This window comes from Candidatus Beckwithbacteria bacterium (genome assembly GCA_026397255.1).
In the GTDB taxonomy this organism is placed as follows: domain Bacteria; phylum Patescibacteriota; class Microgenomatia; order UBA1400; family CG1-02-47-37; genus JAPLVF01.
In genome coordinates, this window is the sequence record JAPLVF010000005.1 from 1 (window position 1) to 53106 (window position 53106).

The 53106-nt window shown below is 41.4% G+C and carries 53 protein-coding genes and 9 tRNA genes; 19 read left to right on the top strand and 43 right to left on the bottom strand.

From position 1 onward, the window contains the following. A partial coding sequence (locus NTZ93_00445) for a hypothetical protein (GenBank protein MCX6816335.1) occupies positions 1-216 on the top strand: 216 nt, incomplete at its 5' end. An 11-nt stretch (positions 217-227) separates the two neighbouring features. Here NTZ93_00445 and NTZ93_00450 read toward each other — a convergent pair. Further along, positions 228-1244 carry an AIR synthase family protein gene (locus tag NTZ93_00450; protein ID MCX6816336.1) on the bottom strand — a complete coding sequence of 339 codons (1017 nt, stop codon included), beginning with the start codon at positions 1242-1244 and terminating at the stop codon, positions 228-230. A gap of 221 nt (positions 1245-1465) precedes the next feature. On the opposite strand from NTZ93_00450, the gene NTZ93_00455 reads away from it, so the two are divergent. After that, a complete protein-coding gene (locus tag NTZ93_00455; protein ID MCX6816337.1) occupies positions 1466-2158 on the top strand; it encodes a hypothetical protein in 693 nt (230 codons plus the stop codon). 11 nt (positions 2159-2169) lie between these two features. On the opposite strand, the gene NTZ93_00460 is transcribed toward NTZ93_00455, so the two are convergent. Beyond that, positions 2170-3186: an acyltransferase gene (locus NTZ93_00460; protein MCX6816338.1), complete on the bottom strand. Its 1017-nt coding sequence runs from the start codon at positions 3184-3186 to the stop codon at positions 2170-2172. 71 nt (positions 3187-3257) lie between these two features. Here NTZ93_00460 and NTZ93_00465 point away from each other — a divergent pair. The 8 genes from NTZ93_00465 to NTZ93_00500 all read left to right on the top strand — a co-directional run bounded on the left by NTZ93_00465 (position 3258) and on the right by NTZ93_00500 (position 6949). Beyond that, positions 3258-3341: transfer RNA gene (locus NTZ93_00465), tRNA-Leu, on the top strand. A gap of 38 nt (positions 3342-3379) precedes the next feature. After that, positions 3380-3452 (top strand) — tRNA-Pro (locus tag NTZ93_00470). Positions 3453-3477: 25 nt separating this feature from the next. Further along, a tRNA-Gly gene (locus tag NTZ93_00475) sits at positions 3478-3548 on the top strand. A 26-nt stretch (positions 3549-3574) separates the two neighbouring features. Further along, a tRNA-Arg gene (locus NTZ93_00480) sits at positions 3575-3647 on the top strand. Between the two features lie 86 nt (positions 3648-3733). Beyond that, positions 3734-3808, top strand: a tRNA-His gene (locus NTZ93_00485). Between the two features lie 302 nt (positions 3809-4110). Next, a complete protein-coding gene (locus NTZ93_00490) occupies positions 4111-4503 on the top strand; it encodes a hypothetical protein (protein MCX6816339.1) in 393 nt (130 codons plus the stop codon). 214 nt (positions 4504-4717) lie between these two features. Continuing rightward, on the top strand, positions 4718-5308 hold the full coding sequence (locus NTZ93_00495; GenBank protein ID MCX6816340.1) for an NYN domain-containing protein: 591 nt from the start codon (positions 4718-4720) through the stop codon (positions 5306-5308). A gap of 69 nt (positions 5309-5377) precedes the next feature. Then, positions 5378-6949 carry a glycosyltransferase family 39 protein gene (locus NTZ93_00500; GenBank protein ID MCX6816341.1) on the top strand — a complete coding sequence of 524 codons (1572 nt, stop codon included), beginning with the start codon at positions 5378-5380 and terminating at the stop codon, positions 6947-6949. Here the strand turns inward: NTZ93_00500 and NTZ93_00505 are convergent. The 4 genes from NTZ93_00505 to NTZ93_00520 form a co-directional block, all read right to left on the bottom strand. Next, positions 6933-7973 (bottom strand): DEAD/DEAH box helicase, encoded by a 1041-nt coding sequence (locus NTZ93_00505; GenBank protein ID MCX6816342.1) that lies wholly within the window; start codon positions 7971-7973, stop codon positions 6933-6935. The genes NTZ93_00500 and NTZ93_00505 overlap by 17 nt on opposite strands. Positions 7974-8078: 105 nt before the next feature. Beyond that, positions 8079-8582, bottom strand: a complete 504-nt coding sequence (locus NTZ93_00510) for a hypothetical protein (protein MCX6816343.1) — start codon at positions 8580-8582, stop codon at positions 8079-8081. 62 nt (positions 8583-8644) lie between these two features. Then, positions 8645-9457 (bottom strand): class I SAM-dependent methyltransferase, encoded by an 813-nt coding sequence (locus tag NTZ93_00515; protein ID MCX6816344.1) that lies wholly within the window; start codon positions 9455-9457, stop codon positions 8645-8647. Then, entirely contained in the window at positions 9457-10305 is an 849-nt protein-coding gene (locus NTZ93_00520; protein ID MCX6816345.1) for a PfkB family carbohydrate kinase, read from the bottom strand. The genes NTZ93_00515 and NTZ93_00520 overlap by 1 nt, the downstream gene beginning before the upstream one ends. 16 nt (positions 10306-10321) lie before the next feature. Between NTZ93_00520 and NTZ93_00525 the strand changes: the two genes are divergently transcribed. After that, positions 10322-11323, top strand: a complete 1002-nt coding sequence (locus tag NTZ93_00525) for a tRNA guanosine(34) transglycosylase Tgt (GenBank protein MCX6816346.1) — start codon at positions 10322-10324, stop codon at positions 11321-11323. Here the strand turns inward: NTZ93_00525 and NTZ93_00530 are convergent. Genes NTZ93_00530 through uvrB form a run of 3 tightly spaced genes read right to left on the bottom strand, consistent with a single transcriptional unit; the run spans position 11292 to position 17323 of the window. Further along, positions 11292-12506, bottom strand: a complete 1215-nt coding sequence (locus NTZ93_00530) for a GIY-YIG nuclease family protein (protein ID MCX6816347.1) — start codon at positions 12504-12506, stop codon at positions 11292-11294. The two genes, NTZ93_00525 and NTZ93_00530, sit on opposite strands and share 32 nt — an antisense overlap. Next, a complete protein-coding gene (uvrA, locus tag NTZ93_00535) occupies positions 12503-15328 on the bottom strand; it encodes an excinuclease ABC subunit UvrA (GenBank protein ID MCX6816348.1) in 2826 nt (941 codons plus the stop codon). The genes NTZ93_00530 and uvrA overlap by 4 nt, the downstream gene beginning before the upstream one ends. Before the next feature lie 3 nt (positions 15329-15331). Then, positions 15332-17323, bottom strand: coding sequence for an excinuclease ABC subunit UvrB (gene uvrB, locus NTZ93_00540; GenBank protein MCX6816349.1), 1992 nt, complete (start codon positions 17321-17323; stop codon positions 15332-15334). Positions 17324-17387: 64 nt separating this feature from the next. On the opposite strand from uvrB, the gene NTZ93_00545 reads away from it, so the two are divergent. Both NTZ93_00545 and NTZ93_00550 read left to right on the top strand, forming a co-directional pair. After that, on the top strand, positions 17388-17993 hold the full coding sequence (locus NTZ93_00545; GenBank protein MCX6816350.1) for a thiamine diphosphokinase: 606 nt from the start codon (positions 17388-17390) through the stop codon (positions 17991-17993). Positions 17994-18016: 23 nt separating this feature from the next. After that, a complete protein-coding gene (locus NTZ93_00550; protein ID MCX6816351.1) occupies positions 18017-18475 on the top strand; it encodes a hypothetical protein in 459 nt (152 codons plus the stop codon). A 10-nt stretch (positions 18476-18485) separates the two neighbouring features. On the opposite strand, the gene NTZ93_00555 is transcribed toward NTZ93_00550, so the two are convergent. From NTZ93_00555 to NTZ93_00585, 7 genes are all read right to left on the bottom strand, one after another. Further along, positions 18486-18558, bottom strand: a tRNA-Lys gene (locus tag NTZ93_00555). Positions 18559-18654: 96 nt separating this feature from the next. Further along, positions 18655-19674, bottom strand: a complete 1020-nt coding sequence (locus NTZ93_00560; protein MCX6816352.1) for a radical SAM protein — start codon at positions 19672-19674, stop codon at positions 18655-18657. A 7-nt stretch (positions 19675-19681) separates the two neighbouring features. Further along, a tRNA-Arg gene (locus NTZ93_00565) sits at positions 19682-19753 on the bottom strand. Further along, entirely contained in the window at positions 19753-21096 is a 1344-nt protein-coding gene (locus NTZ93_00570) for an ABC transporter substrate-binding protein (protein ID MCX6816353.1), read from the bottom strand. Before NTZ93_00570 ends, NTZ93_00565 begins: the two co-directional genes overlap by 1 nt. Then, positions 21093-21305 (bottom strand): preprotein translocase subunit SecG, encoded by a 213-nt coding sequence (secG, locus tag NTZ93_00575; protein MCX6816354.1) that lies wholly within the window; start codon positions 21303-21305, stop codon positions 21093-21095. Before secG ends, NTZ93_00570 begins: the two co-directional genes overlap by 4 nt. 3 nt (positions 21306-21308) lie before the next feature. Next, complete coding sequence (locus NTZ93_00580; GenBank protein ID MCX6816355.1) at positions 21309-21716, bottom strand: phage holin family protein; 408 nt, start codon at positions 21714-21716, stop codon at positions 21309-21311. Continuing rightward, positions 21713-23542, bottom strand: a complete 1830-nt coding sequence (locus NTZ93_00585; protein ID MCX6816356.1) for a transglutaminase-like domain-containing protein — start codon at positions 23540-23542, stop codon at positions 21713-21715. Before NTZ93_00585 ends, NTZ93_00580 begins: the two co-directional genes overlap by 4 nt. Positions 23543-23630: 88 nt before the next feature. Between NTZ93_00585 and lexA the strand changes: the two genes are divergently transcribed. Continuing rightward, positions 23631-24257 carry a transcriptional repressor LexA gene (lexA, locus tag NTZ93_00590; protein MCX6816357.1) on the top strand — a complete coding sequence of 209 codons (627 nt, stop codon included), beginning with the start codon at positions 23631-23633 and terminating at the stop codon, positions 24255-24257. Here lexA and NTZ93_00595 read toward each other — a convergent pair. Genes NTZ93_00595 through NTZ93_00605 form a run of 3 tightly spaced genes read right to left on the bottom strand, consistent with a single transcriptional unit; the run spans position 24250 to position 27201 of the window. Next, positions 24250-24897, bottom strand: coding sequence for a DedA family protein (locus NTZ93_00595; GenBank protein MCX6816358.1), 648 nt, complete (start codon positions 24895-24897; stop codon positions 24250-24252). The genes lexA and NTZ93_00595 overlap by 8 nt on opposite strands. Further along, positions 24890-25705 carry a thiamine pyrophosphate-dependent enzyme gene (locus NTZ93_00600; GenBank protein MCX6816359.1) on the bottom strand — a complete coding sequence of 272 codons (816 nt, stop codon included), beginning with the start codon at positions 25703-25705 and terminating at the stop codon, positions 24890-24892. The genes NTZ93_00595 and NTZ93_00600 overlap by 8 nt, the downstream gene beginning before the upstream one ends. Positions 25706-25710: 5 nt before the next feature. After that, positions 25711-27201 (bottom strand): 2-oxoacid:acceptor oxidoreductase subunit alpha, encoded by a 1491-nt coding sequence (locus tag NTZ93_00605; GenBank protein ID MCX6816360.1) that lies wholly within the window; start codon positions 27199-27201, stop codon positions 25711-25713. Between the two features lie 19 nt (positions 27202-27220). On the opposite strand from NTZ93_00605, the gene rsmI reads away from it, so the two are divergent. Next, positions 27221-27913, top strand: a complete 693-nt coding sequence (gene rsmI, locus NTZ93_00610; protein ID MCX6816361.1) for a 16S rRNA (cytidine(1402)-2'-O)-methyltransferase — start codon at positions 27221-27223, stop codon at positions 27911-27913. Here rsmI and NTZ93_00615 read toward each other — a convergent pair. Genes NTZ93_00615 through ppsA form a run of 4 tightly spaced genes read right to left on the bottom strand, consistent with a single transcriptional unit; the run spans position 27859 to position 34990 of the window. After that, positions 27859-29835 (bottom strand): acetate--CoA ligase family protein, encoded by a 1977-nt coding sequence (locus NTZ93_00615; protein MCX6816362.1) that lies wholly within the window; start codon positions 29833-29835, stop codon positions 27859-27861. The genes rsmI and NTZ93_00615 overlap by 55 nt on opposite strands. Continuing rightward, positions 29832-31460, bottom strand: coding sequence for a 2,3-bisphosphoglycerate-independent phosphoglycerate mutase (gene gpmI, locus NTZ93_00620; protein ID MCX6816363.1), 1629 nt, complete (start codon positions 31458-31460; stop codon positions 29832-29834). Before gpmI ends, NTZ93_00615 begins: the two co-directional genes overlap by 4 nt. Further along, positions 31447-32700, bottom strand: a complete 1254-nt coding sequence (gene eno / locus NTZ93_00625; GenBank protein MCX6816364.1) for a phosphopyruvate hydratase — start codon at positions 32698-32700, stop codon at positions 31447-31449. Before eno ends, gpmI begins: the two co-directional genes overlap by 14 nt. Next, positions 32693-34990: a phosphoenolpyruvate synthase gene (ppsA, locus tag NTZ93_00630; GenBank protein ID MCX6816365.1), complete on the bottom strand. Its 2298-nt coding sequence runs from the start codon at positions 34988-34990 to the stop codon at positions 32693-32695. Before ppsA ends, eno begins: the two co-directional genes overlap by 8 nt. 75 nt (positions 34991-35065) lie before the next feature. Here ppsA and NTZ93_00635 point away from each other — a divergent pair, with 75 nt between their 5' ends. Beyond that, a complete protein-coding gene (locus NTZ93_00635) occupies positions 35066-35692 on the top strand; it encodes a transposase (GenBank protein ID MCX6816366.1) in 627 nt (208 codons plus the stop codon). A 43-nt stretch (positions 35693-35735) separates the two neighbouring features. Here NTZ93_00635 and NTZ93_00640 read toward each other — a convergent pair whose 3' ends face one another. The 13 genes from NTZ93_00640 to NTZ93_00700 are packed head-to-tail and all read right to left on the bottom strand — an operon-like array spanning position 35736 to position 45998. Beyond that, positions 35736-36737, bottom strand: a complete 1002-nt coding sequence (locus NTZ93_00640) for an SIS domain-containing protein (protein ID MCX6816367.1) — start codon at positions 36735-36737, stop codon at positions 35736-35738. Further along, positions 36734-38107 (bottom strand): phosphomannomutase/phosphoglucomutase, encoded by a 1374-nt coding sequence (locus NTZ93_00645; GenBank protein ID MCX6816368.1) that lies wholly within the window; start codon positions 38105-38107, stop codon positions 36734-36736. The genes NTZ93_00640 and NTZ93_00645 overlap by 4 nt, the downstream gene beginning before the upstream one ends. A 9-nt stretch (positions 38108-38116) precedes the next feature. Continuing rightward, on the bottom strand, positions 38117-38674 hold the full coding sequence (locus NTZ93_00650) for a hypothetical protein (GenBank protein ID MCX6816369.1): 558 nt from the start codon (positions 38672-38674) through the stop codon (positions 38117-38119). Next, the gene (locus NTZ93_00655) at positions 38652-39032 is read right to left on the bottom strand and encodes a putative metallopeptidase (protein MCX6816370.1); all 381 of its coding nucleotides are present in this window, start codon (positions 39030-39032) and stop codon (positions 38652-38654) included. Before NTZ93_00655 ends, NTZ93_00650 begins: the two co-directional genes overlap by 23 nt. A gap of 3 nt (positions 39033-39035) precedes the next feature. Then, on the bottom strand, positions 39036-39470 hold the full coding sequence (atpC, locus tag NTZ93_00660) for an ATP synthase F1 subunit epsilon (GenBank protein ID MCX6816371.1): 435 nt from the start codon (positions 39468-39470) through the stop codon (positions 39036-39038). Between the two features lie 6 nt (positions 39471-39476). Continuing rightward, positions 39477-40865, bottom strand: coding sequence for a F0F1 ATP synthase subunit beta (gene atpD / locus NTZ93_00665; GenBank protein MCX6816372.1), 1389 nt, complete (start codon positions 40863-40865; stop codon positions 39477-39479). Positions 40866-40870: 5 nt separating this feature from the next. Further along, positions 40871-41776: an ATP synthase F1 subunit gamma gene (gene atpG / locus NTZ93_00670; protein ID MCX6816373.1), complete on the bottom strand. Its 906-nt coding sequence runs from the start codon at positions 41774-41776 to the stop codon at positions 40871-40873. Continuing rightward, the gene (atpA, locus tag NTZ93_00675) at positions 41773-43305 is read right to left on the bottom strand and encodes a F0F1 ATP synthase subunit alpha (protein ID MCX6816374.1); all 1533 of its coding nucleotides are present in this window, start codon (positions 43303-43305) and stop codon (positions 41773-41775) included. The genes atpG and atpA overlap by 4 nt, the downstream gene beginning before the upstream one ends. Continuing rightward, complete coding sequence (locus NTZ93_00680; protein MCX6816375.1) at positions 43298-43648, bottom strand: F0F1 ATP synthase subunit delta; 351 nt, start codon at positions 43646-43648, stop codon at positions 43298-43300. Before NTZ93_00680 ends, atpA begins: the two co-directional genes overlap by 8 nt. After that, entirely contained in the window at positions 43645-44130 is a 486-nt protein-coding gene (gene atpF / locus NTZ93_00685; GenBank protein ID MCX6816376.1) for a F0F1 ATP synthase subunit B, read from the bottom strand. Before atpF ends, NTZ93_00680 begins: the two co-directional genes overlap by 4 nt. A 3-nt stretch (positions 44131-44133) precedes the next feature. Continuing rightward, a complete protein-coding gene (gene atpE, locus NTZ93_00690) occupies positions 44134-44364 on the bottom strand; it encodes an ATP synthase F0 subunit C (GenBank protein MCX6816377.1) in 231 nt (76 codons plus the stop codon). A gap of 35 nt (positions 44365-44399) precedes the next feature. Beyond that, positions 44400-45113, bottom strand: coding sequence for a F0F1 ATP synthase subunit A (atpB, locus tag NTZ93_00695; GenBank protein ID MCX6816378.1), 714 nt, complete (start codon positions 45111-45113; stop codon positions 44400-44402). Between the two features lie 27 nt (positions 45114-45140). Beyond that, positions 45141-45998: a hypothetical protein gene (locus NTZ93_00700; GenBank protein MCX6816379.1), complete on the bottom strand. Its 858-nt coding sequence runs from the start codon at positions 45996-45998 to the stop codon at positions 45141-45143. 15 nt (positions 45999-46013) lie between these two features. Here NTZ93_00700 and NTZ93_00705 point away from each other — a divergent pair, with 15 nt between their 5' ends. Continuing rightward, complete coding sequence (locus NTZ93_00705) at positions 46014-46604, top strand: hypothetical protein (protein MCX6816380.1); 591 nt, start codon at positions 46014-46016, stop codon at positions 46602-46604. Here NTZ93_00705 and NTZ93_00710 read toward each other — a convergent pair. Then, positions 46594-47109 (bottom strand): transglycosylase SLT domain-containing protein, encoded by a 516-nt coding sequence (locus NTZ93_00710; protein ID MCX6816381.1) that lies wholly within the window; start codon positions 47107-47109, stop codon positions 46594-46596. The two genes, NTZ93_00705 and NTZ93_00710, sit on opposite strands and share 11 nt — an antisense overlap. Before the next feature lie 128 nt (positions 47110-47237). Between NTZ93_00710 and NTZ93_00715 the strand changes: the two genes are divergently transcribed. Together NTZ93_00715 and NTZ93_00720 are read left to right on the top strand one after the other, a co-directional pair. Further along, positions 47238-47310, top strand: a tRNA-Lys gene (locus NTZ93_00715). A 47-nt stretch (positions 47311-47357) separates the two neighbouring features. After that, positions 47358-47429, top strand: a tRNA-Glu gene (locus NTZ93_00720). On the opposite strand, the gene NTZ93_00725 is transcribed toward NTZ93_00720, so the two are convergent. The 6 genes from NTZ93_00725 to NTZ93_00750 form a co-directional block, all read right to left on the bottom strand. Then, complete coding sequence (locus NTZ93_00725) at positions 47427-47873, bottom strand: hypothetical protein (GenBank protein ID MCX6816382.1); 447 nt, start codon at positions 47871-47873, stop codon at positions 47427-47429. The genes NTZ93_00720 and NTZ93_00725 overlap by 3 nt on opposite strands. Further along, the gene (locus NTZ93_00730) at positions 47870-48850 is read right to left on the bottom strand and encodes a permease (protein MCX6816383.1); all 981 of its coding nucleotides are present in this window, start codon (positions 48848-48850) and stop codon (positions 47870-47872) included. The genes NTZ93_00725 and NTZ93_00730 overlap by 4 nt, the downstream gene beginning before the upstream one ends. Before the next feature lie 3 nt (positions 48851-48853). Further along, complete coding sequence (locus tag NTZ93_00735) at positions 48854-49138, bottom strand: thioredoxin family protein (GenBank protein MCX6816384.1); 285 nt, start codon at positions 49136-49138, stop codon at positions 48854-48856. Positions 49139-49653: 515 nt separating this feature from the next. Continuing rightward, positions 49654-49980, bottom strand: a complete 327-nt coding sequence (gene rplS, locus NTZ93_00740) for a 50S ribosomal protein L19 (protein MCX6816385.1) — start codon at positions 49978-49980, stop codon at positions 49654-49656. 4 nt (positions 49981-49984) lie between these two features. Then, positions 49985-51637: a CTP synthase gene (locus tag NTZ93_00745; GenBank protein MCX6816386.1), complete on the bottom strand. Its 1653-nt coding sequence runs from the start codon at positions 51635-51637 to the stop codon at positions 49985-49987. Between the two features lie 13 nt (positions 51638-51650). Next, a partial coding sequence (locus NTZ93_00750; GenBank protein ID MCX6816387.1) for an OB-fold nucleic acid binding domain-containing protein occupies positions 51651-53106 on the bottom strand: 1456 nt, incomplete at its 5' end.

The window sequence follows — 53106 nt, forward strand, 5'->3', positions numbered from 1 at the left end:
TTTACAAAAGTTGAAACTGACGGCGAAAAAATTAATTTTACAACTGATAACCGGGTAAAATGTTTGAATTGTCAAAAGGGCATAAGTGATCCTTTTAGCCTAGTTTTTCCGGCTGGCAAAGAAATTGATTTTATTATTACCAGCGACCAGTTAATTAAATCGATAACATTCACTGAACCTGAAGACAAGGTGGCTGAATTTGTTTTTTGGAAATAATAGAGGAAAATTTATTTAAAAATCTTAGTTATTTCGTCTTTGGCTGAAAAATCCAGATCTTCAACTCTTCCCGCAGTCACTATTTTAAGCCCCTGATTTTTCTCCTTAATTTCTCCTATGGTAGTAGCTAAAATTTTGTGCCTTCTTAAGACCGAAGTGATCGAATCTACGCTTTCTGGAGGTGCAATGATTAATAAGGCTCCCGAAGCTATTGTTTTTAACGGATCTAAACCATATTCTTCACAAAGGATTCCTGATTCTTCTAGAATCGGAATTTTTTCTCTGTCAACCAGCAAGCCAACCCGCGAGGCTTGGGCTACTTCATAAAGTCCGGCGGAAAGTCCTCCCTCTGTCGGATCGTGCATTGCATGAACGACAAACTGATTTGCCAAAAGTGCGTCTCTAACTACCGAAAGGCCGGGTTGATGAAGAAAATTTTGACTTTTTCGGATAAACTCTTCGTCGTACCCTCTCTTTTTTAATTCCTCTTGTTTTTCCCTCGCGATGATTGACGTGCCCTCGATGACGATACCTTTTGTTAAAATAATTGCATCCCCAGGTTTAGCTCCCGATGTAGAAACTAATTTCTCTTTGGCAACTTCGCCCAACATCGCACCAACAACAATTGGCCTGTCCAAATTATAAGTAACCTCAGTGTGTCCCCCAATAACCGATACCCCTAATTCCTTAGATGCTTGAGAGATTTGAGCAAAAATCTCCTCGATTTCTTTCTCGGTGGTCTTTCCGTTCTGAAGAAGTATGGTCGGGAGAAACCATTTTGGGGTAGCGCCGGTTGTGGCAATGTCATTTGCGTTGACCTGAACCGCATACCAGCCAATGTTGTCCGTTGCAAAAGTTATCGGGTCGGTTTTTACAACGAGGAAGCGGTCGGGAAATTCAATGACCGCCGCGTCTTCCCCCAGTTTGGGTCCCAAGGCCACCCGGGGGTCTGATAAGGTTTCGTATTTTTTCAGTAGCCTTTCCAATAATGGAAAATCCAATTTCCCCAGCGGCAACATTTTTTTCATCTTCCTCTTTTCTTCCGGCAGCTTAGCTTAGCAAGTTTAACTATCAATTTATACTGTCTCATTTATCTTGGTTCGACCTTGCTCACCACAAACACTCGACTCCGCTCAGTGCAAGCATTAAGCCTTGATGTGAGACAATGGTTATAGGGATAGAATGGTCCCAGACCGGCCCGCTCAACTGCGTTTGTAGCTTAAATTTAATTATAAATAAAGAGTTGATTATGTTAGATAAAGGAGATAGAACGCCAAAAGAGTATGCGAGCGTTCAGGCTCAAATACAAAAACAAAAGAATGCATTAGAAGCACGTTTGTTAGAACATCCATTGGATAACTTTAAAACCTTTTACTTTATAGCCTTGGATTTGGGGTTTGCTGACGAAGAAGAGTTAATACAATATCTTCAGAATAAAAAAGTTTTAGATGTAGGTTCGGGTTTTAATGGTCTAGCGATTGGCAGTATTTTAAAAGGCGTTTCTACTGATATCATATCTGTAACTCCACGCAAGAGGGATCCAAATTTTCAAGTTTATATGAGAAAACTTTTAGAAAGTGAAGATGAATATAGAGTGTATAGTCGGGAAGAGAAAGATAAAGCAATAAAAGAAAGTATGCAAAAAACTTATTTTATGTTTGCTCATGATTTATCTTTTTTTAAAGATGAAAGTTTTGATGTGGTTATTGATAATGCGGCGAGTTTTTATTATGCCAGAAATGATGAGGTTCTTCTTCTCAGGCAAGGTTTGCGTGAAGAGTTAAGGGTGTTGCGTCAAGGAGGAACTATACGAGTTGGAGACTTTAACACATATGGTTATAATCCTCCGAGCTGGAGGGAAGGAGTCCTTATTGATGAAGGTGTAAATTATAGTGTTTTTAAAAACCCACATACATCTGGAGTTGAAATCACTAAAATATGATGAGTGGGAATTTACCCAGTTAATTTAGACAGATACGGAATTTTGTGGATGAGATAAGCCAAAATGAATGAAACAGAACTGGTTAAGAAAAAGAAAGTGAGATTGGGCCAGAACTGAGAGAAGGTTGCCAGTGGCCAAATTGTTTCTAAAACAATAATGTGGATAAAAAAGACTAAAAAAGAGAGGCGGGAAATAGTTTTTACAAGGGCAAGATTAAGTTTAATTTTGGTAAACAGATAATATAAGATGGCGGCAAAAGAAAAGGTATAAGGTAATATTAACGGCCGCCAGTTGGAATAAAAAAATAAATAATTCCCGGTTTGATAATATAAACGTTCTCCCTGGTAAAAAATAAAGTAAGCGAGGGTGAGAGTAATTAAGATTAACAGCCAGAGAAATTTTTTAACAAAATTAAGCAATTGTTCCTGATGGTGAGATAAAACCATGCCGACAATAAAAACATAATAGTTAAAGAAAGCGACTTTAATAGGGTAAAAAGTATTAGTGGGAAGTAAGTAATAATCCTGATATAAAAACAGTAATTCAATGATACCTAAAATTATCAGCATCCAGCGATTGGTAAAAAAATGATACAAGCGATGCAGGAGCGGGAAAATAAAATAAAAGATTAAGAGAGACGGGATGAAGTAAAGCTGATAAGAAGCAGTGCCGGAAACCAAACTAATAAAAAAATTGTTATTAAGTTGGGAGTAAACAAAATAAAAGTAAACAATGCTCCAAAAAACATAAGGAATAAAAATCCGGCTAAGACGTTTTTTTAAATATTCCCAATAATTGGCGTGATGGGAATAGTTTAGTTCCAGGACAAAACCGGAAATCATAAAAAACAGCGGTACGGTAAAGCGGGAAGCCTGGTTAAGAAATAAGGTCCAGGGAAGATGGTAAAGGTCGTTGGCGGTGGCCTGAAAGGCTTTGGTGGTCGTGTGGATTAAAATTACGGCTAAAATAGAGATTAGTCGGAGAAGATCAATCGCCGGATTGTAAGTTTTTGCTTGAGTATCGGGCATGGCAAAATTTTAGCAAGATATTCAGCAAAAGAATAGATTTGATTTTTTTGGTATAATTTTAGCTGATTGAAGGCCAGATGGTGAAATCGGTATACACGCAAGACTTAAAATCTTGTGACCGCAAGGTTGTGAGGGTTCGAGTCCCTCTCTGGCCACCTCGCTTCGCTCGGTGCGGAGCACATTAGTTGTCGGCCGGGGTGTGGCTCAGTTGGTAGAGCGCTTCGTTTGGGACGAAGAGACCGCCAGTTCGAATCTGGCCACCCCGACAGCGCAGATTTTATTTAGAGATCTGCGGGTATGGTTCAATGGTAGAACCACAGATTTCCAATCTGTTGATGCGGGTTCGATTCCCGCTACCCGCTCCCTTCACAGAGTTCAGGGTAAACCTGCGCCCATAGCTTAACGGATAAAGCGGCTGCCTTCTAAGCAGTAGACTGGGGGTCCGATTCCTCCTGGGCGCACTTCGGCCCGCGTTTAGCGGGCCTCAGTGCAAGCCTTTCGGAAATACCTCAAGGCAAGCACATAAGTGGTAGAATATTGATAAATGGTGACTGTAGCTTAGCTGGTTTAAAGCGCCTCCCTGTGGAGGAGGAGATCGGCGGTTCAAATCCGCTCAGTCACCCTTCGTCGTTTCACTCCTCAGGGCAAGCCCATAATTTGTATTGAGAGTATTTTAAGGTTTTTTCCTCAAGAGAATCCCCTATCCAAAGGTCATCTCAAAACGACTACAGGAAAGATTAAATTGACTAACCACATTTCTTCTGTTAACATATTGTTTAATGTTATTCTACAAATACTTAACCAACCGCCGTGGTTTCCGTACTAGCCTTTCGGAGGTTTTGTTGTAATAATAAATTAATTCACATCTGCAAGACACGCCTCCGTAAGGAGGTTTTTTTGTGTCTTGCAGATTAAAAGGAATATATGAAACAAGAAACAAATGATTCTTTTAATGAATTAATACAGGCGGTGGAAGCTGCCGGCGGCTGGGATGGTTATTATCAAATATCGTACAAAGAACAGCTAAAAAGACGACAGCAGCGGGTTAAGGAGTTTGATCATACGTCTTCGGCAGACTCGGCCGATCGACATATTTATGCCGAAGATCTGTCCGAAATTGAACAAATCCAGACGCTGTTTTCGCTTCATGAGGCTTTGAGCGAATATGGCTATAGACAGGATAACCTGTTCCTGAAACTGGCACACACTCTGGACTATTACGGCAGTGTTTTGCTGCCGATGAAGAAGTTAGTTGAGCAGGGCAAAACACAGGAGGCCATTGATCTCTTTTCTCAGCCGCGTCACTATCACAGGTAAATAAACCAAGAAAGGGGCCAAACAAGGCCCCTTTCTTTAGGTTCCAACCACCCTTCACTAAAGTTTCGGAGTGGCATGGCGTCCCTTCGGGGGTACTCAGGGCAGGCGTTCGCTGTGTATCTTGACACGCTCTTAAAAGTAGTGTTAAATATATTTATTCTCGCCTCGTCCAAGCCTTACGGCCCGACGAGGTTTTTGTTATAATGGATTAAATATGCCAATACAAAAACTACAAATACTTTATATTGATGGAGAGAATTTAAAGTTTTATCTTAAAAGCGTATTGGGTTCCAAGTCTATTCAGAAACCATATTTATTGGAAAATATTGATTACGAAAAACTATTCACTTCTGCATTGGCAGACTTTGACTTATCCGAAAAAAGATTTTATTCGGCAAAACTTAGAGAACAACAAGGGTTTTTAACAAAATCCAGAGAATTGATTCAAAGGCAAAGAGCTTTAAAGTCACACTTGGAACAACAAGGGTTTACTTTTATTATTTCTGGCAATGTTAGAAAACAATCCGTTAGTGTTAACGGGAGAAGTAAAACTATTTTTAAAGAAAAAGGTGTGGATGTAAGAATAGCTGTTGATCTTGTATCTGAATCTTGTGATGGTAAAGTTGGAAAGGTTATATTGTGCAGTTCGGATTCAGATTTACAGCCGGCTGTTTCCGAAGTTAAGCGTAGAGGAGTTGAGGTAGTTTATTTAGGTTTTGAGATTTGTCCAAATAAAGGATTAACCTATACAACAAGTAGAACTATTCTTTTGAGAAATTCGGAAGTGCTTGACTCGTACAATTAAGTTCTGTGTAGGTTCCAACGTCCCTTCGGCAATAATCAAACAAGAGTGATAAAATAAATTTAAAGAGGTATGAAGTTTTTAAAGAAAGAAAAGTTAGTTATTCTGTTATTGATTGTTTTAGGTTTTTTATTTCGTTGGTATCTGATCAGAGACAACTATTTTGAGTTTTATTATTATCAGGCCAGAGATGCCGATGTTTCCCGCTCAATTCTGGAAAAAGCCGATTTAAAGATTCAAGGTCCGGCAACGAGCGGGACTAACGACAAAATTTACAATGGTGTTCTGTATTACTACTTAACCGGACCTATTTATACGTTATTTAAAGGCAACCCTCTGGCCCCGACTTTATTTTTAAGTTTCTTAAGTTCTTTAGCAGTGGTGCCAATATATTTAATTGGTAAAGAGATTTTTAAATCAAGAAACGTAGGTATTGCTGCAGCTTTGCTCTATGCTTTTTCCGTGGATGCTAGCCAGCTGGGAACCTGGTTAGGGAATTCCAGTATCGCTACTTGGTCGGTCCCCTTTTTTTATTTTTTTCTGTGGCAGTCTTTATTTAAAAAGAAGAAAAAGTTTTTAGCGCTAACAGCTTTATTTTTAGGTCTGGCCAATCAGGCAACTCTCTACACGGCTTACTTAATAGGAATCGTGGTAATGGTATATATTTTTCAAGCGATAAAAGAAAAAAACTTTTGGTTCTTAGGTGGGAAAAATTTCTTTAAGGCAATAGCAATTTATTTAATGGTTGTCAGCCCAATGATTCTTACCCAAATTAAGCTACTGCTAGCCGGGGTGTACAAATTAAATCAGTTAAGCACAAATGCCGGCGGAAAGCCTACCTTCTATGAATTAATTAGGGGAATTAGCGGAGTATATGTTAATAAAGCGGAGATGACTTTATTGCCATCAATACCAAAAGTTTCACTAATGCTAGTTTTTCTCATTATTTTTTGGTTTCTAATCAGAAAAGATTCCCGAGCAAAAAAGATTTTTATTAGTCTGTGGCTGTTTACGCCGGCTCTACTGTTTTTAATCTTGGGTCGGGCTTCCTATTACTCTATAACCGGTTTAAATTCAGGTATTTATTTAATTGTTGCCTGGATTTTTTACCAAGGTTTTAAAAAAACTTTGCCTAACATGTTGCGTGTGGCAACGACAGTAGGAATCATAATTTTTATTGCCTCAAACTTTAACGCGGTGCAAAAGATCAGGGAAACACAAGCGAATAACTTGACCGTCCAAAGCGGGGCCTTTTTAAATCGGTTGCTGGAAGTCGTTGATTACACTTATAAAGCAGCTGGCGGCAAGCAATTTTCAATCTCTGCCTTAACTAACCCTTATAAATACAGCACGACTTGGGCTTATTTATATTCTTGGTACGGAAGGGAACACTATGGTTATCTCCCCAAATTTGTTGGTTCGGATCAAAAAGGAATCCCGGCCGGTGACTTACTCGAAAATATTAAGACACCGGAAAAAATCCATTTTTCTATTTATGAAACCGACCCCGGAGGATTAGCCATGTTTGTGCCGGAATTTAGAAAATGGCAAGAGGAAATCGCCGGTCCAGCTAGCGCTAAACTTAAGTTCGGATCGATATCTTTGGAACAAAGAGGTGTAAATAAGTTTATGGTACCAAAGTAATGGCGATGCCTTGTTTGTCGGCCCGGCCGGTGCGGCCAATGCGATGGATGTAGTCGTCTTGGGTTTCCGGCAAATCAAAATTAATGACATGGGTGACATTGGCAATATCCAGACCCCGTTGAGCGACATCAGTGGCCAGTAATATCTTGACCTCGCCGTTTTTAAACTGCCTCAAAGCTTTTTCTCTTTGGCCTTGGGTTTTATTGCCGTGAATGGCGGTAGCCTTAAATCCCCTTTCAATTAATGTTCTGGCCAGCTTTTCCATACTCCACTTGGTCCGGCCAAACACTAGGACACGGTCAAACCCAGGCTTAATTAAAAGGTCGTGCAAGACGTCAATTTTATTCCGGCCATTAAGCCTGACAATTTCCTGATTAACATTATCGGCCACCGCTCCGGTTTTAACTGAGATAATTACCGGATTTCTTAAAAAACCGGCCATGACGTCTTTGACTTTGCCTTCGATAGTAGCGGAAAAAAATAATGATTGCCTTTTTTGGGGTAAAAACGAAATTAAGTGTTGGATATCATGAATGAAACCCATATCGAGCATGCGATCGACTTCGTCAAGAACGAAGATGGTAAAATTGCTTAATTGGAGAATCCGTCTTTTCTGCAAATCCTTTAATCGGCCGGGTGTCCCGATGACAAATTGCGGGTTTTGGCGTAAGTGTTTAATTTGCTGGCCCATTGCGGCGCCACCAATGCATAAGGCCGAATATAGTCGTAGATTTCTGGCAAGCGTCACAAACTCGGCTTCAATTTGGGTGGCTAATTCTCTGGTGGGGGTAATCACTAAGACTTTATCATGGTTATTTTTGTAAACTTTATCAATTAAAGGAATGAGAAAGGCGGCGGTTTTACCGGTGCCGGTATTAGCCACACCCACGACATCTTGGCCGGCAATAACCAGAGGAATGACTTGATCTTGAATGGGGGTAGGAATTAAATAACCTTTGTTTTTGGCATTAAGTTTGATTTGGTCGGTTACCGGAAAATCAGCAAAGTCATGCTTGATTGCCACGACGTCCAATCTGGATTTTTGAGGGGTTTGATTAATAAAAAAGGATGGGTTAAACGATCGCGGTTGTCTACGGGCTCGGAAAAATCGCTTCTGTCGGTACATACTTTAGGATATGGAAACGCTTGGCTGGCTGTTTTTCAAAGTTGACAAAATCAGCAACTCAGCTTTTTCCAGTAAAATTCCTTTGGCGGCGGCAATTTCCTGGGTAGCCTGAATCATCGCCTGTTGATAAATACCTAATTTCCCCCCGGCTAAAAAACCGGATTTATCCTGTTTTTCCAGCCATAATTGTTGGAGCAATTTTAAAGTTTCGGCCAATTCGTTGGTATTTAGGGCAGATTTGATTTCGAGAAGATTAAGTGCCGCAGTCTTGTTGGGCAGTTTAGAAATTGAGACCAGTAACTGTTCCGCTTTTTCCCTAGACACAGGTTTGCGAAGATTTGGGTTATGTGAATTTTGCAATTGAACGGAATAAGTCAGACCATGACTGGCTTTTAGATTAAAGTATGGTTGTAAGTCAATGGAGTCTTTTTTAACATGGCTAACTTTTAAGACTTTTCCATGACGGACAAGTAAATCACCAACAGCAAAGCTTAAAGTGTTTAACATACCTTCCCAACCTGATTCCGATCTTAAGAAGCTAAATAAGTAGTTTAATTATAGCACAGAAATTATTTTTCCGCCTGATGGAGATTATAGTTGGCTAAACCAGTTTCGAAACTTTCTTTTTCTTTAACAAAGGCTAAATAGTTACGCTTGATTGCTAAAAAAAACGGAAAAGGCAATAAGCCCAACAATTGAATTATTAATTTTAGTCGTTTTCCCAGCTGATAGAAATGTTCAACGGTGGGTTTTACCGCATTAAGCTTTGTGGTTACCCTAATTTTCTTAAATCCGGCCAAACCTATTTGTTGGCTCATTTCTTTTGTTGTATCAAGTTTTTTAAGACTAAATGATTTCTGCCAATCTTCGACTAATTGTTTTTGTTTTTGCGTGTTTGGGTGTTTGGTAAGATAACCATCGGCAATAAGGAGTCGGCCGCCGGGTTTAAGAATCCGGTAAGCTTCTTTAAGAAAAGAACTTTTGGGGGTGGCGTAACAAATACTTTCAATGCCATAAACGACGTCAAAATAATTATCAGGGAAATTGGTGTGAGTATAATCCTGAACCTGGAAATTTGTTCGGGGATGTTTTTTGGCAAATTTAATTTGAATGGGTGTAATACTAATTCCTGTGACCCAGGCGCCAGTTTTTTCGGCGATGTAAATTGCGGTACTGCCGACGCCACAGCCGGCATCTAAAACCCTTTCCCCTTTTTTGATTTTAGCGAGATCAATAATGGCTTGATTTTCGTTAAGAGCGGCTTGATAAAGTGAATGGGTGTTTTGGTTCCAAAAACCGTGATGAAATTGGTTGCGGCAGAATACCCGATAAAGCCACTGGCTGGAGTTGTAATAATCAATAATTTCCCGTTGATAGGTCATTAAAAGTTAATATTAAACTTAATTTTATCAGTTGAGAAGAATAGGCGTTGACGGGCAAGAGAGTTAGCAAAATGTCCGGATTCGCTTATATTTTTGGTTTTAAAATAACGGTAAGCAAAAGCGGCGCTAAAAACATCGCCGGCACCGACAGAATCAATAATTGCTGAGGCGGGCACAGCGACTGTGGGTAGAATTATAGATTCAGTTGAAGTGACGGCCAAAGCCCCTTTTTCTTCCTGGGTCACCAACCAAATTAGGGGAAATTTTTGAGCGTAATTTTTAGCTTTATCTATCATTTCCGGAACGTCCTGTTCTGAGGTAATGATAACGTCAAAGAAGGGCAAAATTTGATCGGCTTCAGAAAAATTCCGAAGCAGCACTTCGCCGTCGGATTGAAATTGGCGATAATAGCCCTGAGGGAGAAAAACTTTTAAGGTTTTAGAATTGGCAAAAGAGACAAATTTTTTAACATAAGCGGGAGTGATATTAGGTTGAAGCGGAGCAAAAAAAAGAATATCGGCCTGGAAAATTAGTTGCTGAAGGGGTAAATCAATAGAGGCGCAAGGAGGATTGTCTAAATTTAGGGCTGATTGAGTTCTGGTTCCTTGTTTGATAATATTTTCATAAATAAGCGTGTTGGTAGAGTTAGGAACTGGCGGGTAAATGTTAATGTTTTTCAAGAAAGGTAAATAATCCGGACCATATGAAGCAACGATCGTCAGTCGGCAATCGGGTAACTCTCTAAAAATTTTGTGCATAAACATAGATGGACTGCCCGGGCCAAGATAGCGAGAATTTTCCGAAGTATTTTTGTCCAGGCAAACATGCCCGAAAATGACAATATTCATAACTGTATAATACAGCATGGCCAATCAATTTTTTAAATCGCGTTCCGGTAAAATCCCCTACCCGCTGTTTTTCCCAGACGCGACCAGAGCGGTAGTGCGGACATTGACATCCGAAGATTTAATTAAGACTAAAACTTCGGGAATTTTGGTTAACACTTTGCATTTATATTGGGATTTAGGCGAAAGTGTTTTGAAAAAATTTAAGGGAATCAGCAACTTTATGAATTGGCCAGGGGCAGTAATTTCCGACTCAGGCGGATTTCAGGTAATGAGTTTAGCGAAAAAAGGGTTAGGGAAAGTGACTGACGAAGGGGTGAGATTTAATTTGACGAAAAAGAAACAAGTGCTGTTGACTCCGGAATTATCAATTAAGTACCAAAGCCTTTTAAAAACTGATTTAATGGTGGTCTTGGATGATTTTACCCCGCCAGGAGTGACGAAAAAACAAGCGCGAGAAACAGTGGAGAGAACGATTGAATGGGCGAGAAGATGTAAAACAGAGTTTGCCAAAATTTATAAAAATAAAAAAGACCGACCTTATCTTATCAGCGTGGTTCACGGAGGAGATTACCTGGATTTGAGAAAAGAATGCACCGAGCGGTTAGCAAAAATTGGTTTTGACGGTTATGGTTACGGCGGTTGGCCGATGGACAGAAACGGAAAATTTAATTTAAAGGTGGCCAGCGTTATTAGGGATAACGCGCCCAAGGATTCTTTGTTGTACGGTTTGGGTGTGGGTAAGCCGGAAGATATTATCGCTTGCTACAAATTAGGCTTTAAAATCTTTGATTGTGTGATTCCGACCCGGGATGCCCGGCATGGCCGATTGTTTGTGTTTAAAAACAAAGGTTTTGATTATGAGAGTATTTATCCGCAAAAGAGCAGATATAAAACTGACAGAAAATGGGGCTATTTACACCATTTATTTAAGATTAAGGACCCAGCTGCTTGGAGGTTGGCGACGATGAATAATTTAAGCTTTTACTCTACTTTAATGGCAAAACTGCGCGAAGCTTAAGATGAAGTTTTTTGGCAAAGCGGTGGGATTCGTTGCGCAGGTATTGAAGCAATTGAAAGCCGGGATTGTCGGACTTTACCTGCAGGGAGAGAACCTGTAGGCTAATAAGGCGGTCGGGACGTTTAGCCAGACCGATGACCGGAATATTCCAGGTAAGAATTTTTTTAACGGCCTTAAGTTGATTTTTACCGCCGTCAATCAAGATTAAATTGGGGATTCCCCACTCCAAATGGCGCTGCCGGCGCGTTAAAACTTCCTGCAGCATTTTTAAGTCATTAGGAGTGTTTAAAGAACAAATTTTGAAATAACGGTATTGATCTGGGCGAGGCTGACCGTTGATAAAAACAACCATAGAGGCAGTCGGGTTTTTACCCAAAAGGTTACTGACGTCATAGGCTTCAATCCGGGTTAAAGGATAGGCCGGCGGGAGAGGGAAAATACGTTTTAACAAACGCCTTAAGTAAATAATCCGTTCGTTGGTTTTGTCTGAACTTAAAATCGGCAGGTCAAGTTTTTCGGTGATTGGCGCCGAGGATAAATTATTTATGGCTTGGATTTGATTGCGATAATCAGCGGCCGTTTCATAATCTTGCGTGCGGGCGGCGGTTTTTAACTTTTCTTTTAATTGAGTTAAAAGCAGTCTTTTTTTACCGCCAAGTAAAAGTTTCAGATGATTAATTATTTGTTGGTAATCGGAAGCAGAAATTTTACCACAACAAGCACCGGGACAAAGATGCAGGTGGTAGTAAAAGCAGGCTTTACCAGGTTTGGCGTTACAATAGGGAAAAATTCTTCTCAAGGTTTTTAAAATAAAATAGAGTTGTTTTGAAGAAGAAAATGGGCCAAAGTCGCCGCTTTTTCGGGTAACTAAAACTTTTGGAAAAGTTTCTTTAGTGATGCTGACGTAAAGTTTGGATTTGTCGTCTTTTAACAAAATGTTGTATTTAGGCTGATAAGTTTTTATGAGCTCTGCTTCCAGTAAGATTGCTTCAAATTCCGAATCTGACTGCTGAAATTTTATTTTGGTTCTTTCGGCAAGCATCTGCCTGGTTTTAGGACTACTTTGATTAATTAAAGTGTAGCTTTTTAAGCGATTGTTAAGATTTTTGGCTTTGCCAACGTAAATTACTTCCTTCTTTTTATTTAAAAACCAATAAACTCCTGGAGTTTGAGGAAACTTCATAAGATTTTTTTAAGATATTGGCCGGTGTAAGAATTTTTAATTTGAGCGATTTGCCAGGGGGTGCCGGCGGCAATAATTTTGCCGCCTAGGTCGCCGCCTTCAGGACCAAGATCAATAACCCAGTCAGCATTTTTAATAATATCCAAATTATGCTCGATAACAATGACGGTGTTTCCCTGATTGACCAGTTGTTTTAAAACCAAAAGCAGTTTGTTCAAATCTTCGAAATGCAGGCCGGTAGTCGGTTCATCAAGGAGGTAAAGAGTATGGCCGAAGCCGTGAACGGATAATTCTCTGGCCAGTTTAATCCTTTGGGCTTCCCCTCCCGAAAGCGTCGGAGCCGGCTGGCCAAGAGCAATATAACCTAAACCAACTTCCTGAAGGGTGATCAGTTTCCGGTAAAGGGGTGAATAACGAGGAAAAAATTTCAGAGCCTCATCAACAGTTAAATTTAAAACTTCGGCAATATTTTTATCCTGATATTTTACTTCCAGGGTGGAGGAATTGTAGCGACTACCATGACAAACTTCGCAAGCAATATAAACGTCGGCCATAAATTGCATGAGAATTTTGACTTGACCTTCCCCTTGGCAGGCTTCGCAGCGGCCGCCCCGAATATTAAAACTAAACCGTCCCGGCTTAAAGCCGTGAATTTTAGCATCTTTGGTTTGACTAAAAAGCGCGCGAATAAAATCAAAAGCCTTAGTGTAGGTGGCCGGGTTGCTTCTGGGTGTACGGCCGATCGGACTTTGATCAATTAAAGCGACTCGGGTAATAGTTTCATAGCCAGTAATAGATTGATAATTTTTTTTAGTTTCGTCTTTTAAAGCAGGATAAAGCGTGTCATGAATTAAAGTTGATTTCCCGGAACCGGAAATGCCGCTGACGACAATCAAATTACTTAAAGGAAATTTAACAGTAATATTTTTCAAGTTGTGTTCAGTGCAACCAACCAACTCAAGTGATAGATTGCTTTTTAATCTTGATTCGGCAACAGAAATTTTCTTTTTTCCTGAGAGATATTGTCCAGTCAGAGAGTTTTTATTGCTGATAATTTGATTACGGGTTCCAAAAGCGATAATTTCTCCGCCGTTTTTTCCGGCTTCAGGGCCGAAGTCAAAAAGATAATCGCTTTGCAACATGATTTCCCGATCGTGTTCAACAACAATAATGGAATTACCTAAATCACGCAGCTCTTTAAGGGTGTTAATTAGACGTTGATTATCCCTTTGATGCAAGCCGATCGAGGGTTCGTCCAGAACGTAAAGAACGTTGGTCAGGCCACTGCCGATTTGAGAAGCAAGCCTGATCCTTTGGCCTTCACCGCCGGCTAAAGTAGCGGCTTCCCGGCTTAGGGTTAGATAGTCTAACCCAACGGAAAGGAGAAATTTTAAGCGGGTAGCAATTTCTTTTAAAATGGCGCTGCCGATTTGCAGCTCTTTTTTGTTTAGAGAGGTGGTTGAAGACGAGCTAAGGGTGGTGATAAATTGATAAGAGTCTTTGACAGACAAATTGGTTAATTCAAAAATGTTTAATTTATCAATACTAACAGAAAGAGATTCGGGCTTTAAACGGCTGCCATGACAGCTAGGACAGATGGTTTTATTCATGTATTTGGAAAATTCCTGACGGATAAAATCGGAGCTGGTTTGGCTAAACCGCCTTTCCATGTTGGGAATGACCCCTTCGAAGGAATCATCGCCGTAAAGAACGGTTTTTTGGACTACTGAAGAGAATTGATTCCAGGGGGTGTGAAAGTCAGCTAATGGTTCTAATTTCTGATTAAGCCAACTGCCGGTAGCCAACTGCGAGGCAAAGGGAATAATGGCCCCTTCAGACAAAGTCAGATTAGGGGCAATAATTTTTTGAGGATCAATTTTTAAAAGTGTGCCTAAACCGGTGCAGACGGGGCAAGCGCCGTGTGGAGAATTGAAGGAAAAAATCCTCGGTTCCAATTCAGGCAAACTAATTTGGCAATGGGGACAAGCATAATTGGAAGAAAAAAGCTGGTCAGAAAAGCTTTTAGGTTTTTCAGGAAAAGAAAAAGAAGAATCTTTAATCTGGCTGACAATGACTAAACCATTAGAGAGTTTTAAAGAAGTTTCTAAGTCTTGAGTTAGACGGGAGTTCAATTGTTTAACTTCAGCAGAGTCTTTCAACTGGGTTTTGGAAAAAGAAATCCGGTCAATTAAAACATCAACGGAATGCCGATTGGTTTTAATTAAAATAATATCATCATCCAAATCAAAGATTTTTCCGTCAAGCCTGATTTTTTGAAAACCTTTGGATTTTAAATTTTTAAATAATTCCAAAAAACTGCCTTTTTTATCGCGGATAACCGGACTTAAAACCATATAGCGGACAACCGAACTAGTTTGAGCACTTTGAGTAATTAAATTAATCGCCATTTGGCTGATTTGATCTAAAGAAAGCTGACTGATTTCCTGACCGCATTTAGGACAATGAGGCCGGCCGATACGGGCGTATAAAAGCCTTAAATAATCGTAAATTTCCGTAATCGTTCCAACGGTGGAGCGGGGGTTGTGAGAAACGCTTTTTTGGTCAATGGCGATGGCCGGAGACAGGCCGCTAATTTGATCAACGTCCGGTTTGTCCATAATGCCTAAAAATTGCCGGGCGTAACTAGAAAGAGATTCGACATAACGACGCTGACCTTCGGCATAGATGGTATCAAAAGCCAGGGAGCTTTTACCGGAACCGGAAAGGCCGGTAAAAACCACCAGTTTATTTTTGGGGATTTTTACGTTCAGGTTTTTTAGATTATGCTGGCGGGCGCCTTTGATATAAATATAATCATCCATAAGTTATTGTTTTAGTTTTTTGATAATATCCCTGATTTGTGCGGCAACTTCAAAATCCATGTTTTTGGCACTTTGGTTCATTTTTCTGGTTAAATCTCGAACCAACTTTTCCCTATCTTCAGGGGTCAGGCCGGAAAGTGGAATTGGTTCAGGGAGAGCTGCTTTTATTTGATTGACCAGTTGTTGGCGGATTGGTTTACTGATAGATTTGGGGGTTAACTTATGTTGGAGATTATATTTTATTTGTATCTGCCGGCGGCGGTTAATTTCACTGATAGCGGTTTTCATTGATTTAGTAATCGAGTCGGCGTACATTAAAACTTGGCCGTTAATATTGCGGGAGGCCCGGCCCATAGTTTGAATTAAGGAAGCTCTACTTCTGAGAAAACCGGCTTTATCGGCGTCTAAAATAACCACCAAACTGACTTCCGGCAGATCCAGGCCTTCCCGTAAAAGATTAATGCCGACAATGGCGTCGTAATCCCCTTTTCTTAGAGCCTCCAGAATGTCGCTGCGGTCAAGAGTTTTAACGTCGCTGTGAAGATATTGGACTGATATTTTTTTCTCTTTTAAATAATTGGATAAAGCCTCGGCAGTTTTTTTGGTGAGGGTGGTGATTAGAACTCTTTCATTTTTCTTAACCCTTTTTAAAATTTCTTTAATTAAATCTTCGATTTGGCCGTTGGTTTTTCTGATCGATATGGCCGGGTCGATTAAGCCGGTCGGCCGAATAAGTTGTTCGACCACTTGGTTTCCAGATTGGCTGATTTCCCATTCCTCTGGAGTAGCGGAAGTGTAGATAACTTGGTGGACCCGATGTAAAAATTCAAGAAATTTAAGCGGCCGGTTGTCCAGGGCAGAGGGAAGCCGAAAACCGTAATCAATTAAAGTGGTTTTGCGGGATTGATCTCCACGATACATGCCCCTGATCTGAGGGATAGTCATGTGTGATTCATCAATAATTGTTAAAAACCCGTTGGTTTTGAATCGGCTGGTATTAAACTCAAAGTAATCAAGAAGGGTAAAGGGCGGGTTACCGGGACGGCGGCCGTCAAAATAACGGGAATAATTTTCGATGCCATTAACGTAACCTAAGGCTTTAATCATTTCTAAATCATGGGTGACTTTTTGTTCCAAGCGATATCCCTCGACGATTTTTCCTTGAGTCTTAAATTCTTTAAGTCTGGTTTGCAGATCAAGATTAATTTGTTTTAGCGCCTGGGTTTGAGTGACGGGATTGGTTAAATAATGCTTAGCCGGGTAAATATTGGCCCGGTAAGGGTGAGGCTTTAATTGTTTAATTAATTGAAGCGTTAATGGTTTAACGAAAGAGATTGATTCAATTTGGTTATCCAGTAAAATCAGACGGATTACTTGATCGGAATAAGCCGGCCAAATAATGAGTGATTCCCCCTTAATTTGAAAACAGCCGCGTTTAATTTCCGTGTCGTTGCGTTCATACTGCAGGTCGGTTAAGCGGGAAAATAAGGTTTGACGGTCAATTAACTGACCTTCAATTAATTCTAAAACTTTCCGGCCGTATTCTACCGGTGAGCCTAAGTTGTAAATACAGGAGACAGAAGCAACCACGATTACATCCGGGCGGCTTAATAGGTTAGCAGTAGCCGAAAGACGGAGTTTGTCGATTTCATCGTTAATGTCGGTTTCTTTTTCGATATAAGTGTCGCTGGCCGGGATATACGCTTCCGGCTGATAGTAGTCGTAATAAGAAACAAAATAGCTGACGGCATTTTGGGGAAAAAAGTCACGAAATTCCTGATAAAGCTGAGCGGCCAAAGTTTTATTGTGAGAAATAACCAGGGTGGGTTTTTGAGTTTTAACAATGACATTGGCAATCGTAAAAGTTTTGCCACTACCGGTAACTCCCAATAAAGTTTGGTGGGATTTACCTTTATTGACTCCTTGGACCAGCTTATCAATTGCTTGAGGCTGGTCTCCGGTCGGCTGAAAATCTGACTTTAGTAAAAATGGCATAACCTTATATTTTACCACGTACAAAAGAATACTTTATACGTGGCAGGCCGTTATATAATGAGTGATGGTCAAAAGGGCAGTAGTGTTTGCTAACGGTGAATTGGCGGATGTTTCCTGGCTTGCAATTAAAAAAACAGATTTATTAATTGGGGTGGACGGCGGAACAAAATATATCCGAAAGCCTGATTTGATAATCGGCGACCTAGACTCATTAAAGAAAGTGCCGAAAAATATTCCAATAATAAAATATCCCAGAGATAAAGATATGACTGATATGGAACTGGCGCTGGAATACTGTTTAAAACAGAAGATTGAGGAAGTGATTTTGGTCGGGTTTTTAGGTAGACGCTTGGACCACATGATTAGTAATTTAATGGTTTTAGCAAAATTACCAATTAAAGTATCGATTATTGAGGGAAACCAAGAAATATTTTATTGTAAAAATAAAATAGAGATTAGTGGGAAGAAGAACGATTTAATTTCTCTGATTCCCCTACTGGGAGATTGTCAGGGTGTAATGACTCAAGGTTTAAAATGGTGCCTACAAGGAGAGAACCTGCAGGTTGGGGAAAGCAGAGGGGTGAGCAATGAGATGCTGGGTAATAGATGTACTGTTGGTTTGAAACGAGGATGTTTACTAATTATTCACACCTTCAAGGATGTTCCTTGAAGGTTCTTGAAGGTTATACATCAATGAAAGAAGAAGCACTATTTTTACTTTTTAAAGAAGATTGGTGTGTGACAAAAGTAGACTATCTGCAAGACGCGCCAATTACCTCTAGAAGGCATAGCGAGTGTCCTTTATATATTGCCATTGGGAGTGATAATAAGCTGGGAATCTTTCATATTCCGGCAACAGATATTGATGCCATATTGACCTCTGGAGTTTTGGAAAAATTATCAAAAGAGGTTAAGTTAATTAGAAAAACCTGCGTTTTATCTTTTTTTGACCGATCACCGATTAAAGCGGAAAGGATTCATCTTGTGGAGAGAGAAGTGGGGATAAATCCGCAACAAACTATGGACGTTGATTTATCCAAATATGTACCGGCCGGAACTTTATTTGATCTAGAACTTAATGAAAAAGGAATTTCGGCTAATTTTTCGAATGAAAGTATTTTAATTGTGGAGTTAAAACAATTACTAGCGTAGATAATTCTTGTGAGCCGGCCGGGACTCGAACCCGGGACAAATTGCTTAAGAGGCAATTGCTCTACCGACTGAGCTACCGGCCCTTCGCTACGCTCAGGGCTGGCCTTTCTCCGCCGGTTGGCGGATCAAGGCGGAGCCCATTTTACTTAGGGTAAAGCCATTTTAACATATCTAAGGTGTTATTTCCCCAGACAGAGTTGGCCGCAGGCGGCCTGAATGTCTTCACCGAAAGATTTACGGACAGTAAAATCGACATGATTGGCTGTTAAAATTTGCCCGAAAGCTCGGAGTTTTTCCGGGGAAGACCGCTGAAATTCAAAACGCTCTTTATAAGTATGAAATTGAATTAAGTTAACGTGATAAAGGTAATTTAAGCGGCCCTGAGATTTAATTAATTTAACTAAGGCCTGAGAGTGTTCGGGAGAATCGTTAACGTTATTAAGTAATAAGTAAGCAATAAAGATTTTTCTTTTGGTAAGTTTTAAGTGCTCGGTTAAGACAGACATGACTTGCTTTAGAGGGTAAAGTTTATTAACCGGCATTAATTCGGATCGTTGATTATCAAAAGGAGAATGCAGAGAAAAAGCCAGATTAATTTGGGGAAACAGTTTGGTGAAACGCTTAATTTCCGGGATAATGCCGACAGTGGAAAGGCTGATTTTTCGGTCGCTATAGCCAAAGCAATTTTTGTCGGTAAAAATACGGATAGCGGCAAAAACGTTATCGGGGTTCATAAGAGGCTCACCCATGCCCATAAAAGTAAGGTGGCCCTGGAATTGATCATAAACTTTAAAATACAAAACCTGGTCGGTAATTTCATCGGCGGTAAGTTTTTTCCGCAAGCCCATTGTTCCGGTGGAGCAAAAGCGGCAGCCCAAGTTGCAGCCGGACTCGGAGGAAACGCAGACAAAAGGGTCTTTTTTAGTCATGACGGACTCGATTTGGGCGCCATCCCTGGTTTCCAACAGTATTTTTTTGGCGATTGCTCCCTCTGATTGTTTAATTTTTTTTAAAAATAAAACAGTGCCGAGTTTGGCCTTAAGTGTATTTCTTAAGATAAGAGGGAGATTGGACATTTTTTGGTAATCAAGAATGTTTTCCTGATAAATTGCCGTTAAAATCTGCTGTAAACGAAAAGCCGGCTGGTTTAGGTCCGCCAGAATTGATTTAATTTGGTCAAGACGGGAAAGTGTTGACATAAATAAGTGCTCCCGGCGTGAATTGAACACGCATTTTTCGTTCCGAAGACGAACGCTCTATCCGTTGAGCTACGGGAGCTAACGACTAATAGTATAAACCGTCGGGTGCTCCAGAAAAATAGCCGGCAAGTCTTCCACTAAAAACCGCTGGAAATCCTGGTAAATTTCTTTTCTTTTAGTTAAGTCAGAGATTTTGCGGCCGTCTTCCAGAAGTTTATCGATTTTTAAATCAGAATAATGAGTCACATTCGTGTCTTGAGTGGAATGCCACAAGGTATGTTGGTCCGGGTCGGGCGGGATTTCCTGGGTAATCAGTAAAACCTGGAAATCAGGTTCAATACTGGAAACAATTTTAATTTCAGTTTGGATATGCAAAACTTTTTCCCAGGAGGCGGCAATCGATTCCGCCAGATCTAGAAATGATTGACTGGTGCCCAGAGTAATTTTTAGCTGTCCGGAAATTGAGGCATCCTGAGAAAATTTAGAGTACAGGTCCTGGGCTTGCACTGGGCTAAAATCATATGGTTTGACTTTAGAATTATAGGCCCAGGAATCCGGGCTAATCGGCGATAAGGCCCGACTGTCAGCAGAGGCGGATTTATTTTCTAAGGCATAGGCTAGTGCCTGGCGGAGGTTTTTCTGTCCGAAAATCGGATTGGACAAATTAAAAATTAAGGCAACGTACTGCTGGTTATTAATTTTTTTGGTTAATTTAACCTTTGACTGCCAAGTTTTGTCTAAAGGGTTAATCAATAAATTTTCCAAGCGATCGATTTCCCCTAATCTAAATCCCAACCAGGCTGACTCCTGAGAAGGATAAAATTTATAAATTAGGTTTTGTGTAGATCCGGTTAATTCCAGCGACTTTAAATAAGGACCGGAAAAATGGACTGATTTAATAATATATTGGCCGGCACCGACAGTCTGATTCTTAAATAAAGGGCGGGAAAGAACTGTTAAAAACGGAGAATACGGTTCTTTAAGTTTAAACTCCAGGGTATAATCGTCGATTGCCTTAAATTCAATATCCGGAATATCAAAAGCAAGGTCTTTGGTTTTAATTTCTGTTCCATCTGACCAAAAATTATTCGGTTTCAGAAAAATTTTGTAGACCGTTTCATCGCTATTTATTTCCCATTTTAAGGCTAAATCGGGTTGAGGCAGCCCGGAAATATCAATTTTAGTCAAGCCCCGGCTGATTACCTGGGTAATTGCCGGCGGCAGATTGTTAAAAGTATATTGACTGACTTGGCCGATTCTGATTTGAGGCTTGAATTTGGGTAAAATTAGCGGCAAAAGATTTTTAGTAAATAAAACTAGACAGGCGCCTAAAAGGGCGGCATAGCCAATCAATTTTTTGTGTTTAAAAAAAAATGATTTTACCAACCAAAAAGGCTTGCGGAAAGAGCGCGTCAAAATCATAAATGGAAATTAAAAAGCGAAACGATGACAAAAGCGACAGCTAAAACTATGGTGGTTAAGAACACAGTCTTTTCCATGCCTCTTTTGGAATGATAGGCTTGTGATTGTCCGCCAAAAGTGCTGCTTAAACCCGTACCTTTAGCTTGTAATAAGATTAAGCCAATTAAAAGCAAGCTGATAATAATTTGTAAAATAATCAGCCAGGACATAAATTACTCCTCAATTAAAAATTTGTTTAAAAAATTAAATACCAGACTTAAGAAAAAGGAGGCCAGAATAAGAGAGACAAAAGGATTAATAAATAAGGTAGGGGTGATAAAACCAGCATAAGAGATAGAGAAGAAGGTAAAAGCGGTCACGGTCAAGTCGGGAATAATTTTGGTGGCAATCAGCAGGACAAGAACATTGGCGAGCCAGCTAAATAAACCTAAGGTCAGTAAATTAATCGGCAGGAGTAAGAGTTTAATAACTGGTTTAACCAGTTGGTTTAAAAGGCTAATGATAAAACCGGCCCAAATCAGATTTAATAAATCTTTAGGAATATTAAGGCCAGGATAAAACTTAGCTACAATAAAGAGGCTAAAAGCGGTCAATAAACTTTGACGAAGAAAATGTTTCATATCTTTGGTTTTATTATAATCTTTTTGAGAAGCAAAAAAATTGCGATGAGGAAGATCAGCCCGGATATCCAGAGTAAAAAAGTTTTATTAATAAAAGAGAGAGAGTAAATCGGTTTAATGGTCAGACTGTGTTTAATTGAGGAAAATTGTGAAGCGGCCTCTAAATTTAACACAAAATTTTGTGTCCAGGAGGAAGCAGGCAGTTCGAAAGGGATCGTGAAGTGAGATTGCGGCGGCAGGGCGGGAATTTCCCAAAAATCGACAGTCGGCTTAAGGCGGTTAGTGGTGAGCTTAACGGTTTGGTTATAAAGAGCAATATTTCCCGTATTGGTTAAGATAATTTCTCCCCTGATAGGGGTACCGGCCAAAGCATTATGTGGAAGACGAATCTGTAAAGAAGTCTCAGGTTGATGAGTCAAGGGCGAACCGAATTCCACGGAAACATCTTTGGTTTGATCAGGATTGGTTTTATAACCGCCAGCCGGAATGGGATATTGACTATCTTTCCCTAAAATAACAAAAGTGAGATGATTTAAATCAGTCCGATTAAAAAAATCGACGCCGCCAGTGGTATTGCCCCACGTGGGGTCAACGGGGATCCAAAGATTTTTTTCCCGGTCAAAATATTCCGACCAGGCATGAAGGATATCACCTTTAAGGCTTAATGGCCGTAAACCCGGATTGGTAGTATAGGCGTAGCCATTGATTGCCCGGCTGGGAATATTGGCTGCCCGGGTTAAAGCCACAAACAGATCAGTAAATTCCGTACAAATAGCGGAAGTGGGACTATCCAGGGCGTTGGCGGCACCGAACCTGGTGGTGTTGTCAGAAATTCGGCCGTAATCATAAATTAGATTGTCAACTAAATACTGGTAAATTTTTTTAGGGGTCACTAATTCTTGGGCCAGTTTGACAATTCTGGGGTTAGTGGTTTCCCAATATTTTTGGCTGGAAAGATAGTTAACGGAACTATTGAGAGTGCTCAGAAAACTATTTTTTGGCTCAAGGTAAAGTTCGGCTGAGCCGCTAGCGATAATTTTCAAGCTTTGTTTAGAAGTTAATAGATAGTTGGCCAGCCAGTTGCCGTCGCTATCGACGGTAATGTTTTCCGGCTGGGGCTCTAGAGTTTGATAAAGAACAGTTTGCCAGGCGGTATCCGGCGGCAAAGCAATGGCGGTTTTGACCGGAAAGAGATTATTATTTTGCAGGTGATAATTGAGATTAAAATTAAAATATTGGATTTGGCCAAAAGTAGCGGAAATACCTTTTTCAAACAAATCAGCGGGATTAAAACGATAGACAACGAACTGATCATTATTGGTGACACTGATAGGATTAGGGGTGATCGTGGAAACCGGGCCGAAAGCCAGAGGGACAGATAAAGTTAGCTGGTAGGTTTTTAGGTTATCCGTTTTAGTAAATTTAGGAATAGAAATTTCCCAAACATTTCCCAAACGATGGCTGAAATCAGCACTGTCAAATTTCAGGTTAAAAATTTGCGCTTTGTCTTTACCTAAAACTTTTTGAGGGAAAGAAACAGTAATATTGGTGGTTTTTGTACCGGTGATGACTTGAGGTTGAAATAACTCATCGTTATTATCAGTGACGAGGATATTGGACAATTCAGTCGAGCCGATGGTTAAAGTAAACTCTTTAGCGTAAATATTGGAAAGCTGGTTGGTTAAAGTAATGTTCAATTCGGCATGGGTCAGGCCGTCGGGCTTAACGGTGTAATTAACAATGTAGTCAGTTAAAAATTCGGTTTGGGCAAAAACAGGTTTAGATAAAAGAAAGAACAATAAAACAGTAAAAAGACGTTTAAACATTTATCTATTGTAACATGGGGCTTGACATGCGGTTTTTGTTCGGGCTAAGATGAAACAAAGATAAAACAAAGTTAAACCAAACATAATTATGCCGGTAACCCTTTATAAACGCCAAAAACAATTGGTTGATTTTATTGCTCAGTACATTCAAGGCCACGGTCACTCCCCGACTCTCCAAGAAATTGCCGATTCAATGAATTTATCTTCTCTGGCAACGGTCCATGAACATATTGCCACTTTAGCCAGAAAAGGAATTTTGAAAAAATACGAAGGTTCTGTTAGAGGTTTGGAGATTATTGACCCCAGATATAATAATGTTGGGGCGGGGCTAAGCTTGCCGATTTTAGGCTATATCGCCGCCGGCAAGCCAATTGAACCCTACACAGATCCGAATGCTTCTTACAGCGTGGCACCGACCATGGTTTCTGGTAAAAAGCGCTCGTTTGTGTTGCAAGTCAGGGGCGATTCGATGGTGGATGAGGGAATTTTGGACGGTGACTATGTGGTGATTGAAGAAGAGCAGGAAGCGAAAAACGGGGAAATCGTGGTTGCACTTTTGGAAAACGGTTTGGCGACGCTGAAAAGATTTTTCAAAGAAGCGACCAGGATCAGATTAGAGCCGGCTAATTCGACGATGAGCCCGATTTATGCCACTAATGTCCGGATTCAGGGTAAGGTTGTGGGGGTGATCAGGCGGTTTAACCAGGCTAACTGATTTTTGAACGGTAGCGTTTGTTCTTGCTTAATTTGTGGTAGACATAGAAAGCGACGGCAAAAACTCCCAAGGCAAAAATAACAACGTCAAACTTGTGAAAATATTGGCCTAAAGAATGCCAATTTTGACCTAAAACCTTTCCCAGATAAGTTAAGGGGAGACTCCAAATAAATGTGCCTAAGAAGGCAAAGAAAGCAAATTTTTTAACATTCATCCGGCTCATGCCGGCCGGTAAAGAGATAAAAGTGCGGACGACCGGTAAAAGCCGGCTGGTAAAGGTAACTAATTGACCGTGTTGGTTAAACCAATGTTCAGCCTCATCCAGTTCGTATTCAAAAATCAGCAGAAATTTACCGTATTTTTTAATCAGCCGGCGGACAAATTTCTCGCCGCCATAATATCCAAGAGAGTATGACAGCAAAGAGCCGAGAGTGCCGCCCAAGCTGCCGGCGATAACCGTTCCTAAAAAAGTAAAGCGGCCGGAGGCGACCAAAAAGCCGGAGAAGGGCATAATAATTTCCGAAGGTAAGGGAATGTTGGCTGACTCGATAGCCATCGCCAAAGAAATGCCTAAATAACCAAGGTGATTAATAATTCCCATGGCAAAATTACCTAAGAAACCAATCAGGGATTCAATCATAAAGGGAAACTAAAGTTTGGTGTTTTAATATAGGAAAATGTTGATGAAATGCCGGTTTGTTTGTTTCATAAAAAATCCCAATTGGTAGTTTGGCCGTTTCCAAGCTTTTTGCCAAGGCTGAATTAAAATCAGCCGGGTCGTGCTTGGTTTTATGTAAATCGTAGATATGCTCACGATACCAGCTGTAGGGGCGGGTTTTATTAAAAGTTGGGCAGGGTTGAAGCACATCAACAAAGCTGAAGCCAATATGTTTAGTGGCAGCAACCAAAAGTTTAGTCAAATGAGAGATGTTGCCAGCAAAGCCGCGGCCAACAAAGGTGGCGTGATTGACTAAAGCGTTAGCAATAGGGTTAAAAGCGGCCTCGATCGCCCCTCGGGGGGTGCTCGGGGTAACAGTGCCCTGAGGGGTGGTGGGAGATTTTTGACCGGTGGTGAGGCTGTACAGAAAATTATCGTGGCTGATGACCACCAAATCATGGTTGGCACGGCAGGCTTCGATAAAATGGCCGATACCTTCACCAAAACAACCACCGTCGCCGATGACGGAAAAAACCTTCAAATCATAATTGGCTAGTTTAATACCGGCAGCCACGGGAATCGCCCGGCCGTGCAGGCCGTGGAATCCCTTAACGTTAAGAAAGTCTGCCATATTACCGGAACAACCGACGTCATAAGTAAAAACAGCGTCGTTTAAAGTGAGATTAAGTTCGTCAAGGGCAGTCTTAATAGCGCCAAAAATGGCGTAATTGCCGCAACCCGGACACCACGTTGGCGTAACTTTGGTTGTTCTTTGTAAGTTTGATGTCATAATTTTCAATTTTCAACCTGCCTGACGGCAAGGCAGGTTTTCAATTTTGCAATAATTTCTTCTGGGTAAAATGGCCGGCCGTCATATTTAAGGATTTTATCTTTAATGATTATGCCGGTTTCCTGGGCAATCAGTTTTGCTAATTGGGCAGTGGAGTTAGATTCAAGACAAATCAAGTGTCTAGTTTTATCAATTAATTTAAGGAAAGCGTTTTTGGGAAACGGCCAAACCCAAGAAAAGTGAAGAAAATTAACGTCAGGTAAATCTTTCAGAGCGGCTAGAATCGGCCCCTTATTAGAACCCCAGGAAATCAGAGTGGTTTTGGCTTTTTTCGGGCCAAATAGTTGAGGCGCAATCAGATCAGAACTAAGCAAAATAGTATCGATTTTTTTCATCCGGCGATTAACCTGTTTGGTTCTCTCACTTGATTCTTCAGTGGAAAAGCCGGAATCGTCATGCTCATAACTATTGGTTAATAAAGCCGGTTGATGGGGGTAGCGAGTAATGTTTTTTTTAACTGGGAAAGCAGGGGTGGTGTAATAAGACTCCCCTAAATTTTTATCGGTTAAAATAATTACGGGTAGGCGATATTTTTCGGTTAAATTTTGGGCCAAACTGGTTAATAAGAAAGCTTCTTCACAGTCGCCGGGAGCTAAGACAATTCGGGGAAACTCATCTTGACCGGCATTGATGGCAAATAAAAGATCGCCTTGCCCGCTCCAAGTCGGCATGCCAGTAGCCGGACCGGGACGCATGCCTAAAACGATAACCACCGGGGTTTCAGTAATACCGCTTAAGCTCAAACCTTCGGTCATGAGAGAAAAACCGCCACCGGAGGTAGCGACCATTGACCGAACACCGGCATAAGAGGTGCCGATGGCCATATTAATGACGCCGATTTCATCTTCGGCATGGTGGACGATAATTTTAAATTCGTCGGCTTTGGCAGCTAAAAAATGCAGGATAGAAGTGACCGGGGTCATCGGATAAGCGCTATAAAATTTCAGGCCGCCGTTAACAGCGCCTAAAGCCAGAGCTTCGTTGCCGTTGACTAAGATTTGGTTTTTTAAAGGAGGCAGTTTAAGGGGTTTAATTGGTTTTTGGCAGGATTTATAGCCTGTTTCAGCCGCCCGCAAATTTAAGGCGATTACTTCTGAAGGTTTTTTGGCAAAAGCGGCTTTAATGACGTCATCTAAAATTTCTAAACTTAAGCCTAATTTGGCACAAGATAAACCTAAGGCAAAGATATTTTTTGGTTGGACCAAAGATTGGTCTTTTAAGGAAATCTCAAGGTCAAACTTTGATTGGGGACTGTAAACAGGTTCGGTTGAGGCCAAAACCTGAAAAGTGTTTAAGCCGCCGCGAATAAGCGAAGGGTATTCGGTGTATGCGTGAACGTAATAACCTGTCTTAAAAGCTGCCTGGGCAAAGATTAAACCGGCGACCTTAATGCCTTCCCCCGCTGCTCCAGTAATTTTCCAGTTAAAGCCTGTCATGATAGAATCATTTTACCATATGAGTGCGCTTTACATTGTGTCAACGCCGATAGGCAACCGGCAGGATATTACTTTAAGAGCCATTGAAGTTTTAGATCAGGTCAATTATCTTTTGTGCGAAGATACCCGGAAAACCAAACTATTGCTCGATTTTTATCATATTAAAAAATCGCCGATGTTAATTAGTTTTTATGAGCCGGTGGAAGAACAGAAAATCCCTCAAATAATTGGGTGGTTGAGAGAGGGGAAAAATGTCGGACTGGTGACAAATGCCGGGACTCCCCTACTCTCTGACCCCGGATTTAAGCTGGTCAGAGCGTGTGTGAAGGAGAATATTCAGGTAATTCCAATCCCCGGGGCGTCGGCCCTATTGGCGGCCTTGGTGGTAAGCGGTTTGCCAACCGATAAATTTATGTTTTTAGGTTTTTTACCCAAGAAATCAGGGAAGAAAGAAAGATTATTAAATAATGTTGTCGAGATTTTAAAAATTCAAACTCAGACAGTAATTTTGTACGAGTCTCCTTTTCGGATAATTAAGACTTTGGAATTGCTACAGAAATTAATGCCGGAAAGCCAGGTGGTTATCTGCCGCGAATTGACCAAAAAATTTGAAGGAGTGATCAGAGGAAAACCAGAAGAACTTATCAAAAAATTGAATCAGGGCAAAGTTAAAGGTGAAGTGGTGATTTTGATATCGACGATGTCCAGATGATGGGGGCTGATAATGGCCGGGTTGATATCGATAGTTTGAATTTGGGGATAATCGGACACTAATTGGGAAAGATTTAGAATTAATTTAATCACTGGTTTTAAGTCAATAGGGGGTAATCCCCGAGCGCCCAGTAAAATCTGGCCAAGTTTGGTTTGCTTGATCAAATTAAGAATAATGGTTTGGTTAGTGGGTAAAAATGTCCGAACAATATCCTGGTAAAGCTCGGTATAAATACCGCCGGAACCAAAAGTCAGCAAGGCCGGGTAGCCGGGTTGGCGATTCATTCCGATAAATAGTTCATGACCTTCACTAATCTGCGGCTGGGCTAAAATGCCGGTAAAGGTGTGACTTATTTTTTTGAAAGCAGTTTTAACGGCGGTTAAAGATTTTAAATTAAGATAAATAGCTTTATTTTCAGTGCGGTGATAGCCCGCGGATGAATCAGTTTTTAAAACAATCGGAAAACCCAACTCTTGAGTTAAGTAAATTAAATTATCAGGTTTTGCCGAAACCGTTTTGATAAGAGGCAAATAATAGATTTTGGCTAATTGGCTGATCTGGTGCCAAGAAAGCTGGCCTGAAGGGAGAGAGATTTTTTGGCGGTTAACTGTTTTGAAAGAGCGGACAGGGTAAAGCGGACGATGATTCCGATGATGCCAATAAGAAAATAACAGGCTTAAATATTTGACGGCGGATTGGGGAAAATCAATGGTGGCAATTTTATTCTGACGAAGAATTTCCTTGGCGGCATCATTAATCCGGCCGCCTAAAAGAGAAACGACCACCGGTTTTTTAACATGTTTAAATTTATCGACCACAGTCTGGCAGGTTAACTCCAGCTGTGTGCCAGCCTGAGGTGTCAAGATAATTAAAAAAGCATCTTTAATATGATCCTTAATGACTTGATTAAAAGCGGCCACAAAACGATCAGTGAGGGCGTCGCCGAAAACATCTAAGGGTTGAATAACATCTAAGTTAAACTGACTGGCACTGTCAGTGGCCAAAATCCCCGGCCCACCGGCATTAGTGACAATTGCTAAGTCGTTATCGGTTAAAGGCGGCTCAAGAGAGAAAATTTCCAAGAGATCGGCAAATTCTTCCAGAGTATCTACCTGCAAACAACCGGCCTGTTCAAGCAAAGTGTTAACAATTTTGCGATCAGGACTGAGAGCGGCAGTGTGACTTTGAGCGGCGACTTTGCCTTTGGTGGTCAGGCCGCCGAAAATAACCACAATGGGTTTAATCCGGCTAACCCGGCTGGCAATTTTTAAAAATTCCGCTGGGTCGGCAAAAGACTCAAGATATAAACCGATAACTTTAGTGTTTTTATCAGTTGATAGGTAGGAAAGCAGGCCATTTTCGGTGATGCCAATCCGGTTGCCTAAACTCGCGAATTTGGAAAAACCCAGATGCTCGGTTTTAGCCCAATCAAATAAGAAGGAACCAATAGCGCCGGATTGAGTCACTAAACTGATGTTTCCAGCCGGCGGGGCGGTTTTAGCAAAGGTCAGGTCTAAACCTGCCTGAGGATGGGCATAACCCAGGCAGTTCGGGCCTAAAACTTCCAGGGAAGAGTTGGCTATTTTCGCCTTAATTTCGCCTTCAAGGAGAGAACCTGCAGGGCCGATTTCCGAAAATCCGGAAGAAATAATAATCACGGAATTAACTTTTTTATTAAGACAGTTTGAGATTACTAGTGGAATAAAAGCGGCGGGAATGACGATGACGACTTGATCAACAGAATCAGGAATGGCTGTAACTGAAGCAAAGCAAGGACGGTTAAGCACGTGCTTGTATTTGGGATTAACCGGGTAAACCGGACGAGAATAATTCAATAATTTAGAAAAAATTTGGTAACCGAGTTTGGATTTATTAGGAGAAGCGCCGACAACCGCGATTGATCGAGGAGAAAATAGATTCATAGTAAGGTCTTGCCGGTCATTGATTCAGGTTTAGGCAGATGTAATATTTTTAAAACAGTCGGCGCCACGTCAGCCAAAATTCCTAGACCAGTGCTACTCGTCTGAACTGGCCAATTATTGCTGACAGCGATAAACGGGACAGGATTGGCAGAATGTTCGGTGTCGACAGCGCCGGTTTGCAGATTAATTAATTCTTCAGCATTACCGTGGTCGGCGGTAATTAAGGCGGTACCATTTAAGGATAAAATAGTGGGAATAGTTTGACTTAAAAATAAATCGACGGCTTCACAGGCTTTGATGGTGGCGGCCAGGCTGCCGGTGTGGGCGACCATATCCGGGCAAGCAAGGTTAATTGCGATAAACGAGTATTGTTTTTCTTTTAATTTGTTATTAAGAATTTGCGTTAATTTGGGTGTGGACATTTCCGGTTGTAAATCATAAGTGGCGATCTTAGGAGAAGGAGTAATTTCCCAATCTTCGCCGCTAAACGGTTGTTCCCTTAGGCCGTTGAAATAGTAAGTCACGAATCTTTCTTTTTCCGTCTCGGCAATCTTAAGCTGGGTTAAATTAGCTTCGCTTAAGATGCGGGAGAGCGGTAGATCTACATGCATTGGTTTGAAGGCCACCTGAACGGGTAAACCTGATTGATATTCAGTCATAGTCGAGAAAAATAGATTCTTTAAAAACAGATGGCGCTTAAACGGCGGAGAAACTGAGGCTTTTTGCGGTAAGTGGCTATGAAGGTATTTATCGGACAGGGGATCAAATGCCAGTTCGTTGGCTTTTGCCTCAAAATCCGGTAAAACAAAAGCTTTAGTGAGCTGACGCGGCCGGTCAACCCGAAAATTATAAAAAATAACGGCGTCGTTGTCCTTGATTAAAGATAGTGGTGTCCCGCTCCCATCAGTAATAATCGTTGGCTCGATAAATTCATCGCTTTTACCACTAGCATAGGAGTTTTCGACTGCCTGAGAAGGAGTGAGGACTTTTTTACCAACGCCTTCGGTTAAGCACAAATAGGCTTTTTCTGTCCTGTCCCAGCGAAAATCACGGTCCATGGCATAATAGCGGCCGGTGACGGAAGCAATTTTGCCAATCCCCATTTCTTTCAAGTGCTGTTCAATTTGAGCGAGGTAAATTTGTGAGGTAGTTGGCGGAGAGTCCCGGCCGTCGGTAAAAAGATGCAGAGAAAGCTTGGAGATATTCTGCAATTTAGCTAATTTAATCAAAGCAAACAAGTGTTCGTTATTGGCGTGAACCCCGCCGGAGCCAACTAAGCCTAACAGATGAAGATAACTATGGTTAGTCTTGGCATAAGTAATTGTTTTTAAAAGCGTTTCATTCTGGAAAAAACTGCCGTCGGCAATGGCGGTATTAATCCGAGGCAGGTCCTGAAAAACGATTTGTCCGGCGCCCAAATTGATATGGCCAACTTCGGTATTACCGTCATCTCCATGAGGTAAACCGACGGCCTCCCCTGAGGCAATTAACTGAGTTGATGGATAGGCATGAAGAAGTTTATTGAAATAAGGAATTTGGGCTTGGGTAATGGCATTGCCTGGACTAGGCGGAGCAATCCCCCAACCGTCCATGATTATTAAAACCACCGGGTTATAATTGTTCATTGGCAATTTCCAGTAAACGATTATATTTAGCAATTCTTTCCCCGCGGGAAGGAGCGCCAAACTTAGTGTAGTCGGCACCTAAACCAACAGCCAGGTCGGCAATAAAGGTATCATTAGTTTCTCCGGAACGATGGGAGACAATAATTTTCCATTGATTTTCCCGGCAATATTTCACCACCTCAACTGTTTCGGAAACGGTACCGATTTGGTTGGGTTTAACTAAGATGGCGTTACAAGCCTTTAAATTAATGGCTTTTTTAACCCGTTCTTTATTGGTAGTTAATAAATCATCTCCAACTATAAGAGTTGTTTCCCCTAACTCTTCAGTTAATTTAGTCCAACCTTCCCAGTCATCCTGAAACAGGGCATCTTCCAAGAAGAATAAACGATACTCGCGGTTAAGTTCAAGATAATAAGTAATTAATTCGAGGCGATTAAAAGACTGAGCCCGATCTTTAATCTGATAGTGATTATTGTGAAAAAAATAGCCAGCGGAAACATCCAGACCTAAAAAAACATCCTGAGTAAATTTATAAGGCGTCAGCTTAATGGCTTCCAGAATGACCTGTAAGGCATCAAGATTGGTAAATAAGTTGGGAGCATAGCCACCTTCATCGCCAACACTGTGAATCGCCTGACGCTGAATCAAGACTTTTTTGAGATTTTTGTAAATGTCGATGCCAATTTGCAAGGCTTCGTGATAGGCAAAACGGTTAGAGGGAATTATATGGAATTCCTGGAAATCAAGGTTGCCGGCACCATGAGCGCCGCCATTAATAATATTAAAAGTCGGAGTCGGCAAATGTTTAAAATCTTTAACTAAGCCGTACTTTTGAGATAAATAAAGATAAACAGGCAGATTGTAAGCGGCAGCAGCGGCCTTGAGGCAAGCAATCGAGACGGAAAGTAAAGCATTGCCTCCCAACCGGCTTTTATTGGTGGTACCGTCAAGTTCAATTAAAAGTTGATCAATTTTGGTTTGATAACTGGGGTCAAGACCGATAATTTTGGGAGCAATAATTATATTGACATTGGCCACGGCTTTTAAAACGCCCAAACCAGAAAAACGCGATAAATCATTATCCCTTAACTCAAGGGCTTCATATTTGCTGACAGAAGCTCCGGAAGGAATGCTGGCAGTACCGAGTTGCCCGGTATCCAGTTTGATACAGGTTTGAATAGTTGGATTACCTCGGGAATCAAGAATTTCCGAGGCTTTAACGCTAATGATTTTAGCCATGGATTAATTTCTTTTCAGCCTGATAAATAAGATTACGGGTTTGATCAATCATATCCGGAGAAACAGAAACGCTGGTAATCCCCCATTTGACTAACTTTTCGGTTAAGTCCGGGTAAATTGACGGCGCTTGGCCGCAAATTGAACAGCTAACCCGATTGGTTTTACAGGTGGTGATAATTTTTTCCAGAGATTTTAATACGGCCGGATTGAGTTCATCATACTCAGAGGCAACTTCGCTGTTATCCCGATCAACGCCTAAAGTCAGCATGGTGAGATCGTTGGAGCCAATGGAAATGCCGTCAAGACCGACGTCAAGAAAATCTTCCAATAAAATGACATTGCTGGGAATTTCTGCCATCATCCACAGTTGGAAGGAGGGGGAACGGACTAGACCGTGAGCACTGACAATTTTTTTGACGGAGATAAGCTCTTGAACTGTACGAACGAAAGGAATCATTAACCAAAGGTTTTTAAAGTCGTGGTGATTACGGGCTATTGTTAAAGCTTTTAATTCCAGATCAAAAACCTTTTGATCATGGATATAACGAAAAGCTCCCCGGTAGCCGATCATGGGGTTAAATTCTGTCGGTTCGTAGGCTTTGCCGCCAATCAAATTAGAATACTCGTTAGTTTTAAAATCAGTGGCCCGATAAACTACGGGACGGGGATAAAAAGCTTTGGCAAATTTAGTTAAACCATCGACTAAACTGGAAATAAATTTATCTGTTTTGCCGTCAGCGATTAATTTTTTAGGATGGATGCCGATTTGGGCAATCATAAATTCCGCCCGAAGTAAGCCAACGCCGTCGACATTTTTCTGAGCGGTAGCGGCAGCTAAATCCGGTTCGCCGAGGTTAACATAAACCTTGGTAGCGGTAGGAAAAAAGTCAGCCACAAATTTTTTCGGATTAGGAGCAAGTGGTTTTTTAGGTGAAGCCAATTTAATTTTAGAAGGAGTTAGATGGCCGCCGGAGAAAATTTGGCCGGTTATACCATTGACAGTAATGACTTTTCCAGAAGTCAAAATTTTAGTGGCAGTACCGGTACCAACGATACAAGGAATACCTAGCTCCCTCGAAACTATAGCCGCATGGGAAGTTTGACCGCCTTTGTTTGTAACAATGGCGGCGGCTTTTTTCATGGCCGGGACAAAGTCCGGTGTAGTCATGTCAGTAACCAAAATTTCCTGGGGTTTAAGTTGATTAATTTCCCGGGCGGAGGACAGAATTCTAACAAAGCCGGAAACAATCCCTGGACTAGCAGACTCACCTTTCAAGATTAATTTTCCGGTAATGGTAGGGGAATTTTTGGAGACAAGTTCTTCCTGAATGGTGGTGATCGGGCGGGACTGAACAAGATAACATTTATTTTTTTCAAAAGCCCACTCAACATCCTGAGGAAAGAAGTAGTGCTGCTGGATTTTATGACCGAGCTTAGCCAGAGTAATGATTTGCTGATCAGTTAGTTTTGGCCGAGAAATATTTTTCTTATTAATTTTTACTTCCTGATTTTTGTTGTTAACTAAAATTAACTGTTTGGTTTGCGGATTGACTTGTTTTTGTAAAATTTTCCAGGAAAGTTTTTGCACTAAATAATGGTCGGGGGTGTAGATTCCCTGAACTATCTGTTCCCCCAACCCCCAAATAGCCTCGATAACAATTTGATTTTTGTCGTTACTAATCGGGTTAACGGTGAACATAATGCCAGAAATCTTACTCTCGACCATTTTTTGAACCGGAACAGCCACGCCGACATTAAAATGACCATAACCTTTTTCTTCGCGGTAGAAAATCGCTCTGGGTTCAAATAAAGAGGCCCAACAGCGACGGACGTTCTGAACAACATTGGCTTCACCTTTAATGTTTAAAAAGGTTTCCTGTTGACCGGCAAAAGAAGCATCAGGTAAGTCTTCGGCAGTGGCCGAGGACCGGACGGCAACGAGGCTTTGAGAAAAACCATGGCCCAGGCTTAAATATTTTTTGATTATCGGCAGAGAAATTTCTTCAGGAATGGGAGAATTAAGAATTAATTTTTTGATTTGGGCAGAAACTGAGTTTAAAGATTTAATATTTTTAAGATCGTGGTCAGCCAAAATCGCTTTAATTTTTGGAACCAATTTATTTATTTTCAAAACATGAAAGTAAGCCGCGGCCGTCACGATAAAACCAGGCGGGACAGAAAAACCAGCTTGGGTTAATTCACCTAGGTTGGCCCCCTTACCGCCGACAATAGCAACATCTTCTTTACAGACTTCGTGAAACGAAACAACAAATGGCAGGTCTTTGGACATTAATCAAGGATAGCAGAAAAGATATTTTTTTTCTACACCTGCAGGGAGAGAACCTGTAGGTGTATACTAAAATATGTGCCCGCCAAAAATGTAATAAAAGAGTATGAGAGGAATGCTTATTACCATCTGTATAATCGCGGAGTAGCTAAAACCGCAATTTTTTTGGATAATCAGGACTATAAAACCTTTCTTTATTACTTAAAACTTTACTTGAGTTTTCCTGATAAAGAAGCTGCCTTAACTAAAATTCCCCCATCAAGGAAACTAAGAAATTACGCTGGTCAAATAAATTTGATTTGTTATTGCCTAATGCCCAATCATTTTCACCTACTAGTCTTTCAAAAGGATCCGCAGACAATAAATTTTTTTATGAAATCTTTAGGAACAAAATACTCAATGTATTTTAATAAGAAATATAAGCGCGTCGGTTCATTATTTCAAGGACCTTATAAGGCGGTGGAAATCACTAGTGAAAATCAGTTATTATATTTATCAAAGTATATTCATCGCAACCCTATAGGTCTTACAAGGAGAGAACCTGTAGGCTATAAATACTCCAGCTATACGAATTATTTAGGACTAATAAATCAGGTTTGGGTAAAACCGCTGGATTTTATCGGCAAAGATTATAAAAGCTTCGTGGAAGAAATTGATGAGAGGGATAGTTTCTTTACTAAAAACATTATTCTTGAGGATGATTGAAGATCGACCTACAGGGAGAGAACCTGTAGGTCGGATTAGTTCTCTACTTCTCTAATTGTTTCTTGAAGTAGTCAACCCAAGGGATCGAGGCCGGATTAATTCCATAAAGCTGAGACAAGTAGTAGGTGGCAAAACCGGATAAAGTAAAGGCTTCCAAGACCTGAGTCAATTTTGACGGGCCGGTCAGATTAATTGAGGCAGTAGCAATTGACTGTTGCTTAACGACATCCTGAGTTAAAGCAAAACGTTTCTGAATCCTAGGAGTATAAAATTTTGAATTAATAAAGATAAATAGGGCGGTTTTTTTAAGACTGGCCGGATATTTCAGCCCTTCCATTAAATGATGATTTAGTTCGGAAATATACCGATAGTCAGAAATCATTTTGGCATTTTCGTTAATTTGATTGGCAAAGCCATTACCAAAACCTTTTAAGAATTCGGCAGTAATGATAAATGGATGCCTGTCTTTTAAAAGCGGGGCTAATTTTTGGGCTTGACTGACTAATCGATCGGCTTGTTGACGGATAAAATTAATGGCGGCCATAATCTCTGCCTCATCAATCTTTAACAACCCCAAAGAATGCAATAAACCCATGTGGCCAAATAACAAGTAACCAGCGCCGATGCGCGGTTGGCCGCAAGGGTTAAATTTTTGGGGATTAAAAATATAGCCGGGAACGTCAATTATTTTTCGGCTGCTGATTTGAATAATCTGGGCGCTTTTTTTTACAGCCTCCTGAGCGCAGCTAATAACTTCTTCAGTGGTACCGGAATAAGAAGATAAAATTACCAAAGTATCAGCATTAGCGTAAGCGGGTAAAGTATAATCCTCCACAATTTCATAAGGCAGAGTAATCCGGTCACGGAAAAGCTCTTTGACAGTTTTAGGGGTAAAGCGGGAACCACCCATGCCGCAAACAACTATATTTTTAACGCTTTGGTATTTTGGGGGGAATTTAATTTTGGAACTTTCCTGCCAAGCCTCAAAACACTGCTCGGGAAAAAATTTAAGGGATCCGAAAACATTTAAAGGATCAAGGTTCATAATTTTCTTTTACCTCCATTACTTTCAATAAATTTAACTAATTCAGCGGTTTTTTGCGATAGAATTGTTTGATTATCCGCCTCTAAATTAAGCCGTAACAGCGATTCGGTGTTGGAGGCGCGAATATTGGCCCACCAGGAATCAAACCAAAAAGTAACACCGTCCAGCCAGTCTATTGATTTAGCCAAAGGCTGATAATGAAGTTCCAATTGTTTTAAAACCGCTTGTTTGTCGGTGACCATAAAATTAATCTCTCCGGAAGCGGGATACTGGTCGTATTGTTTGACTAATTGAGAGAGAGGGATATTTTTTTGGGAGATTAGTTCCAGGACCAGTAAGGCGGCAATAATAGCGGAATCAGCAAAAAAGTTGTCCCGGAAATAATAATGGCCAGAGTGTTCACCGCAGAATAGGCCGTTGTACTGACGCATCGCTTCTTTAATGAGAGTGTGGCCGACCCGAACACGGATAGCTTTTCCCTGATATTTTTTAATAATTTCCGGTACTACCCGGCCGACAATGGCGTTATAAAGCACGGTGTCTTTAGGACTTTTTTGGAGTAAATTTTCAGCAATAATGGCAGACATAATTGTCCCGGATAAAATCCGGCCGGTTTCGTCAACCAGAACCACCCGGTCACCATCACCGTCAAAAGCCATGCCGACATCCGCCCCAACTTCTTTAACTTTAGTAATGGTAGTTTGCATGTTTTTTTCCTCACTGGGGCTGGGAATGTGGTGCGGAAAACTACCATCCAAATCATAGTAAATTTCGGTGACCTGCCAGGGTAATTTTTTGCTAAAAGCCGGCATAAAGTAGCCCGCCATACCGTTACCGGCATCAACGACCACTTTAAACGGCTTCATTTTACCAAGACCAACAAATTTTAGAACGTGGTCAACCCAGCCGGACAAAATATTCCTTTGGGTTAAGGTGCCCGGTTTAATATTTTTAATAATTAAATCCTGCTCAGAGACGGCTAAATCCCGGATTTGATAAATACCGCTGTCGCCGCTAACGGCAATGGCGCCTTGTTTGACAATTTTCAGGCCGTTATATTCCGGCGGATTATGGGAAGCGCTGATGGTAATTGCCAAATCTTCAGAGCAGGTCGCACTGGCATAATAAAGCATGTCCGTGGCAATCAATCCTAAGTCAACCACATTAACGCCCAGCTCTAAAAATCCATTGATAAAAGCCTGGTGTAGTTGAGGGGAAGTTAAGCGCATGTCCCGGCCAATCTGGACTGATTTAGGTTTAAAATAAGCGGTGATTGCTTGAGCGATTCGTTTGATCCCGGCTTCATCTAGTTGTGAGGGAACTAGCGCCCGAATATCGTAATCTTTAAAAATAGACGGGTCGAGGGTCATTTAATTATTCTAAAGACCGGCTAACAAAAGGTCAAGCTGAGCGGTTAAACTTAAGTCAGTTTGGCCGGATTTAATTGACCAATCGATTTCCAGCAGCCGGCGGTGGAGTTTGAGCCATTTAGTGTCAGGGTTTCTTTGAATTAATTGAGCAATCCGGCGGTGTAAAAGGTAAAACACCAGCTCCACCGGCTCTGTCTTGATAGTGGCGTGAAAATCTTTAAGAGTAAGAGAGTTTAAAAACTGAAAAACAATTTTTGGCAGTCTGAATTCTTTTAAAACAAATCCCAACTGAATCAATTTTTTACAAGTGACGGCCGACAAAGATTTTTTCTCCCAAATAAAAACGTTTTGCTTAATATTTTTAGATAAAATTGTCAAAAAATTATCTTTAGGTAAATGATTGATAACTACTCCCCGATCAGATCCGAACAGGGAAGACGATTCCAAAATTTGAGTTAAAGATTCGGGCGTTAAATCAGCCGCCTCCAAGCGGACAAAATCTTTGGCAGAATCATTTAAAAATTGCCGGCTTTGGACAGTATTATCACCGTGAATGACAGTAATCATGCCACAACCTTTCTACACTTCTATTATTAACAAAATGTGATCGTTTTGTCCCGTGCGGGATTAAACTGCCGGAAAAGTTTTTAGGAATGTGCAGTAATTCATGAATCAATACTTTTAGCTGATCATTGGCTGATAAATGATCAAATTTCTCGGCTAAGATTTCAATACAATAGTGTGGCTTTAAGCGTAGGGCGATCTGCCAAATCCTAGGAAAAGCCCAGATTCTGGCCCGGGCGCGGCTGGAAGAACCGTGACTGCGAAAGCAAACGATTGAATTTACATCCAGATAATCAAGAGAAAGTTTTTTCACCAATTGTTTAACTTTGGTTTGAATATCCGGAGCTAATAAAAACTCCATAATTTATTCCTGAACCGGGGCACGGTAGTGATGACGTTTTTGAGCGACTTTTAATTCTAAAACCGCTTTTCTTAAGTCGGACTCGGCCAAAACAAACTGTTCGTGGGATAGTTTTTCCCTTAAAGCTTCTTCGGCTTTTCTTTTAGCGGCTTCGACCTGAGCAATATCAATCTCCTCCGCTCTGACAGCGGAGTCAGCCATGACACTGACTTGGTCATCATGAACATCTAGCAGGCCGCCAGAGACGGCTAACATATTCATAGACGGGCCTTTAAATATATATAGTTCGCCGGCTTGAAGTTTGGTTAATAAACCAATGTGGCCGGGAAGAATGCCGATTTGGCCGTCATAACCGGGAGCAAGAATTAAATCAACCTCATCATTTAAGATTCTTTTTTCCTGAGTAATAATTTCCAGATGCAGTTTTTTTAAGGCCATAAAAGATTAAAGTTTTTTGGCATTAGCCACGGCTTCATCAATCGTCCCAATCATGTAAAAGGCCTGTTCCGGCAGGCTGTCGTACTTGCCTGCCAAAATTTCTTTAAAACCGCGGATGGTTTCGTCAATCTTAACATAACGACCGGGAATGCCGGAAAACTGCTCGGCCACAAAGAATGGCTGGGTTAGAAAACGCTGAATTTTTCTGGCCCGGGATACGGTTAGCTTATCTTCGTCGGAAAGTTCGTCGATACCCAGAATGGCAATAATATCCTGCAGGTCTTTGTAACGCTGGAGGACTTTTTGAACGCTGCGGGCCACCCGGTAATGTTCCTCGCCAACGGCTTGGGGAGTTAAAATTTTAGAAGCAGAAGATAAGGGGTCGACGGCCGGATAAAGGGCCTGTTCAGATAAAGACCGCTCAAGAGAAATACTGGAATCAAGATGGCTAAAGGTGGTCACCGGAGCCGGATCAGTGTAGTCATCAGCGGGGACGTAAACGGCCTGAAAGGAAGTAATTGAGCCTCGTTTGGTGGAAGTAATTCTTTCCTGCAGAGCGGCCATCTCCGAAGCTAAAGTCGGCTGATAACCGACGGCGGAAGGAATCCGGCCTAAGAGAGCAGAAACTTCGCTGCCGGCTTGGGAAAAACGAAAGATATTGTCAATAAATAACAAGACATCTTCACTTTTTTCATCGCGGAAATATTCGGCAAAAGTCAAAGCGGTTAAAGCGACGCGTAAACGGGCGCCGGGTGGTTCATTCATCTGACCAAAAATCATCACCGTGTTTTTTAATACCCCTGATTCTTTCATTTCGCTATACAAATCATTGCCTTCCCGGGTTCTTTCGCCGACGCCGGCAAAAACAGAGTGACCGGAATGCTCTTCAGCAATGTTTCTGATCAATTCCTGAATAATGACGGTTTTACCAACACCGGCGCCGCCAAAAGCGGCCACCTTGCCGCCCTTAGCAAAAGGACAAATTAAATCAATTACCTTAATTCCGGTTTCCAGCATTTGGGGATTGGGTTCAATATCAGTGAACTTGGGTGGGTTTTTATGAATCTGGGTCAGGACGGTGTCGGTAATTTTCGGACCGTTATCGATGGTTTCACCCAAGACATTAAAAAGCCGGCCAAGGGCTTTAGAACCGGCCGGAACACTGATCTGTTTACCGGTGTCGATGACCTCCAAGTTGCGGCTTAAGCCATCAGTGGAACCCATGGCGATGGTGCGAACCTGATCATTGCCGATCTGCTGCTGAACTTCCAAGACTAACTGACTCCCATCGGTTTTTTTAACTTCCAGGGCGTGGTAAATTTTAGGCAAACGGCCGGCAAAATGAACATCAACAACAACGGAAATTATCTGAGTAATATAACCGATCGATTTCATATTTTTTACTCCAGCGCCATCCGGGCGCTAACGACATCCAAAAGTTCATTGGTAATTCTGGCTTGGCGGACCTGATTATATTCCAGGGTGAGATCGGAAACGATCTCCAGGGCATTCTCGTTAGCGTTTTTCATGGCAACCATCCGGGCGGAATGTTCGGAAGCGACGGATTCCACCAGAGTATGGTAAAGCCGTAATTCAATATATTGCGGGAGGAGTACCGCAAAAATCTCGGCCGGTTGCGGTTCAAAAAGATAGCCGGTTGGCGATTTTTCCAGGCCGGTAATTTCTTCAGCGCGGATAGGTAAGAGTTGTTCGGCTTTGATTTTTTGGGAAATAGTGGAAATAAATTCCATGTAAACCACAAAAGCCATTTGAAACTCGTTTTTCCGAAAACCCTCCATAATCATCTTAGCGACCGGTACGATATCCGAAAATTTAGGCCGGTCGCCGAATTGGCCGAACTCGGCTAACAATAAACGGTTACTTTTTAAAATATGTTCTTTGGCTTTCCGGCCGATAGTAATAAAGGTCAGTTTCGGATTAACCGGTAATTGGTAGTGGGTTTTTAAATCTTTGAGCCAGAGTTCTAAACCGCGGAATAAGTTCGTATTCAGGCCGCCGCAAAAGGATTTATCAGTGGAAAGCAGAACGATTAAGATATTAAAAGGGAGTTCGACAGGCCAATGAGCCCGGGGATCTTTTAATAAAAAATGCTCAATCTGGTCTTTGGTTTTCGCAGCCAGGGCAGTAATAATTTCCACCATTTTTTGAGCATAAGGTCGGGAAGAGAGGGCCATTTCCTGGGCCCGGCGCATCTTGGAAGCAGAAACCATTTCCATGGCCTTGGTAATTTGGGCAATATTTTTAGAAGAACGAATGCGGCGCTTAATAATTTTGGCGGAACTCATAGATCAGACTCGCTTTCTTCAAGGGGAACCAAGTCTTGATGACTGGCATTAAACCTGCCGGTAATTTTGGTTAACTCTTTGATTAGTTTGTCAGATAGGGTTTTTTCCTGAGCGACAGTTTTACCGATTTGCGGATGAGTCGAAGACAGATATTTTAGATATTCATCCTGCCATGATTTAACTTTTTCCAGAGGAGTTTTATCTAAAAAGCCATTGGTGACGGCCCAAATCAACATAATCTGGTTTTCCACGGACATCGGGTCATCCCAGCCCTGTTTTAAGATTTCGGTAATGCGCGAGCCGCGATCTAACTGGGCTTTAGTGGTTGGGTCAAGATCGGAGGAAAATTGAGCAAAAGCGGCTAATTCCCGGAATTGAGACAGTTCCATCCTCAACTTCCCGGCCACCTGACGCATGGCTTTAACCTGAGCGTTGCCGCCGACACGGGAGACAGATAAACCAACATTAATAGCCGGGCGGATGCCGGAATTAAATAAATCAGTTTCCAAATAAATTTGACCGTCAGTAATGGAAATAATATTAGTAGGGATATAACCGGAAACATCACCGGCCTGAGTTTCAATAATGGGTAGGGCGGTAATCGAACCGCCGCCATAGGTTTTGTTTAACTTTAAAGAGCGTTCCAGCAGCCGGGAGTGAAGATAGAAAATATCGCCGGGATAGGCATCCCGGCCGGAAGGACGGCGTAAAAGCAGGGATAGCTCCCGGTAAGCCCAAGCGTGCTTAGACAGATCATCAAAAACCACCAGCGCATCCTGACCTTTTTGACAGAAATATTCAGCGACAGCCATGCCTGAATAAGGGGCAAGATATTGCAGAGCCGGGGAATCGGCGGCAGTGGCGGCCACAATAATCGTATGGTCAAGGGCATTGAATTTTTTCAAGGTATCTACTAACTGGGCGGTAAAAGCGGCTTTTTGGCCGATCACGACATAAATACAAATTAATTTTTTATTTTTCTGGTTAATTACGGTAGTCAGGGCGATGGCGGATTTACCGGTGGAACGGTCGCCGATAATCAATTCTCTCTGGCCGCGGCCGATAGGAATCATGCTGTCTACGGCGGCAATGCCGGTTTGGACCGGTTGATTGACTTTTTCCCGGGTGATGACACCGGAGGCAATTTTTTCGAGCGGGTTAAAAGCAGTGGTTTTAGGGGCCGATTGGCCATCGATAGCCACACCCAGAGGATTAACGATCCGGCCAATCAGGGCTTCTCCAACCGGAATCTGTAAAACTTTACCGGTAGTGGATACTTCATCACCTTCCCGAAGATGGCGGTAATCACCTAAAATAATCGCTCCGACATAATGGCGCTCCAAATTCAAAACCAGACCAAAAGTCTTTTGAGGAAATTCCAGAATTTCGGACATCATGGCTTCATCCAAACCGCTAATAGTGGCGACACCGTCACCCAAACTTAAAATCCGGCCGACGCTTTTAGACTTAACTTCCGGGGCAAATCGGGCAATCCGCTGGCTGATTATTTTTTGAATATTGTTAGTCATAAAGCACTTTAGTTTTTAGTTCTTCCAAACGCCGGTTGATTGTTGCGTCAATAATCCGGCCGGCAATTTTAATCCGGAAGCCGGCAATAATGGAGGAGTCAAGATAAGTTTTCACCCGAATTGGGCGTTTAAAATAATTAGATAGATAGGTCTTGATCAGTTTAAACTGAGTTTCTGTCAAATTAACCCGTGAGTATACCTTAGCTAAGTCCGGATCGGTTTTAATCCAACTCGCCTCTTGTAAACTTTGGGAGATTGGCTGTAATAAATCCAGAGACTTGATCGATTTTAAATAATCAATAATTCCTTCAACAATGGCAGTTACCCGGTTATCGTCTTTCATTTCAGTTTAGCAATTTTTTTGATTTCGTTATCGATAACTTCACGCTGCTCCCGCTGATTTAAACTACCCTTAAGCACTTTAGCGGCGGCTTCAACTACTAAATCGGTAACGTGACCGGTAATCCGAGCCTCTTCATCGGCTAGTTTTTGGGTCAGCAACAGCAGTTTTTTATCAACTTCGGTTTCGGCCTCCTGCCGGGCATTGTCAAGAATTTGCCGGCCGGTTTTAGCGGCTTCTTTTTTAGCCGCTTCCACAATTTTGACGGCTTCTTTTTCCGACTCTTCTACCGCTTGTTTCTTAATTTCGGCAATTTTGGACTTCTCTTTTAAATTATTTTCCGCCGCTTTAATGGAATCCTCAATTTTTTTGTTGCGCTGGTTGATGATGGTGATTACCGGTTTATACAAAAATTTGTTTAAAATAAAAATAAGGATGCCAAAATTAATTATCTGAAATAGCAACTGATACCATTGTATTTCCATAAATTAAACAAATTTAAGAATCAGAGCGATAACCAAAGAATAAATGGCGATGGCTTCAGCGAAAGCGACGCCTAAAATCATGACCGTCTGCACTTTGGCGGAAGCTTCCGGATTGCGGCCGATCGCCTCCAAAGCTTTAGAAACTATTAAACCAATGGCGATAGCCGGGGCTAAGCCACCGACAGCAATTGTCGCACCGACAATGATGTCACTTGAGGTTTTGATGTCAGCCATATTTTTGACCTTTCAAAAAAATAATTAATAAACAACTAATGTTCAGTCATGGTGGCAATATTGATAAAGACCAGCGTCAGTGTAGCAAAAACTAAAGCCTGAATAAAGCCGATGAATATTTCCAGGCCTAAAAACGGCAGCGGGGCGACTAAAGGAATAAGGAAGGCAATTACGGCTAATAAAACTTCGCCGGCAAAAATATTACCAAATAACCGAAAGGCAAAAGAGACAACCCGGGAGAACTCGCTTAACAAATCCAGAATGCCGACAAAAAAATTAATCGGACTGGAGAAATTGAAAAACTTTTTAAAATATTTTAACCCTAAAGTTTTATAGCCATAAATTTGGACGCTGACGACACTAAAAATTGCCAAGGCCAAAGTAATGTTTAAATCAGCGGTGCCGCCGCGGATAAGGGAAACACCATGCCAGGTGATGGTTTCGGCTCCCGGAAGCAAACCAGCCCAATTAGCCAGAATCACAAACAAGAAAATCGTGGCGACGAGCGGAAAAAAACGCCCTGCCTGCTGTGGGGTGATTGATTGAACGAACCCATAAAAAGATTCAATAATTGTTTGAACAAAAAGGACAAAACCGGATTTTTTAGCTGATTTAACCAAAGCGGAAAATCGAAAAGCAATTGCCGACAAACCTAAAGTAACCAGCAAACTAACCAGCATAGAATTGGTAAACGCAAATTTGCCGAAATTAAAAATCGGCTCTGCCGATATGGAAATATTAAGTGACATAGTCAATAAATATATCTAATAGAGATTTTACTTGTGGCGAAAAAGTTCGTCAAGGGTGAAACCTAGTTGTTTCTGAAGATTATCGATCAGGCCCTGAGCTTTTTCCCGGGAATCAGGCCAGGCAGAAAAACGGTAATGATCAATAATTTTCCATAAAAGTTTCGCCTGATATTTAGGCAAAGGAAATTTGTTCTTGTATTCTTCATCCTGAGGAAGATCGGCAGAAAAAGCCAGTGATCCAGTCCCGGGTTTAGTTTTTTGAATTTCTTTGATCAGTTTAACTTTGGTCATTTTATCCAATTTTTCATCTCTTACTCGGACGATTTCGTTAATATGAGAGATTAAAATCCGGCCAGTGCCGGAGATGATGGCATCGTGGACAATCGGCGACGGTTCACCTTTGGCTCCCAGGTAGGTCACCCGGGAAAAAACAATTTTTTTCAAACCGTCAAGAATAATATTTACTTCGGAAATCAGGGCGTTTTGAAATAAAACATTAGTTAAGGCCTGGACAATGGCATACCTGGTCTGGTAACTATCGATATTAAAGCTGTTAATTTCCGGATCAAGTGCCCAAAAAAGCAACTGATTGATTACCGCTAACCGTTGATTGCGGCCAGAGCCAGTGGCAGGATTAGAGGTTAAGAAAATTTCAACCTGTTTATCAATTTGGTTGGAGTGAATAACCGGCGGTAGTTTTTTATTCCGGGCCTTAACCAATTTGACCCGGTGCTCTAAAAATTTGTCCGTATCAGCTTCGCCAAAAAAACTGCTTAAAAAATCATAGCGGGGAGTCCAATCGTGACGAAAAGTGAGAAAAATGATCAGATCAAATCGCAGCCAAAGGTAGGTTAAAAGCATCAGAAAATATTTAATTGGGTTCATGTATACTAGTATACGATGGGGCGCTTTAAAATTGTAGTTTCGATCAGTTTGGTAATTTTAAGTTTAGAAACTGTGGGATTGTGGCTGGGACAAAAAAATTTGAATAAAAAAATTGGAGAGTTGAGCAATCGGCCAGATCCCAAAATCGTTTTACCTTCCCCAACTTTAATTCCTTCACCCTCTTCCCTAGCCTCACCTTCCATGGAATCTTCACCAGTTCCGAGTTTTAAACCACTGACAACAGCGGAAACCCCTTTCCAGCCGCAGATGATTTATCTGGGTGCGGCGAACACAACCAAAACCGAGTGGACGGAAACTAATCTTGAAGTCAAATTAAACAGTATTGATTATCCGGCAGACGTTAATGCCGTTTTTGAAGCCGGTTTGTCGATTATCAGCGGTGAGGCCTGGGCCAGGTTAAAAAACAAAACCAGCGGGGCAATTATGTCGGTAACGGAAATTTATAACAACAGCAATAGCGTGGTCTGGAAAACTTCACCCAGTTTTAAACTGCACCCAGGCAATAATGTTTACGTGGTGGAACTAAAGTCTTCCAGCAGCGAGCTAGCCAATCTCTCCGGGGCGAGGATAAAGATCAGTAAGTAACACAGTTAGGCCACATACTTTCCTTTCCTTGGGAAAGTATATAGGCCGCCGTCTGGACCGATTCTTCGGCCGAAAAACGCAGGTTCGGATTAGTATCCTTGCCGATTTCTTGGCGGATATTTTTCCACGTAGCCGGGCTAAATTGGAACAGACCGGCATATATTCCATTCTTCGCCCGGGAATTAAATCCCGATTCGCAAATAGCAAGATGCCTTAAAACATTCGGATTGACACCATACTGGGCTGAAAATTTATCAATAAAGGCATTTATTTCCTGAGAAACCGCTGGTGAGGGCAGGGGAACAAAAGAAGGCTGAGGAGAAAGGCTAGGTTTTAGGGAAGCAATTGGTGAAGGCGTAGGTGAAGGTGAAGGTGAAGAGTTGTAATCCTGTGCAGCCAGAGGAGATAAAAAAGTTTGTTTAGGTTTTGGTTTCATAAAAAAATAAACCGAGGCCAGAAAAATTATTAACATCATTCCGAAATAAATATGTCGCCGTTGTTTCATCTGATAATTTTAGCATTAGTCCCTTTCTCTATATCTTCAAGGATCTTCAAGGATAATCCCTGTAGGCTGCACTTAAAGATATTGATGAAGAACAATAAATAAATGTATAATGCGCTGATAGTTTAAGTGGGCCGGTAGCTCAGTCGGCAGAGCATCTGCCTTTTAAGCAGAGTGTCCCGGGTTCGAGTCCCGGCCGGCTCACCTCACTTCGCTGCGCTCAGTGCAAGCGCTTCATTTGAGGCACAGGTGGCCCCGTAGTCTAACGGTTAGGACACCACCCTTTCAAGGTGGGGATACGGGTTCGATTCCCGTCGGGGTCACAACTTTTTTTTCTTTCTAATTACTAGCGAGGTAATTAGAGCCGCTAGGAAAATTGTTGCTCCATAAAAACAAGCGGTAGTAAAGGGATTTGCCGTTGGCACACCTGAACAGGAAGTTTTTACAATAGTTTTAACTGAATAAAACTTAATTAATTCATAAGCAAAATTTCCCCAGGCAAAAATTGTTCCGGCAATCAGTAAATAACTCAAATTTTTCTCATGCTTTAACTGCTCGGCCTTATTCCTTTTTAGAATAATAATTGACCAAATAAAACCAATTAAAAAAGCAAAAGCGCCATAAAAACATGGCGTCAAGACTGGATTAGTGGTGGTGCAATTCAAAGAATAATATCTCTTAAAATCAGTGTAGATTGTAAAGTAGGCAAAAATCGTCCCCGCCAACAGAACTAAGCTTTGTAAATAAAAAAGAATTTTTTTCTTCATATTCCTCCATTAAATAAATAGCCAATAATCATAATGCCAACAATGGTAATCCCGAAAAACATTGCCAGGAGTTGCCAACGCATAACTTTTTTCAAGATAAGGGCTTCTGGTATAGAAATAGTGACAATAGAGGTCATGAAAGCCAGGGCGGTTCCAAGAGGGACACCTTTGCCGACCAATGCTTCCATAACCGGGATAACGCTAACGGAATTAGCATAAAGAGGCGCACCCAGAAGCGTGGCTAAAGGAATAGTCCACCAGGCTTTGGTAGATAGATATTTTTCCACAAGGTTAGTTGGAACAAAGCCATGAATAAGAGCACCAATACCCACCCCCAGAACAACATAGGGAAATATTTTTTTAGTAATATACATTCCGTCATGCCAAAAATACCTAATCAAGGCTTTAAATGGTAATGAAGCCCCACCGTTATCTGTTTCAACCTGCTGCCGGGATTTAAATTTCAAAAGCTCCGGCTTAATGTATTTGCCAACATGCAATCTTTGAATTAACATCCCTCCTAATATGGCAACAGTAACTCCAATAAGGTTGTATAAAATTGTTACCCTCATTCCAAACATCGCCGGGAAAAGATATAGAGATGACTCATTAACCAAAGGGGAACTGATAAGAAAAGCAAAAGTGACTCCCAACGGTATTCCTGCTCCCGCAAAGCCAATAAACAGCGGGATTGATGAACACGAACAAAACGGAGTAATCACACCCAATAAAGCAGCTAAAAGATAATCTAAACCGAACCAGCGCCGTTTAGTTAAAATATCCCGGACCTTCTCCATTGGAAAATAGTAACGGGTAATTGCCATCATATAGTTGATAACAATTAACAAAAGGCCGATCTTAATAAGATCATAAATAAAGAAATTAATCGTATCTCCCCAATAAGAATGAGGAGTAATTTTTAGCCATTGGTAAGTAGTCAAATCGGCAAAAAATTGGATTGGTCTGAAAATATCCATAAATTAACAATTCTCTCCACAACTGCATTGACTTGGTTTTGATTCAGCTACCGCTCCCGAAGTAATCGCTTTCTTTATCTTCTCAATATCCGGCAAGAATCCAACTAAGACTGGTCTACCATCAATAGTAAGCACCGGACTGGACATAACACCCATCTCAATAATTTTGGAAACATCAGTGATATACTCCACTTTTTCTTTAAGGTTTAGTTGTTTAACCGCTTCTTGAGTTAGCTCATATAGCTTTTTACAGGTGGGACAGCCGGACCCGAGAACTTGAATTTTCATAGGTTTAACTCCTTTAGATTTTGAATAATAAATTGGTAATATGCTTGCCTTTTTTAGTGAGTGAGTAATAAACACGCAAACCCCGTTTTTCGCATGAGATTAAACCAGCATCTTTAAGGTCTTTTAGGTGATGAGACACCAAACTTTGGGATAAAGCTACATGTTCAATAAGATCACAAACACAGTGCTCACCTTGACGCAAAAGACAAAGAAGTTTCAACCGATTAGTTTCAGCAACCAAATTAAGAAGAGTCGATAACGAATTAACTTGCTTAAACTCTGGCTTATTTACCTTACAGCAATTATATGAACCCATATTCATATGGTAATGTTAATTAAGCCATTTTGTCAAATACAGCGGAATCGTTAGAAACTTGTGGTTCTATTCCCATAACTTGAGTATTGTAAACCGAGACGAGATATGTCTGGGGCGAAGAGGTTAAATAGGTCTATTATTAGGGTCACTAATATTCGGATTGATATATCAATCTACTACGAGGAGAGAACCTGTAGGCTTATTTGGAGGTTTTGACTTTGAGGGCGGTTTTGCCGACGCGGGAACGAAGATAGTAAAGTTTGGCGCGGCGGACGTTACCGGTTTTAGTAACGGTTATTTTTAAAAGGTTGGGGCTGGCAACCGGCCAAATTTTTTCCACACCGATGCCATCAACAGCAATTTTACGGACAGTAAAAGTTTTACCGATGCCCCGGCCTTTAATACTGATCACGGTTCCCTGAAAAGTCTGAGATTGGGCTTTATCAGCTTGGAAAAATTGGTGCTTAACTTTAACAGTATCGCCAACTTTAACCTGGGTGTCTTTGATTTTAGTGGTGAGGGCCATAGAGTTAGGATTCTACACTTCGCAGCGCTTGGGTGCAAGCTTTGACAAATTCCATAAAAATCGGGTGAGGGTTCAAGGGGCGGGATTTGTATTCCGGGTGGCCTTGGGTCCCCATAAAAAATGGGTGGTCCTGAGGAGAAAGTTCGATAATTTCCACTAAATTTTCTTTAACTGACAGGCCGGAAATGATTAATCCGGCTTTAGTTAAAGTAGAGGCATAAGCATCATTAAATTCATAACGGTGGCGGTGGCGCTCATAAATATTATAATTATTATAAATTTTATAAGCCAAAGTGTCTGGTTTAATCCGGCATTCCCAGCGACCAAGTCTCATCGTTCCCCCATAGGCTCTAAGTTTTAAGTTTCTTTTCTGTTCAGGAATAATGTAAACCACCGGGTATTTAGTTTTGGGGTTAACTTCGGTAGTATTAGCGTCAACCAAATGGGCAACATTTCTGGCAAACTCGACCACGGCCAACTGCATCCCAAAACACAGACCTAAGTAAGGAATTTTATGGACACGGGCGTAGTGAATAGCTTCGATCATGCCGTCAACACCCCGCGGCCCCCAGCCAATCGGCACAATAATCCCCTGGCAGTCTTGAAGAGATTCAGCCACGTTTTGGGGATTAATCTTTTCGGAATTAACCTGTTTAATCTTAACTGCCACTTGGCTATGCCAACCGGCATGATTAATGGCCTCAATTAAAGAAGCATAAGAATCAGTTAAGTGATATTCGCCTGAAGCAAAATACTTACCGACAACAGCAATATTAACTTTGGTTTTCTTGGGCGATTGGATCAGGTTAACCAATTTTTTCCAAGCTGATAGTTCCAGTTTTTTAGCAGGCAAGTGAAGGAGTTTAAGAATCTTTTCACTGAATTGCTGCTTATTAAAAATTAAAGGCAGTTCGTAAACATTGGGCACATCGGGTGAAGAAATAATGTGCTCGGGTACAACATTGCAGAATAAGGCAAAGCGGTCCATCCGGCGGGTGTCGATCATCCGGTCGGCCCGGGCAACGATAAAATCCGGCTGAATGCCCATGGAGTTTAAGAGTTTAACAGATAATTGAGTGGGTTTGGTTTTGGGTTCGCCCAAATGCGGCGGAGTCGGCAAGTAGGAAACATGAACATGAACAACTGTGTCCCCATATTTCAACTTCATGATCCGGGAGGCCTCATAGTACAAAGCATTTTGATATTCGCCGGCGGTGCCGCCTAATTCAATCACAACAATATCGGCGTGGTTTTTATCGCCCACTTTTTTAATTCTTTGAATAATCTCATCGGTCACGTGAGGAATCGCTTCGACATCCTCTCCCTTGTAGAAAAAATTGCGTTCCTTGTCGATCACGGTTTTGTAAATCTGACCCATGGTAATAAAGTTTTCCATAGACAAGTTAATATCTAAAAACCGTTCGTAAGTACCCAAATCCATGTCGGTTTCGGCACCGTCTTCGCACAAGAAAGGATCACCGTGCTCGATAGGATTAATTAAGCCGGCATCTAGATTAAGATAATTTTCACATTTGACCGGAACGACTTTAAATCCGTGCGATTTTAATAGATAACAAAGAGAAGCGCTGACCGTGCCTTTACCTAAGCCGGATAATACCCCACCGGAAATAAAAATGTATTTCGTATTGTGCGGCATATTCTATTATACCTTATTGGTAATTTTTTAGCAACTCGTCGATGGCGCCCTTGATTGACGCAAAATTAATGGTGTATGGTAAATCAATTTTCTTAACGTCAGTGCCATTTTTCAATTGGATAATTATCTGGTCGTTGCCGGGATTAACTTGGAATAATTGGTTTAAGGAAACCAGCACATCTTTCGGGGTATCTTGATTTAAGTAAATTGTGTGAGTTGAGGGTTTAGCGGAAGTTTGGGGAGCAGGCTGATCAGCTTCTGCCGGCTGAATGGCGTTGTCAACGATAACAGCGAGCCGATCTTTGTAGTCAACTTTGCCGGTCACTAAAACCGGCTGGTCATTAATCCAGATTGATTTAGTGGCGGCAAAAATTTTGGGGAAAATTACCAATTCGACGGTGCCACTGTTGTCATCTAAATTAGCAAAAGCCATTTCTTTATTCCCTTTTTTGGTGATAATGATTTTTAAATTTTTAATAACGCCGCCGATCGTCACAGTTTGATTAATTAAAGTGTCCGGGTCAAGGTCGGCAACCCGGTGAGAAACTAATTTTTTAATTTGCTCCATGGATTTAGCCAGGGGATGGTCGGTTAAATAAAATCCCAGCAGTTGTTTTTCGAAATTTAATAAATCGGTTTTGTTAAACTCTTCACTGTCGGCCAAGTTGTCTTTAACTACCCCACCGCTTGGTTCATTGGTTTTAAATAAAGAAACCTGGGGGCTGTTTTTAGTTTTTTGGGAATCGGCGGCCTGCTGACGGAGTAATTCCAAGGACAACAACATCTGGCTTCTTTTAGCAAACGCGTCAAAGGCTCCAACCTGAATTAAGCTTTCTAAAACTTTTTTGTTAACTTTTTGCTGATCGACACGCTCACAAAAATCAGTCAGACAGGAAAACTGACGCTTGCGCCGTTCTACTAAAATAGCTTCTATAGCAGCCACCCCGACATTTTTAATGGCAGTAAAGCCAAACCTGATCGCCTTAGAATTCAGGGAAGCCTTATCTTTAAAAATGATAAAACCGACGTCAGACTGATTAATATCCGGCGGGTAAACTTTAATCCCCAGGCGTTTAGCCTCTTCCACGGCCACGGGAATTTTATCTTTATTATTGGATTCGGCCGTCAGTAAAGCGGCCATGAATTCGACCGGGTAATTAACTTTCAAGTAAGCCGTCTGATAGGCAATCATGGCGTAAGCAGTAGCGTGGGCCTTGTTGAATCCATAGCCAGCAAATTTTTCGATGTAACCCCAAACCCGGTCGGCAATTTCTTTGGTATAGCCCTTGGCGCGGGACTGTTTAATGAATTTAATTTTTTCTTTAAACATTAAGCTTTTCTTTTTCTTGCCAATCGCCCGGCGGAGGATGTCTGCCTCACCTAAAGAGTAGCCGGCCATAACATTGGCAATCTGCAGGGCCTGTTCCTGATAAACGGCAATGCCGTAAGTTTCTGATAAAACCGGCTTT

Excerpts from the sequence above, each read along its gene's own strand:
- NTZ93_00450 (MCX6816336.1), bottom strand. The coding sequence starts at position 1,244 with ATGAAAAAAATGTTGCCGCTGGGGAAATTGGATTTTCCATTATTGGAA.
- NTZ93_00455 (MCX6816337.1), top strand. The coding sequence starts at position 1,466 with ATGTTAGATAAAGGAGATAGAACGCCAAAAGAGTATGCGAGCGTTCAG.
- NTZ93_00460 (MCX6816338.1), bottom strand. The coding sequence starts at position 3,186 with ATGCCCGATACTCAAGCAAAAACTTACAATCCGGCGATTGATCTTCTC.
- NTZ93_00490 (MCX6816339.1), top strand. The coding sequence starts at position 4,111 with ATGAAACAAGAAACAAATGATTCTTTTAATGAATTAATACAGGCGGTG.
- NTZ93_00495 (MCX6816340.1), top strand. The coding sequence starts at position 4,718 with ATGCCAATACAAAAACTACAAATACTTTATATTGATGGAGAGAATTTA.
- NTZ93_00500 (MCX6816341.1), top strand. The coding sequence starts at position 5,378 with ATGAAGTTTTTAAAGAAAGAAAAGTTAGTTATTCTGTTATTGATTGTT.
- NTZ93_00510 (MCX6816343.1), bottom strand. The coding sequence starts at position 8,582 with ATGTTAAACACTTTAAGCTTTGCTGTTGGTGATTTACTTGTCCGTCAT.
- NTZ93_00515 (MCX6816344.1), bottom strand. The coding sequence starts at position 9,457 with ATGACCTATCAACGGGAAATTATTGATTATTACAACTCCAGCCAGTGG.
- NTZ93_00520 (MCX6816345.1), bottom strand. The coding sequence starts at position 10,305 with ATGAATATTGTCATTTTCGGGCATGTTTGCCTGGACAAAAATACTTCG.
- NTZ93_00525 (MCX6816346.1), top strand. The coding sequence starts at position 10,322 with ATGGCCAATCAATTTTTTAAATCGCGTTCCGGTAAAATCCCCTACCCG.
- NTZ93_00530 (MCX6816347.1), bottom strand. The coding sequence starts at position 12,506 with ATGAAGTTTCCTCAAACTCCAGGAGTTTATTGGTTTTTAAATAAAAAG.
- uvrA (MCX6816348.1), bottom strand. The coding sequence starts at position 15,328 with ATGGATGATTATATTTATATCAAAGGCGCCCGCCAGCATAATCTAAAA.
- uvrB (MCX6816349.1), bottom strand. The coding sequence starts at position 17,323 with ATGCCATTTTTACTAAAGTCAGATTTTCAGCCGACCGGAGACCAGCCT.
- NTZ93_00545 (MCX6816350.1), top strand. The coding sequence starts at position 17,388 with ATGGTCAAAAGGGCAGTAGTGTTTGCTAACGGTGAATTGGCGGATGTT.
- NTZ93_00550 (MCX6816351.1), top strand. The coding sequence starts at position 18,017 with ATGAAAGAAGAAGCACTATTTTTACTTTTTAAAGAAGATTGGTGTGTG.
- NTZ93_00560 (MCX6816352.1), bottom strand. The coding sequence starts at position 19,674 with ATGTCAACACTTTCCCGTCTTGACCAAATTAAATCAATTCTGGCGGAC.
- NTZ93_00570 (MCX6816353.1), bottom strand. The coding sequence starts at position 21,096 with ATGATTTTGACGCGCTCTTTCCGCAAGCCTTTTTGGTTGGTAAAATCA.
- secG (MCX6816354.1), bottom strand. The coding sequence starts at position 21,305 with ATGTCCTGGCTGATTATTTTACAAATTATTATCAGCTTGCTTTTAATT.
- NTZ93_00580 (MCX6816355.1), bottom strand. The coding sequence starts at position 21,716 with ATGAAACATTTTCTTCGTCAAAGTTTATTGACCGCTTTTAGCCTCTTT.
- NTZ93_00585 (MCX6816356.1), bottom strand. The coding sequence starts at position 23,542 with ATGTTTAAACGTCTTTTTACTGTTTTATTGTTCTTTCTTTTATCTAAA.
- lexA (MCX6816357.1), top strand. The coding sequence starts at position 23,631 with ATGCCGGTAACCCTTTATAAACGCCAAAAACAATTGGTTGATTTTATT.
- NTZ93_00595 (MCX6816358.1), bottom strand. The coding sequence starts at position 24,897 with ATGATTGAATCCCTGATTGGTTTCTTAGGTAATTTTGCCATGGGAATT.
- NTZ93_00600 (MCX6816359.1), bottom strand. The coding sequence starts at position 25,705 with ATGACATCAAACTTACAAAGAACAACCAAAGTTACGCCAACGTGGTGT.
- NTZ93_00605 (MCX6816360.1), bottom strand. The coding sequence starts at position 27,201 with ATGACAGGCTTTAACTGGAAAATTACTGGAGCAGCGGGGGAAGGCATT.
- rsmI (MCX6816361.1), top strand. The coding sequence starts at position 27,221 with ATGAGTGCGCTTTACATTGTGTCAACGCCGATAGGCAACCGGCAGGAT.
- NTZ93_00615 (MCX6816362.1), bottom strand. The coding sequence starts at position 29,835 with ATGAATCTATTTTCTCCTCGATCAATCGCGGTTGTCGGCGCTTCTCCT.
- gpmI (MCX6816363.1), bottom strand. The coding sequence starts at position 31,460 with ATGAACAATTATAACCCGGTGGTTTTAATAATCATGGACGGTTGGGGG.
- eno (MCX6816364.1), bottom strand. The coding sequence starts at position 32,700 with ATGGCTAAAATCATTAGCGTTAAAGCCTCGGAAATTCTTGATTCCCGA.
- ppsA (MCX6816365.1), bottom strand. The coding sequence starts at position 34,990 with ATGTCCAAAGACCTGCCATTTGTTGTTTCGTTTCACGAAGTCTGTAAA.
- NTZ93_00640 (MCX6816367.1), bottom strand. The coding sequence starts at position 36,737 with ATGAACCTTGATCCTTTAAATGTTTTCGGATCCCTTAAATTTTTTCCC.
- NTZ93_00645 (MCX6816368.1), bottom strand. The coding sequence starts at position 38,107 with ATGACCCTCGACCCGTCTATTTTTAAAGATTACGATATTCGGGCGCTA.
- NTZ93_00650 (MCX6816369.1), bottom strand. The coding sequence starts at position 38,674 with ATGATTACTGTCATTCACGGTGATAATACTGTCCAAAGCCGGCAATTT.
- NTZ93_00655 (MCX6816370.1), bottom strand. The coding sequence starts at position 39,032 with ATGGAGTTTTTATTAGCTCCGGATATTCAAACCAAAGTTAAACAATTG.
- atpC (MCX6816371.1), bottom strand. The coding sequence starts at position 39,470 with ATGGCCTTAAAAAAACTGCATCTGGAAATTATTACTCAGGAAAAAAGA.
- atpD (MCX6816372.1), bottom strand. The coding sequence starts at position 40,865 with ATGAAATCGATCGGTTATATTACTCAGATAATTTCCGTTGTTGTTGAT.
- atpG (MCX6816373.1), bottom strand. The coding sequence starts at position 41,776 with ATGAGTTCCGCCAAAATTATTAAGCGCCGCATTCGTTCTTCTAAAAAT.
- atpA (MCX6816374.1), bottom strand. The coding sequence starts at position 43,305 with ATGACTAACAATATTCAAAAAATAATCAGCCAGCGGATTGCCCGATTT.
- NTZ93_00680 (MCX6816375.1), bottom strand. The coding sequence starts at position 43,648 with ATGAAAGACGATAACCGGGTAACTGCCATTGTTGAAGGAATTATTGAT.
- atpF (MCX6816376.1), bottom strand. The coding sequence starts at position 44,130 with ATGGAAATACAATGGTATCAGTTGCTATTTCAGATAATTAATTTTGGC.
- atpE (MCX6816377.1), bottom strand. The coding sequence starts at position 44,364 with ATGGCTGACATCAAAACCTCAAGTGACATCATTGTCGGTGCGACAATT.
- atpB (MCX6816378.1), bottom strand. The coding sequence starts at position 45,113 with ATGTCACTTAATATTTCCATATCGGCAGAGCCGATTTTTAATTTCGGC.
- NTZ93_00700 (MCX6816379.1), bottom strand. The coding sequence starts at position 45,998 with ATGAACCCAATTAAATATTTTCTGATGCTTTTAACCTACCTTTGGCTG.
- NTZ93_00705 (MCX6816380.1), top strand. The coding sequence starts at position 46,014 with ATGGGGCGCTTTAAAATTGTAGTTTCGATCAGTTTGGTAATTTTAAGT.
- NTZ93_00710 (MCX6816381.1), bottom strand. The coding sequence starts at position 47,109 with ATGAAACAACGGCGACATATTTATTTCGGAATGATGTTAATAATTTTT.
- NTZ93_00725 (MCX6816382.1), bottom strand. The coding sequence starts at position 47,873 with ATGAAGAAAAAAATTCTTTTTTATTTACAAAGCTTAGTTCTGTTGGCG.
- NTZ93_00730 (MCX6816383.1), bottom strand. The coding sequence starts at position 48,850 with ATGGATATTTTCAGACCAATCCAATTTTTTGCCGATTTGACTACTTAC.
- NTZ93_00735 (MCX6816384.1), bottom strand. The coding sequence starts at position 49,138 with ATGAAAATTCAAGTTCTCGGGTCCGGCTGTCCCACCTGTAAAAAGCTA.
- rplS (MCX6816385.1), bottom strand. The coding sequence starts at position 49,980 with ATGGCCCTCACCACTAAAATCAAAGACACCCAGGTTAAAGTTGGCGAT.
- NTZ93_00745 (MCX6816386.1), bottom strand. The coding sequence starts at position 51,637 with ATGCCGCACAATACGAAATACATTTTTATTTCCGGTGGGGTATTATCC.